At 65.4% G+C, this 55,463-nt stretch carries 57 protein-coding genes (1 of these 57 only partly in view); 15 read left to right on the forward strand and 42 right to left on the reverse strand.

Annotated elements, in window-relative coordinates; all coding sequences use genetic code 11:
* The 29 genes from HMPREF2924_RS14830 to HMPREF2924_RS14975 form a co-directional block, all read right to left on the reverse strand.
* The coding region (locus HMPREF2924_RS14830; protein WP_070700541.1) for a TipJ family phage tail tip protein at positions 1-3,319 on the reverse strand (3,319 nt) is incomplete at its 3' end.
* A gap of 58 nt (positions 3,320-3,377) precedes the next feature.
* Positions 3,378-3,980 carry a tail assembly protein gene (locus tag HMPREF2924_RS14835; RefSeq protein WP_003118924.1) on the reverse strand — a complete coding sequence of 201 codons (603 nt, stop codon included), beginning with the start codon at positions 3,978-3,980 and terminating at the stop codon, positions 3,378-3,380.
* 54 nt (positions 3,981-4,034) lie between these two features.
* A complete protein-coding gene (locus HMPREF2924_RS14840; RefSeq protein ID WP_003129219.1) occupies positions 4,035-4,805 on the reverse strand; it encodes a C40 family peptidase in 771 nt (256 codons plus the stop codon).
* A gap of 2 nt (positions 4,806-4,807) precedes the next feature.
* Positions 4,808-5,503, reverse strand: coding sequence for a phage minor tail protein L (locus HMPREF2924_RS14845; RefSeq protein ID WP_003118922.1), 696 nt, complete (start codon positions 5,501-5,503; stop codon positions 4,808-4,810).
* Positions 5,504-5,510: 7 nt separating this feature from the next.
* Positions 5,511-5,852, reverse strand: a complete 342-nt coding sequence (locus HMPREF2924_RS14850) for a phage tail protein (RefSeq protein ID WP_003113186.1) — start codon at positions 5,850-5,852, stop codon at positions 5,511-5,513.
* The gene (locus HMPREF2924_RS14855) at positions 5,845-7,683 is read right to left on the reverse strand and encodes a phage tail tape measure protein (RefSeq protein ID WP_003129218.1); all 1,839 of its coding nucleotides are present in this window, start codon (positions 7,681-7,683) and stop codon (positions 5,845-5,847) included. The genes HMPREF2924_RS14850 and HMPREF2924_RS14855 overlap by 8 nt, the downstream gene beginning before the upstream one ends.
* 46 nt (positions 7,684-7,729) lie before the next feature.
* Complete coding sequence (locus HMPREF2924_RS14860) at positions 7,730-7,984, reverse strand: hypothetical protein (protein WP_003113188.1); 255 nt, start codon at positions 7,982-7,984, stop codon at positions 7,730-7,732.
* A 29-nt stretch (positions 7,985-8,013) separates the two neighbouring features.
* Positions 8,014-8,361: a phage tail assembly chaperone family protein, TAC gene (locus HMPREF2924_RS14865; RefSeq protein ID WP_003113189.1), complete on the reverse strand. Its 348-nt coding sequence runs from the start codon at positions 8,359-8,361 to the stop codon at positions 8,014-8,016.
* A gap of 11 nt (positions 8,362-8,372) precedes the next feature.
* Positions 8,373-8,867: a phage tail tube protein gene (locus HMPREF2924_RS14870; protein WP_003113190.1), complete on the reverse strand. Its 495-nt coding sequence runs from the start codon at positions 8,865-8,867 to the stop codon at positions 8,373-8,375.
* A 315-nt stretch (positions 8,868-9,182) separates the two neighbouring features.
* Positions 9,183-9,440 carry a hypothetical protein gene (locus tag HMPREF2924_RS14880; RefSeq protein WP_003118919.1) on the reverse strand — a complete coding sequence of 86 codons (258 nt, stop codon included), beginning with the start codon at positions 9,438-9,440 and terminating at the stop codon, positions 9,183-9,185.
* Positions 9,437-9,799, reverse strand: a complete 363-nt coding sequence (locus tag HMPREF2924_RS14885; protein WP_003129216.1) for a hypothetical protein — start codon at positions 9,797-9,799, stop codon at positions 9,437-9,439. The genes HMPREF2924_RS14880 and HMPREF2924_RS14885 overlap by 4 nt, the downstream gene beginning before the upstream one ends.
* On the reverse strand, positions 9,796-10,425 hold the full coding sequence (locus HMPREF2924_RS14890; RefSeq protein WP_003129215.1) for a glycoside hydrolase family 19 protein: 630 nt from the start codon (positions 10,423-10,425) through the stop codon (positions 9,796-9,798). The genes HMPREF2924_RS14885 and HMPREF2924_RS14890 overlap by 4 nt, the downstream gene beginning before the upstream one ends.
* A gap of 32 nt (positions 10,426-10,457) precedes the next feature.
* Positions 10,458-11,447 (reverse strand): phage late control D family protein, encoded by a 990-nt coding sequence (locus HMPREF2924_RS14895; protein WP_003129214.1) that lies wholly within the window; start codon positions 11,445-11,447, stop codon positions 10,458-10,460.
* Between the two features lie 57 nt (positions 11,448-11,504).
* Positions 11,505-11,711, reverse strand: a complete 207-nt coding sequence (locus tag HMPREF2924_RS14900) for a tail protein X (protein ID WP_003101635.1) — start codon at positions 11,709-11,711, stop codon at positions 11,505-11,507.
* The gene (locus HMPREF2924_RS14905; protein WP_003085182.1) at positions 11,686-12,558 is read right to left on the reverse strand and encodes a phage tail protein; all 873 of its coding nucleotides are present in this window, start codon (positions 12,556-12,558) and stop codon (positions 11,686-11,688) included. Before HMPREF2924_RS14905 ends, HMPREF2924_RS14900 begins: the two co-directional genes overlap by 26 nt.
* A 9-nt stretch (positions 12,559-12,567) precedes the next feature.
* The gene (locus tag HMPREF2924_RS14910) at positions 12,568-14,805 is read right to left on the reverse strand and encodes a hypothetical protein (protein ID WP_003129213.1); all 2,238 of its coding nucleotides are present in this window, start codon (positions 14,803-14,805) and stop codon (positions 12,568-12,570) included.
* 169 nt (positions 14,806-14,974) lie between these two features.
* Positions 14,975-15,319: a phage tail assembly protein gene (locus tag HMPREF2924_RS14915; protein WP_003085178.1), complete on the reverse strand. Its 345-nt coding sequence runs from the start codon at positions 15,317-15,319 to the stop codon at positions 14,975-14,977.
* A 14-nt stretch (positions 15,320-15,333) separates the two neighbouring features.
* The gene (locus HMPREF2924_RS14920; protein ID WP_003129212.1) at positions 15,334-15,837 is read right to left on the reverse strand and encodes a phage major tail tube protein; all 504 of its coding nucleotides are present in this window, start codon (positions 15,835-15,837) and stop codon (positions 15,334-15,336) included.
* A gap of 12 nt (positions 15,838-15,849) precedes the next feature.
* Positions 15,850-17,010, reverse strand: a complete 1,161-nt coding sequence (locus tag HMPREF2924_RS14925; RefSeq protein WP_003109051.1) for a phage tail sheath subtilisin-like domain-containing protein — start codon at positions 17,008-17,010, stop codon at positions 15,850-15,852.
* Positions 17,011-17,052: 42 nt separating this feature from the next.
* A complete protein-coding gene (locus HMPREF2924_RS14930; RefSeq protein WP_003085172.1) occupies positions 17,053-17,493 on the reverse strand; it encodes a tail fiber assembly protein in 441 nt (146 codons plus the stop codon).
* Positions 17,494-17,501: 8 nt separating this feature from the next.
* Complete coding sequence (locus HMPREF2924_RS14935; protein ID WP_003129211.1) at positions 17,502-19,610, reverse strand: phage tail-collar fiber domain-containing protein; 2,109 nt, start codon at positions 19,608-19,610, stop codon at positions 17,502-17,504.
* A 1-nt stretch (position 19,611) separates the two neighbouring features.
* Entirely contained in the window at positions 19,612-20,145 is a 534-nt protein-coding gene (locus tag HMPREF2924_RS14940) for a phage tail protein I (RefSeq protein WP_003129210.1), read from the reverse strand.
* Positions 20,138-21,025, reverse strand: coding sequence for a baseplate assembly protein (locus HMPREF2924_RS14945; protein WP_003085151.1), 888 nt, complete (start codon positions 21,023-21,025; stop codon positions 20,138-20,140). The genes HMPREF2924_RS14940 and HMPREF2924_RS14945 overlap by 8 nt, the downstream gene beginning before the upstream one ends.
* A complete protein-coding gene (locus HMPREF2924_RS14950) occupies positions 21,022-21,348 on the reverse strand; it encodes a GPW/gp25 family protein (protein WP_003085143.1) in 327 nt (108 codons plus the stop codon). The genes HMPREF2924_RS14945 and HMPREF2924_RS14950 overlap by 4 nt, the downstream gene beginning before the upstream one ends.
* Before the next feature lie 152 nt (positions 21,349-21,500).
* Entirely contained in the window at positions 21,501-22,058 is a 558-nt protein-coding gene (locus HMPREF2924_RS14955; RefSeq protein ID WP_003129209.1) for a phage baseplate assembly protein V, read from the reverse strand.
* Positions 22,055-22,570 (reverse strand): hypothetical protein, encoded by a 516-nt coding sequence (locus HMPREF2924_RS14960; RefSeq protein ID WP_003101620.1) that lies wholly within the window; start codon positions 22,568-22,570, stop codon positions 22,055-22,057. Before HMPREF2924_RS14960 ends, HMPREF2924_RS14955 begins: the two co-directional genes overlap by 4 nt.
* Positions 22,571-22,591: 21 nt before the next feature.
* Positions 22,592-22,945 (reverse strand): phage holin family protein, encoded by a 354-nt coding sequence (locus HMPREF2924_RS14965; RefSeq protein WP_003101619.1) that lies wholly within the window; start codon positions 22,943-22,945, stop codon positions 22,592-22,594.
* A gap of 458 nt (positions 22,946-23,403) precedes the next feature.
* Positions 23,404-23,763, reverse strand: a complete 360-nt coding sequence (locus tag HMPREF2924_RS14970) for a PA0613 family protein (RefSeq protein WP_003085135.1) — start codon at positions 23,761-23,763, stop codon at positions 23,404-23,406.
* A 47-nt stretch (positions 23,764-23,810) separates the two neighbouring features.
* Positions 23,811-24,011 (reverse strand): TraR/DksA C4-type zinc finger protein, encoded by a 201-nt coding sequence (locus tag HMPREF2924_RS14975; protein WP_003085132.1) that lies wholly within the window; start codon positions 24,009-24,011, stop codon positions 23,811-23,813.
* Between the two features lie 457 nt (positions 24,012-24,468).
* On the opposite strand from HMPREF2924_RS14975, the gene prtR reads away from it, so the two are divergent.
* Entirely contained in the window at positions 24,469-25,239 is a 771-nt protein-coding gene (gene prtR / locus HMPREF2924_RS14980) for a transcriptional regulator PrtR (protein WP_003113202.1), read from the forward strand.
* 99 nt (positions 25,240-25,338) lie between these two features.
* Positions 25,339-25,653 (forward strand): pyocin genes transcriptional regulator PrtN, encoded by a 315-nt coding sequence (prtN, locus tag HMPREF2924_RS14985; protein WP_003129207.1) that lies wholly within the window; start codon positions 25,339-25,341, stop codon positions 25,651-25,653.
* Positions 25,654-25,839: 186 nt separating this feature from the next.
* Here prtN and trpE read toward each other — a convergent pair whose 3' ends face one another.
* The 10 genes from trpE to HMPREF2924_RS15035 all read right to left on the reverse strand — a co-directional run bounded on the left by trpE (position 25,840) and on the right by HMPREF2924_RS15035 (position 37,984).
* Positions 25,840-27,318, reverse strand: a complete 1,479-nt coding sequence (gene trpE / locus HMPREF2924_RS14990; protein ID WP_003129206.1) for an anthranilate synthase component I — start codon at positions 27,316-27,318, stop codon at positions 25,840-25,842.
* A gap of 72 nt (positions 27,319-27,390) precedes the next feature.
* Positions 27,391-28,209: a phosphoglycolate phosphatase gene (locus HMPREF2924_RS14995; RefSeq protein WP_003129205.1), complete on the reverse strand. Its 819-nt coding sequence runs from the start codon at positions 28,207-28,209 to the stop codon at positions 27,391-27,393.
* Positions 28,209-28,883 (reverse strand): ribulose-phosphate 3-epimerase, encoded by a 675-nt coding sequence (gene rpe / locus HMPREF2924_RS15000; protein WP_003129204.1) that lies wholly within the window; start codon positions 28,881-28,883, stop codon positions 28,209-28,211. Before rpe ends, HMPREF2924_RS14995 begins: the two co-directional genes overlap by 1 nt.
* 123 nt (positions 28,884-29,006) lie before the next feature.
* Complete coding sequence (locus HMPREF2924_RS15005; RefSeq protein WP_003085119.1) at positions 29,007-29,837, reverse strand: ABC transporter permease; 831 nt, start codon at positions 29,835-29,837, stop codon at positions 29,007-29,009.
* 105 nt (positions 29,838-29,942) lie between these two features.
* A complete protein-coding gene (locus tag HMPREF2924_RS15010) occupies positions 29,943-31,190 on the reverse strand; it encodes an ABC transporter permease (RefSeq protein ID WP_003129203.1) in 1,248 nt (415 codons plus the stop codon).
* A gap of 114 nt (positions 31,191-31,304) precedes the next feature.
* The gene (locus HMPREF2924_RS15015; protein WP_003129202.1) at positions 31,305-32,351 is read right to left on the reverse strand and encodes an ABC transporter substrate-binding protein; all 1,047 of its coding nucleotides are present in this window, start codon (positions 32,349-32,351) and stop codon (positions 31,305-31,307) included.
* A gap of 55 nt (positions 32,352-32,406) precedes the next feature.
* Complete coding sequence (locus HMPREF2924_RS15020) at positions 32,407-33,516, reverse strand: ABC transporter ATP-binding protein (protein ID WP_003085109.1); 1,110 nt, start codon at positions 33,514-33,516, stop codon at positions 32,407-32,409.
* 233 nt (positions 33,517-33,749) lie between these two features.
* Complete coding sequence (locus HMPREF2924_RS15025) at positions 33,750-34,784, reverse strand: polyamine ABC transporter substrate-binding protein (protein ID WP_003085106.1); 1,035 nt, start codon at positions 34,782-34,784, stop codon at positions 33,750-33,752.
* A gap of 128 nt (positions 34,785-34,912) precedes the next feature.
* Positions 34,913-35,545 (reverse strand): response regulator, encoded by a 633-nt coding sequence (locus tag HMPREF2924_RS15030; protein WP_003085103.1) that lies wholly within the window; start codon positions 35,543-35,545, stop codon positions 34,913-34,915.
* A 45-nt stretch (positions 35,546-35,590) separates the two neighbouring features.
* Positions 35,591-37,984, reverse strand: coding sequence for a PAS domain-containing sensor histidine kinase (locus tag HMPREF2924_RS15035; protein WP_003129201.1), 2,394 nt, complete (start codon positions 37,982-37,984; stop codon positions 35,591-35,593).
* 151 nt (positions 37,985-38,135) lie between these two features.
* On the opposite strand from HMPREF2924_RS15035, the gene HMPREF2924_RS15040 reads away from it, so the two are divergent.
* Positions 38,136-39,197: an alpha/beta hydrolase family protein gene (locus HMPREF2924_RS15040; protein ID WP_003085099.1), complete on the forward strand. Its 1,062-nt coding sequence runs from the start codon at positions 38,136-38,138 to the stop codon at positions 39,195-39,197.
* Here the strand turns inward: HMPREF2924_RS15040 and HMPREF2924_RS15045 are convergent, their stop codons facing one another.
* From HMPREF2924_RS15045 to HMPREF2924_RS15055, 3 genes are read right to left on the reverse strand one after another with little or no spacing between them, the layout of a single operon-like run.
* Complete coding sequence (locus HMPREF2924_RS15045; RefSeq protein WP_003085097.1) at positions 39,198-39,956, reverse strand: DnaJ domain-containing protein; 759 nt, start codon at positions 39,954-39,956, stop codon at positions 39,198-39,200.
* Position 39,957: 1 nt separating this feature from the next.
* Complete coding sequence (murU, locus tag HMPREF2924_RS15050; protein ID WP_003085095.1) at positions 39,958-40,632, reverse strand: N-acetylmuramate alpha-1-phosphate uridylyltransferase MurU; 675 nt, start codon at positions 40,630-40,632, stop codon at positions 39,958-39,960.
* Entirely contained in the window at positions 40,629-41,645 is a 1,017-nt protein-coding gene (locus tag HMPREF2924_RS15055; RefSeq protein WP_070700544.1) for an aminoglycoside phosphotransferase family protein, read from the reverse strand. The genes murU and HMPREF2924_RS15055 overlap by 4 nt, the downstream gene beginning before the upstream one ends.
* Positions 41,646-41,771: 126 nt before the next feature.
* Here HMPREF2924_RS15055 and lptD point away from each other — a divergent pair, with 126 nt between their 5' ends.
* The 12 genes from lptD to HMPREF2924_RS15115 all read left to right on the forward strand — a co-directional run.
* The gene (gene lptD, locus HMPREF2924_RS15060; protein WP_003085092.1) at positions 41,772-44,573 is read left to right on the forward strand and encodes an LPS-assembly protein LptD; all 2,802 of its coding nucleotides are present in this window, start codon (positions 41,772-41,774) and stop codon (positions 44,571-44,573) included.
* The gene (locus HMPREF2924_RS15065) at positions 44,554-45,846 is read left to right on the forward strand and encodes a peptidylprolyl isomerase (protein ID WP_003129198.1); all 1,293 of its coding nucleotides are present in this window, start codon (positions 44,554-44,556) and stop codon (positions 45,844-45,846) included. Before lptD ends, HMPREF2924_RS15065 begins: the two co-directional genes overlap by 20 nt.
* Complete coding sequence (gene pdxA / locus HMPREF2924_RS15070) at positions 45,843-46,829, forward strand: 4-hydroxythreonine-4-phosphate dehydrogenase PdxA (protein WP_003129197.1); 987 nt, start codon at positions 45,843-45,845, stop codon at positions 46,827-46,829. Before HMPREF2924_RS15065 ends, pdxA begins: the two co-directional genes overlap by 4 nt.
* 115 nt (positions 46,830-46,944) lie before the next feature.
* Positions 46,945-47,751 (forward strand): 16S rRNA (adenine(1518)-N(6)/adenine(1519)-N(6))-dimethyltransferase RsmA, encoded by an 807-nt coding sequence (gene rsmA, locus HMPREF2924_RS15075; RefSeq protein ID WP_003085087.1) that lies wholly within the window; start codon positions 46,945-46,947, stop codon positions 47,749-47,751.
* A gap of 36 nt (positions 47,752-47,787) precedes the next feature.
* Positions 47,788-48,168, forward strand: a complete 381-nt coding sequence (gene apaG / locus HMPREF2924_RS15080) for a Co2+/Mg2+ efflux protein ApaG (RefSeq protein WP_023124802.1) — start codon at positions 47,788-47,790, stop codon at positions 48,166-48,168.
* Positions 48,168-49,019, forward strand: coding sequence for a symmetrical bis(5'-nucleosyl)-tetraphosphatase (locus HMPREF2924_RS15085; protein WP_003113213.1), 852 nt, complete (start codon positions 48,168-48,170; stop codon positions 49,017-49,019). The genes apaG and HMPREF2924_RS15085 overlap by 1 nt, the downstream gene beginning before the upstream one ends.
* A 43-nt stretch (positions 49,020-49,062) precedes the next feature.
* A complete protein-coding gene (gene glpE, locus HMPREF2924_RS15090) occupies positions 49,063-49,395 on the forward strand; it encodes a thiosulfate sulfurtransferase GlpE (RefSeq protein ID WP_003099577.1) in 333 nt (110 codons plus the stop codon).
* 278 nt (positions 49,396-49,673) lie between these two features.
* On the forward strand, positions 49,674-51,596 hold the full coding sequence (locus HMPREF2924_RS15095; protein ID WP_003085078.1) for a PrkA family serine protein kinase: 1,923 nt from the start codon (positions 49,674-49,676) through the stop codon (positions 51,594-51,596).
* A gap of 100 nt (positions 51,597-51,696) precedes the next feature.
* A complete protein-coding gene (locus HMPREF2924_RS15100; protein ID WP_003099579.1) occupies positions 51,697-52,968 on the forward strand; it encodes a YeaH/YhbH family protein in 1,272 nt (423 codons plus the stop codon).
* Positions 52,965-54,518, forward strand: a complete 1,554-nt coding sequence (locus HMPREF2924_RS15105; protein ID WP_003085073.1) for a SpoVR family protein — start codon at positions 52,965-52,967, stop codon at positions 54,516-54,518. Before HMPREF2924_RS15100 ends, HMPREF2924_RS15105 begins: the two co-directional genes overlap by 4 nt.
* Before the next feature lie 94 nt (positions 54,519-54,612).
* On the forward strand, positions 54,613-55,119 hold the full coding sequence (locus tag HMPREF2924_RS15110) for a DUF4136 domain-containing protein (RefSeq protein ID WP_003085071.1): 507 nt from the start codon (positions 54,613-54,615) through the stop codon (positions 55,117-55,119).
* Positions 55,120-55,162: 43 nt separating this feature from the next.
* Positions 55,163-55,463 carry the beginning of a multifunctional CCA addition/repair protein gene (locus HMPREF2924_RS15115; protein ID WP_003099584.1) on the forward strand. 932 nt of this gene lie beyond the right edge of the window, so only the first 301 of its 1,233 coding nucleotides appear in the window; its start codon is at positions 55,163-55,165; its stop codon lies beyond the right edge, outside the window.

The raw sequence follows: 55,463 nt of genomic DNA on the forward strand, positions 1-55,463 counted from the left end.
TGTCGAAGCCCAGTTGCCAGCCAGCGGCGTACTTCTGCCCGTTGGCATGCGCCTGGAGCTTCACGCTGTAGAGCGCCTTGACGTTGCCATCCAGCGAGGTAACCGCTTGAGAGGTGGTCTGGATGTTCGCCTCGTTGGTATCGGTGCGCGCGCTGACGGTATCCACCCGCTGCCCCAGGGCGCTGTCCGCGTTGGCACGGACGGTCTGTTCGGTGCTGATCGCCGAGGCGTTGCTCGCAACCTGGCCGGTGAGCTGATCCAGCCGCTGGACGGTTACAGCATTGTTCGACGCAACGACCGACTCGACGGTTGCGATCCTGCCCTCCGCCGTCCCGGTCCACGCCTCAAGCAAGCTCGTCCGCTTCGCCTGCGCTTCGTCCTCGTTCGCCCGCACGGTGACTTCGGTGGCGGCTCGAGCAATGGTGTCCCAGCCCTTCAGCGCATCCGCCTTCTCTCCGGTCGCCGGTTCCCCGCGGGCGGCAGCTTGCAGCACATCCAGATTCGATGCCGCTGCTTCGATCCTGCCGTCGAGTTCGCTGATTTCAGCGGTATGGCTCGCCACCTGCTGCGCCAGCCCGTTGGCGGTTTCCAGCGACTGGCCGATATCGGACCAGTAGGCCGCGTTCGGCGGCGCCGTCTTCGCCGGCACAGCCTTCAGTGCCTGGTACAACCGCTGCCCCTGTCGCACCATGTCGTTCTTCGCGTAGACCTTGGCCGGGTCGTACAGCAGAACGTCGGCGAGGTCGCCGACCTGCTTCTGCAAGCCCCCGATATCCACCTGCATCCGTTCGATATCGGAGAAGAACTGCTGGCCCAGCGCCGACTCGACGTACTCCTGGGTGATCAACTGGTTGTATTCGCTGGCGTCGCTGGAGCTGGTGCCGGTGACCCAGTTCGACCAGGCGCCGACGTTGCCGCTACGGTCGATCAAGCGACCGCGGAACGCCAGCCGTTCGCCGGCCGGTATCGGCGATACCAGGTGGGTATTGCCTGGGTAGGCGAACAGGCCCAGCGCCCGTGCGGTCTCCTCGCTGCCGCCGGGCGTGGCGGACTGCTGGATCTCGGTGTAGGCGGTGTCCGCTGCGCCGCTGGCCGGGAACCCCCACTCCAGGCCGATGCGCCAGGGGCCGGCCACGCAGCGCAGGTAGGCCAGCGCCGGCGGCGGCGTGGTCTTGCCCTCAAGAGCGGTCTCCACACTGCTGGCGTAGACCGAGCCGACCTCCATCACGTTCAAGGCGCGTACCCGCACCAGATAGCGACCGGCATAGATGCCCGGCACGTCGAAACCGAGCGCCGAGGTTCGCGGCACCCGCACCCAGTTGCCCGAGTCCTTGCGCCATTCGGCCTCGTAGGCCACCGCGTTCGGCGCGGCATCCCAGGAGGCCGACAGGCTGGTCACCGCCAACCCCTGGTCGACCTTGGTGAAAGCCTTGATCCGCACGTTCTGCGGCGGCGCCTGCACGCCCGGCGGAATGCTGGTGACCGGCGGCAGCTCGATGCGCGCACCGTTGTCGATGGCGTCGAACTTGCTCGCGTTGTGTTGCAGCGCGGTGATCTCGAAAAGATTGTCCTCCGGCCGGGTGATGCTCATGATGCGGAAGCGCTGGGTGGTCAGGCTGTTGCTCTGCAGCGCCCACTGCCCCTGGGGCCGAGGCGTCTCCGAATAGGCGGCGGTCACGGTCAGCACGCGGCCTACCACCGACTGGACGCTGCGCGCCTCGGCCTTGCCGTTCGGCAGGTTGACCAGCAGGCGATCGCCGGGTCGGGCCTCGACGTCGCGGTCGAGGGTCAGCGCGCGGCCATCCACCGCGCTCAGGCGTCCGCCGATCTGCTTGCCGGACTTGACCGGGTCGGCTACGGCGATGATCTTCCCCGGCGCCAGCCCACGGCCATCCATGCCGGTGCGGAAGGTCACCGCGTCCTGCTCCAGCTCCTCGGTCAGCAGCGCCCACTGGCCACGCCGCTGCGCCTCGCCCTCGGAGGTGCAGCCGATCGCGGTGATCTCCAACTGGCTGATGCCGTAGCGGCGCTGCGCGCGGTCATTGTTCACCGCTACCGGTTGGCTCTGGTAACCGTTGCCCGGATTGTCGTAGTTGACCAGGGCCAGGGTGTGGCGATCGCGCTGGCGGCTGCTGCTGTAGTTGAAGTGGCTGCCGTCGTCGCCACGCACGGTGTTCGACGGCGAGAAGGTGTAGGCCTCGTCCTCCGGCATGTCGGATACCGCCACCATTTCCGCGCCGGACCAGTAGGACATGCCGCGGAAGATCGCTGCCAGGTCGCGCAGCACGGTCCAGGCTTCGGCGCGACTCTGCAGGTACAGGTTGCAGCTGAAGCGCGGCTCCTGGCCGCCCTTGCCGTCGGGCACCGACTGGTCGCAGTACTGGGCGATGCGGTACAGCGACCACTTGTCGACCATGCTCGCGTCGATCCGCCGACCGAGGCCGAAGCGCTTGTGCAACACGATGTCGTACCAGTGCCAGGCCGGGTTGCTGGTCCAGGCCGACTTGAACGAGCCGTCCCAGGTGCCGCTGTAGCTACGGGTCTGCGGATCGTAGTTGCTCGGCACCCGCACCCGCCGGCCGCGCGCTTCCACCGATATCTGCGGAATGCTCTGGAACTGGCTGGCATCGAACTCGACGAACAGCAGCGCGGTGTTCGGGTAGCGCAGCTTGGCGTCGATCACCTCGGTGATCGCCTCGACCCGCATGGTGTCGGCGACGCGGTTGTTGTTCTGGTTCGGCGTCAGGCGGCGCACGCGCACCTGCCAGCCGCTCCGCGCCTCCGGCAGGTCGACACGGTGGGAGCGCTCGTAGCGGCTGGTGGACTTGTCGTCCAGCGAAGCCTTCAGCGCTTCCTGCCAGGCACCGCCGTCGACGGCGATGTCGATCGCGTAGTCGATGCGGTAGCCGACCACGTCACCGTTTTCCTGCTGGCGCTGGATGGCCGGCCAGGACAGGCGCAGGCGCACCGCCGAGAGCTGGGTGTTGTTCACCGCGCGGACCCAGGGCGCGTCACTCTTGAGTTCGACGCCGACCGCCAGTTCGTTTTCCACGGCGGGCACACCGGCAATGTGTTCCTGGTCCACCGAGCCCGGACGGAACTCCCAGGTCACTCCGGGGAAGTTCACCGAGCCGTCCGCCGCCAGCAACGGCGTATCGTCCAGGTAGATCGAACGGCCGTCGACGCCACCGTCGAACTCGCCTTCGCCCAGTGCCAGGAGAATCTTCGCCCGCGCGATCGAGCGCACCGAGTCCGGCATCTCCACCGGCTGGCGCGGCTTCTTGCTGCCACCCTTGTGGCCCGTGATGGTCTTGTTCATGACGTTCCTTCAGGCAAAAAAACGCCCGCGCATGGCGGGCCTGTTACGGCGTTGCCGGCTACAGCCGGTCCTCGGCATAGATGCCGGCGCTGATCACCGCGCCGCCAATGCGGCGCTTGCCGTAGAGCACGCCGACCGGATGGCCCTGGGCGATGGTGTTGACCGGGCCGCCGAAGGCATAGCTGGGGGCGTTCTCGGGGGCCTCTCGGCCCTTCAGGCCCTTGGGTTGGGGGCTGAGCATCTGCATGACGCCGCCGAGCATCATGCTGGCGCCGGCAGAGATCAGAAACGTGCTTGTCCCGAGCGTAAGACTCGTTGCGAAGACACCTACGGCAATGAGTGCAGCTCCTAATACCGTCTGAAACAATCCGGACTGCTTGCTCCCGATCACCAACGGCACGATGCGGATATCCTCGCGTCCGCGCATGTCCAGTTGCTCGCCGGACAGGTTGGTACGCCCACGGAACACGGCGAAGGTCAGCCCTTTCGATTCCGCCTCGCGCATGAACGTCTCGAATCCCTCCATGGTGTGCTTCAGGGCGCTCATCGCCTCGCGTACCGTGCCGCTTTCCAATAACCGGCCGTGCATGCGGCCGAAGCGCTTGCCCAGAACCCCGTATAGACGGATGGTGGTGAGGCCCTGACTCAGGGTGTCATTCATGGACCTGTTCCTCTCGTAAAGAGCCGATTCCGACGGCTCGCTTGAATATGTCGTTCACTGCGGCATCCGCGTGTGCCGCAAGACCAGGCGCGTGCGTTCGATCCAGGGTCCGCCGAACACGTCGCGGGTCGACAGCCGTCCGTACAGGTGGTGCAGCAGGAACGGTCCGTCGCCGCCGAGCGCCTGGACCGGCTCGCTGTCCAGACGCCAGTCATTGCCCAGGTAGATGCCCGCGTGGTTCGGGTGCAGCGCCCTCCCGACCTGCATCACCAGCATGTCGCCGCGGCGGATTCCGGCCAGCGGCACCGGCCGGAATCCAGCCGCCGCATAGTGCTGCTCGTAGAGGCTCTCGCCGGTTTCCCACCAACCGTCGCGGCGCGGATAGTCCGGAAGCTCCAGACCTGCCTCGCGGCGGTACCAGTCGCGACAGAGGCTCCAGCAGTCGAGCACGCCGTGGGCGAACTCGCGGCCGAGCAGCGGCGCCCGATAGCCCTCCGGCGCTAGATGCGCGACATCGCCTTCCGGCCAGGACAGGATCACCCAGGGCAGACCATGCAGTTCGCAACTGACCCGATCGGCCATGCTCGGCGTGGCCGGAACGTCCGGGTGGCTGTGGACGATGGCCAGGACCTCGCCCTGGTCCTCGGCGGCGCACCAGTCCTGGTGATCGATCACGAAGTGCTCGCTGGGCGATCCGGCTGCGTTGCGACAGGCCACGTAGCGGCGTTGACGCGCACCGCGAACGATCAGCCCGCAGCATTCGCGCGGATGCTCGCGGGCGGCGTGTGCGGCGATGGCCCGCTGCAGGCTGCGGCTCAGTTCCATGCTCACATCCTGACCAGGCCGGCGCCGGCGAAGCCGCCGTGGGACAGCGGGTTGTCCGCGCCGAAGCGCAGCTTGCAATCGCTGACCCGGCCGCCGCAGCGGTCCAGCGCCGGATCGTCCACCGGATTGCCGTCGGCATCGAACATCGCCGTGCCGGTGTAGTTGCAGTCCTGCCCGCGGTACTCGTTGGTGATGCACCAGTGGCACAGCGAGGTGATCTGGCGCGCCGGGATCTGCTGGCCCTGGAAATCCGGCGGAGCGGACAGCTCCCAGGTCACCTGGACGCTGTTCTCGGCGGTCTTCTGCTCGAGGAACCAGATGTTCAGGCGCTCCTGGGAGGGGTCGGCCTGCGGGTTGCCTTCGGCGAAGTTGGCCGCATCCAGGTAGTGCGCATAGGTCTCGCGCACGGTCAGGCGCGCGCCTACCAGGCCATCGAAGAACAGGCAGAGCGCGCTGATGCTGCCGTCGATGTTGCCCACGCTAAGGGTCGGCGAACTGGCCCGGCCGTCGCCGCGCTGCTCGAAGCCGCGCGCCTCCAGCGGCCAAGCTTGGTAGGCGTTGCCCTGCCAGTGGATCGGCCCCTGCTGCAGGTGGCCGTGGAAGCGCAGCATCTCGCCGCCGAACCCGGTGCAATCCAGGTCGAACAGGCGCACCAGCGCCCCAGGCTCGAGGGCCTGGTCATCGGCTGTGATGGTCATGCTTACCTCACGGATTGAAGACTTGCTGGAAGGTGGTGTTCAGGGTGAACACGCCGTTGCCGCGCGGCCGCAATTGCCAGCCCTGGGCGCGCACCCGTACGGGTTCGCCAGTGGGCAAGGTCCAGAGGAACGAGCGGTAGCCGCCGTGGCGCTTGAGGAAATCGCGGATCGGGCCGATCAGCGCGAGATCGCCGGTACGCGAAACCTGCCAGGTCTCGCTGAGGTTGTTCAGCCCGTCACCGAGCGCCTGGCTGTAGCCGCCGCCGTACTGCACCTGGCGTACCAGTTGGTTCGCCTGGCCGGCGGAATCGATCGAGATGTCCCAGGTAAAGCGTTCCAGATCAGCCATTCACCATCCTCCATACCAGGCCGCCGGGGCGCAGCTCCTGCGCCACCACGTTGCGCGCGGCATCGTTGATCATTCCCGCCAGCTGCTGTCCCGTACCGTCGTCGCCGCTGGCCGTCGCCGTGCCCTCGCGGCCGCCGCCCAGGCTGACGCTGGTGGAGAAATTGAAGACGTTGCCCCCCTCGCCGCCGCCGAGCGCGCGCACGCCGAGCACACCATCGGAACCGCGACTCAGCGGCATGATGGCTTCCGGCCCACGCTCGCCGATCAGCGCCGGACGACCGCCGGCCATGCTGAACAGCGCCGGCGCGCTCTGGATGCCATCGTTGAAGGCACCGCCCCTGGCGAACCCAGGCATGCCTCCGGCGCGTTGCTTGCTGACCCAATTGGCCATGTCCGAGCCGGTATAGTCGGAAATCCGCGAGCCCGCCGTTGCGCCGCTACCGAAGAACCCGCTGACCGCACCGACGATGCCGCCAATGATCTGCAGCGTCGCCTGCCGCGCGGCGATCCGCGCCATATCCTGGATCACCGAGTCGGCGAAATCCTTGAACGACAGCTTGCCCGTGGTGGCAAAGGTGAACAGGGCGTTCTCCATATTGGTGAAAGCGTTGGTAAACAGCATGTCCATCATTCCCGAGACGTCCTGCGCCTGGTCGCGCAGGCTCGCCCAGGAGGCGTCCATCTGTTCGACCCAACTGCCCACCGGCTTGCCAGCGCTCGCCGAAGCCCCTCCAGCCGATACCTTGGAACCGTCCCCGGTCTGCCCGGAAGCAGTGGCCACCATCGCGCCGACATCCATCGCCGCTGCCGGCATTGGCGCGGCACCCTGGGCCGCGGGAGCGCCCGCAGCCGCTTGTCCCGCATCTGCTCGGGCCTTTTCCAGTAGCGAGGTATAGGGCTTCTGGCTGGCCAGTTGCGCCTCGGTGATGCCGGCCTTGCCATTCATCCAGCCGAACAATCCGTCCAGGGCGAGCATTGAAAGCTGCCGCGCGGCGATCCGGGCGACATCGTCGATCACCGTCTTGGCGAAGTTGCTCAAGGACAGCTTTCCGGTAGTGGCGAAATTGAACAGCGACTTCTCGAGCTTCTCCGACGCATTCCTGAACAGCTCGTCGGTCATCCCGGAGATATCCTGCAGCGGCGCGCGGTAGGCGCCCCAGACACTGTTCATCTGCAACAGCCACTGCTTGAAGACCTGCGACTGGAGCGACGGCTGTTCCTTCTCGTCGTCGCCGGCCTTCGCCTGTCCCTTGCCCGCCTTGTCGTCGACCTTGGGCTTCTCGGTACCGACGCTGGCGACCCAGCCAAACAGCCCGTCCAGCAGCATCAGCGTCATCTGCCGCGAGGCGAGGCGCGCGGCATCGGCGTAGGCGGCCTTGCCCACGTTGGCAAGCGACAGCTTGCCGGTCTCGCTGAGATTGAGCAGCGCCTTGTCGAGCTTGTCGGAAGAGTTCTTCAGTAGTGCTTCGTTGAGCTTGGACAGATCCTGGAGTGGTTCGCGATAGCTCTTCCAGGCTTCCCCCAGCTCCTTCTGCCGGGTCTTCCACTCGGCCAGTACCTTGTCCTGAGCGCTCTGCACAGGCTTCTTGGCCTGACCCGCCTGGCGACTGGTCCTGCCCAGCATGTCCAGCGCCTGGTCCAGCACGCTGCTGGCAATCAGTGCCGAACTGTCCAGGCTTTTGCCGATAGCCTTGCCAGCCTTTTCCGCGCGCGCCTCCATGGCACGCATTTTCTGATCGTTGATCCTGCCAACCTTGTCCATCCCGGCCCTGTACCCTTCGCTGCGAAGGACCAGGTCGAGCGTCAGGCTGCCGTCGGTATTCGTGGCCATGATTCATGTCTTCCAGAAAAAGACCCCGCCGCAGCGGGGTGGCCTGTCATGCCCATTGATCCATCGCCTGATGCAGCGAAAGGGGCTGGAGAGCCATATGCGGACGGAACGCGTCGGGATCGGCGTCCGCTCCCAGCGCATGCCCGAGCAACGCAGCGATCCGAGCCAGCGCAAGCTCCAGCCGGTGTCCCGGATGGAGCGAGCCGCGCTTGTTCAGGTAGGCGACCCAGGCGCGGTACTCGGCGTAGCTGAGCCGCTCCTTGGCCTCGGCAATGGTCGACCCGCCGACGCCGTTCAGCACCAGCTCGTGCCAAACCTCGTCGGCGGGGGTCAGTTTTTTTCCGCGTCCTCGACCCGGTTGACCTCACCGACCGCCTGCAGCAGCAGGAAGCCCAGCGCCGGGTCGAGGTCGTAGGCCTGTTCGTAGGTCAGGCTTTCCTCTCCCGTCTCGCCCAGGCGAATGCATTCGGCGAGGTAGCGCGCGTTGCGGCTCTGCTGGTCGCCTTCGGCGGAAAACAGGCGCTCCACCGCGCCAAAACTGTTGCGTCGGACGAACACCTGGAAGGTGTCGCTGACCGCCTTCTTCCTGCCGGCGGGAACGCGGGTCCAGGTAATCTCCTTGCGCACCAGCGCCGACTCGATGAAACCGCCCGCCGCACGAAGTTCGTTGAGATTCATCTACGCGCTCCTCAAGCCGACTTCGGCGTCCACTTGCCGGCGCCGGAACGCTGGATGGTGGCCTGGGTAGCGACCAGCGTGTTGCTGGCGAAATCGAAGGGGAAGTCGCTGACGTAGCCTTCGAAGGTGAACCAGGTGCGCGCCGGCGGCAGCACGAAATCGTCGCCTTCGGTGCTGACGGTCGGCTTTACGTCGATTCCGTCGGACCAGCCGATGGCCCACTTGACGCTCGTCTCGCCATCTTTCTCGGACAGTTGGAACAACCGAACGTGACTGGCCAGGCGTGGATCGGCGTTGATGCCGAGGGTCGCCTGGCCAGGGGTGCGCAGGCCTTTCTTGTACTTGCGCGAAGTGTCGCTCAGGCACGGGTCTTCGATCTGGTCGGCCGGATTGCCGCCCGGGTTGAACGAAGTCACGCCTTCGATCTCCAGGACGGTAGCGGCACCGGTACCGGATACCGGCGGAACCAGGGCGTAGATCTGGGTACCTTGAGTCAGGATGGACATGGAAAACTCTCCTTTATGCACATGAAAAGACCCGCACCAGGCGGGTCGTCTGGCCCCGTCCCCAGGACGGTCGGCCGTGGCGCGGTACGCGGTCGGCGAGGAGCCTCCACGTCCCGAGCCGTTGTCGGATGCAAACGAAAAAGCCCGGCACACTGGCCGGGCTCTGAGGTTGCAGGTGACATCCCTGGGGGGACACACCTGTACAAGCATGACTACGTTGTACCGACCGATTCCCGGCTCGACAACGCTGCGGAATCAATACACGGCAATATGCGCCGGACACACGTCCATCGACGTCCATATGCGCCCAGTGTCTCAGCGGCAGGCACGCAACGCCGCCTGCAATTCGAGTTCGTAGCCCTGCCGCTGGCGGCGCTCGGCGAGCAATGCGCGAACCTTGGCCTGCAGCGAATCGCCGGCCTTCAGCGTGGCGCCGGCCCAGCTCGGCGGGCGCACGTCAGGTACACGGCAGGGCACTGCGAGGGGAACCTCGACGCGCACGGGGCGAGGTGTCGTCGGCGAGGCTGCGCAGCCCGCGAAAAGCAGACAAAGCCCCAGCAGGAGACGAGTCATAGTCCCAGCTCCCGGTCGATCGCCGCACCTGCCGCCTGGCAGTCCACGCCAATGTCGGGTTCCTGGAGCAGACGCACGGCCGCGGCATACTGCTCCGCGGCCTGCGCCCTGGCCTCGCCGATTGCCTGCTCGACGTCCTTCGCGCGCCTCTCGGCGCTCGCCCGCACCGCCGCCAGCGCTCGCTGCTGCTCATCGAGCAAAGCCTCGAGCTGGCCGCTGGCGACGCGGCTGGCAGTGAGTTGGCCCAGGGCCTCCTCCAGTTGCGGACGATAGTGGCGGGCAACCAGGCCGCCGCCGAGCAAGGCGCCGGCCAGCAGGACCAGCAACACGGCCGGCAGGAGCAGAGCGAGCCGGCTCATGACAGCACCGCCCTGGCCCGCTGCCACAACGCCAGGCGCTCCGCCTGGCCATTCAGGCCGCCGTTGATGCGGCGGGTGATGGCAGCGAACTCGCCGCGGTCGGCCAGCTCGTTGAGCCCGTGACCGGCCCACCACCAGGCAGCGCTGCGGGCCGCCGGCACGGGCTGCTCCAGGCGCCAGGGCTCGGCTTCCAGCGGCTCGCCGAGGGCCTCTCCGACCAACCGGTAGTTGGCACGCCCGGTGATCTGTAGCAAGCCACGCCCACGGAAGCGCCAGCCATCGCCGGACGCTTCGTCGCCATTGCCGTTGCGCGTGGCGTAGGTGTTGTCGGCAATCGCCTGCGGATTGCGCGCCAGCCGCAAGGCCAACGCGTTGGGCTGCCCGTCGGGGCCGAGATAGCGACCCGGCCAGGTCGCCGCCAAGCCTTGGGCGCTGTAATTGAGGTTCTCCACCAGCCGGGTCAACTGGCTGCTTTCGTGGCCGACCTGGGCGAGAAACGCGGCACACCGCGCCGGTGTGTCGATCTCCCTCTCGTCCATGGCCCGTTGCAACGCCACAACGAAAACGCCCGCGACGAGGCGGGCGTTGGGAAAAATGCGCAGCAATTGCTGCTCGGTCAGTTTCATCGATCCTCCTGCACTCCGATGGGTTTCAGGCGTCACCCCTTGCCGCCTCGGCCGCCGTTGCATTGCACGACAGTGGTCCATCCGCTGGAGCTGTAGGTGTGCTCCACCGAGTCGATCAGGAACTCGCCGTCGATTCCCGCCTTGAAGCCTTGGAGCAGCAGGCTGCGCTCGGCGAACAGGTCGCCACGCCCCGGCAACTCCAGGCGCACACTGGCACTGGAGCGGCTGAAGCTCGCCAGGCGAGCCTTCGCCGCCTGCTCGGCCTCTCCACGGCTGGCATAGAGATGCCGGTCGACATGCTCGCCCGTAGCCGTAGCCGGTGCCTTCGGGTTCTTCAGCTCGACGCTCTTGACCTCGCCGCTGCCGGGCAATTGGTAGCGAGTCTTCACCGTTCTCATCAGGCTGCGGTCGTCGTAGGTAACGTCGAAGCTGCCGACGTCAGCACGTCCCAACACCAAAGGTTCGATCCGACGCCCCGTGGCGCTCTGCCCGCTCTGTCGCGGCAGCACCATGAGCATGCCCTCGGCCAGCTTGGCGGTGCAGTCGTACTGGCGCGCCAGACGGGTGACGAAGTGGTAGTCGGACTCGTTGACCTGGTCGACCCGGGCGATCGCCACCTGCAACGGACACTCCACGCGCCAGCCGTTGCGTGCGCCAACATCGCGGCAGACCTGAGCCAGGGTAGTGCCCTCCCAGCCGCCGCTGCGTATCGTCTTGCCACTGCCGCGCATGTCGCCAGCCTTGGCAGTGACGGTCAGGCAGTCCGGCGGACCAGCCCACTGCAAGGTGTCCACGGTAAAGCGTCCCATGCGCATCAGTGGCTCGCCGGCATAGCCGAGATGAACCTCCAGCACCGCACCGCGCCTGGGTAAGGCCAACTGTCCATCGCGATCGTCGAGCCTCAAGGTCAGGCTGTCGGACTCCATGCCCGGCTTGTCCAGCAAGGTCAGCTTGAGCAGGCGGTCATTCAGCCGCTGGGTGACGTCGGTGCCGTCGGCAACGATACGGAAACTCGGTTGCACCTGGTTTCTCCAGAAAAGAAAAACCCCGCCAAGGCGGGGTTGCGGGTGAGCGGTCGATCAATCCCACAGGCGCACCTGTTCGACATTGACCACCGGCATGTCAGGGAAACTGATCAGCAAGCCGGCGCGGAATGGCTGCTGCTCATCGGCCAGCCCGGGATTGGCGTCGAGGGTCGCCTCGACGCAGCCCAACAGATGGCCATAGACGTGGTAGCAGAGGCTGTCCAGCATGTCGCCGTCAGCGGTTCGGCAGGTCGTCGCCATAGCGCTTGAACTCCAGGTCGAAGGTTTGTTTGCGGGGAGCGCCGTTGCCCAGCAGGGCGCTCTGGTTCTCGCTGATCCGCACCAGACACCAGAGGCCCATCTGCACCTCGCCGTAGCCGCTGCTCAGGATCAGCGGCTCACGCCGCTCCGCCAACCGGCGCAGCGCTTCGAGCTGCTCCAGACCGACGACCTTTTCCTGGTTACCTACCTGTCGACGCAGCGGGAATACCGCACCCTTGAGCAGGATGCTCTCCTCGCCCATGCCGACGCTCTGCAGCGCCGGCCGCCGACCCAGGCGCACCTGCCCGCTCCAGTTGTAGGCACTGTTGCGCTGCAGGGCGTCGAAGGCGGCAGTATTCAGGTTGAAGTAGAACGGTTGGGCATTGGCGGTCAGCGGCTGCAGTACCAGCAGGTGCGGCAAGGGCGCTGCGGCCTCGCTCGGGGGCGTCGCCGAGGGTGCCAGCAGCCACGACGGCAGCACCCCCGCCAGCGTCGGACTGATGTCGCCAGCGACCTTGCCGACCGCCTGCGCGGCACTGTTCACCTGCACCTTCAGCGCATCCAGGCGTTCGTCGATACCAAGCAACGCCCGGCTCGCCCGGTCATAGGTGGAGACCACGCGGTTCACCTTGCCCTGCGCCTGGCCGATGCCGCGCATGGCACGCTGCAGCCGGGCAGCCATTTCCGGCGATACGCCGGGCAGGTTCTCCAGCTCCGCGGCTGCGCCGCGGATCTCGCTGATCGCGCCGTTCACCGGAGCGACCACCTTGTCCAGACTCTTGCGTCCGGACTCGCCGGCGCGACCCAGGTACCTCAGGCCGGCCTGCAATTGTTCCAGATATGCCATGGGGACTCCTTAGACCATCGCCGGATCGTAGAGGCTGCGCCGCTGCCGCTCGTCGGCGAAGTCGACAAGCATGCGTTGCAGGTAGGGCAGCAACTCGTCGGCCAGGCGCTGCGGCTCGTGTACGTTGCCTTGCACCGTCAGGTTGATCTGCGGCGCGAAGGTCCAGTTGGGCGCAGCCGCGACGGGCTCGGCCTGTGGTGCGGGCACCGCCGGCTTGTTGTCCGAGTCCGCCGGCGGATCGCCAGCCAGACTGCGTCCCAGACGCCCCCCCAGTTCGCTACCGCCCCAGGCGCCGATAGCGCCGCCAACCAATCCACCGATCAGCGTACCGACCACCGGCACCACCGAGCCGATGCTCGCTCCCAGAGCGGCGCCAGCCAGGGAACCAGCCAGGGAGCCACCGGCCTCGCCATAGGCGATGGTCTTTTCGCTCTCCGACAGGTCGCTGGAGTAGACCTCAGCAACATCGATCAACGACGAGGCCACTTGCAGCGGCGCGTTGCGTATGGGCAAACGCGACAGGCGCGGCAGCTTTCCTGCCATCGCCCCCAAGCCTCCTCCGGCCGAGAAGCCAAGGGATGGAAGGGAGCGGGCCTTCACCCCACCGCCCTTGCCTCTCTTCCTGCGTGGTGTTTGACCGCGCTTTCGTTGTGCCGGCCTCCTCGCGGACTCCAGCGTAGAGTCGCCTCCCGGCACCGGCCAGTTGGTAACGAACACGCGCTGTATTTCGCTACCACCCGATACCCGGCCTGCGCCCTGTTCGATCAGATCGCCGACGGCAGCGCTCCCTCGCCGACCGAGCCGACCGCCACGCAACACGTCGATAGCGCCGCGCCCTCCCTTGTAGGCGAGATACCCGGATAACACCGCACCTGCGGCGGCGGTAAGACCGGCCGTCGTCCGCGGATAGGCTTCGAGCAGTTCCGCAGTCGACTCGCCGAGTACCGCGCTCCCCTTGGCCAGGTTGTCCAGATATGGATTCAGGGCGCTGCCCAAAGCGGTCTGCGCCCTCTCCCAACTGTCGCTGGAAGCCTTCCACAGCTCCTGGGACATTCCCTCGCGACGCCGCGCATCGCGCTCCGAAGAGCCTACGGAAGACTGCTGGGATTCGAGCAAGCCCTGGAACTCGCCGCGCGACGCTCGATAGGCTTCAAGCGCCGGCGACGCCGCACCGGCGCTGAGCTTGCCGCCCTTATCCCGATAGCGCGCAGCCAGCTCCAGGTTGGCCTCCAGCAGACTCGCTCCGTCCTTGCGCAGCGCTTCCAGGTCCCGGTCGTAGTCCTGGCCATAAGCGCGTTTCAAGCTGCCGCTGCTGACGAACTCCAGCCAGGCCTTCATCCGCACGTCCGCTTTGTCTGGCGTGGTGTTCTTTGCCTGAATCTCCAGCAAGGCCCCCAGTGCACCGACATCGCCGGCCGTGGCCTCTCCCGCATTGCCCAGCGCTGACAACAAGGCAGGCAGGCGACGCGCCAGGGCCTCACTGCCGACTCTGCCTTTACCCAGGACGACCAGGCGGTCGAGGGAGGCGGACAATTGCTCTGGCGAGTCCGAACCCTGGGCCAGTTGCAACGCTCGAACCAGCCCCGCAGCCTCGGCTGAAGCAATCCCTTGGCCAAAGCCGAAGCGGCCCGCCAGTCCCAGATTCATTTGCGCGGCGGCGAACCCCATGCCGGTGGCGTTCAAGTGCTCCAGCATGTCCAGCGTCGCCGTGCGTCCCAGGCCGCTCTGGCTGGCACTGTCCTGGATCAGGGATGCCAAGGCTGGCTCCCGGCCGACGTCCAGGCCGTTGCGGATCGCCAGGTCGCGCAACCGCGCTTGATAACCGGCAGCCGTCTTGCTGGCTTCCACGACCAGTCCGGAAAATGCGCTAGCCAATGGCATTGCCTGGCTGGCCTGCTCCAGCCGTTGCAGGCCGCGGACCTGCATATCCAGGCCACGCTGCATCTCGCCCAGTCGAGCGTAGGCATCGCCCGCGACCCTGGCCTCGATGCCGAGTCGCTTCAGTTGCTCCTGGCGTTCGCCAAGCTGCCGGGCATGCTCAGCAACGCCGCGGTCCCCGACCTTGCGCATATCGGCGAGTTCTCGCTCCAGGCGTATGGCGTCTCCCAGCACATCTCTCAGGCTGGACGCCTGGCGGGAACGTTCCTGGAGACTGTCGAGCCGTGCCTTGACGGTCTCGAATGCCTTGCCCAAGGAGGGGTCGGCGATGCCGCCGATGGAGACCACCAGGTCCATGTCTTTACTCATGACGGTTCGTCTCGTCTGTTATCGATGTCCGCCACCGCGGACCTACTGAAGTAGCGCGGGCGCCGCTCGCCTGGCGGACGGCGCCGTCGCTCACTCCTCGCCCTCGGCGAGCCACCAGAGCAGGTCGCCCAGGGTCATGCGCTCCAGTTCGCTGGCCTGGAAGCCCAGATCAATGGCCAGGCGCCTCGCCAGTTGACGCATACGCGAAGGTGTCGTCCGTGTCGTCTTGCACCAGGCGAAAGTAGGCGCCTTGCAGCCGCTGGTAGTCGCTCAGCTTCAGCCCCTCCAGGTCCTGGCGGCTGACCTGTGCCAGCGAGGCGAACAGTTGCAGTTCGCGCTCCTCGGCATCGTCGCCGGCCACCTTGCCGGCCAGGCGGATATCACGCACGGTGGGTGCACGCAGGGTCAGCGTGTCGACGCTGACCCCGTTGCACTGTGCCGGACGCGAGAGACGAACGAGGGCGGCGTCGGCATCCAGCGTCAGCCAGCCCGGCAGTCGATTCTCTTGGGTCATGTCCGGAGCTCCTCTTACAGGCCGAGGTCGTTGCGCATGCCGGCCAACTGGTCGACACCGTTGATCGCGCGGACACCGTTGATCGGATCGATCTCGTAGACCTCGCGGCCATCGACTTCCAGCTTGTAGTAGCTGACCGCAACGGCGTACTTGAACTCGGCTTTCTCGCCGGCCTTCCAGTCGCCCGGGTCGACCTCCTTGAGCAGGCCGCGCAGGGTAGCCACCACTGGCACGCTGGCGCCCTTCTGGCCCTTGAAGGAGCCGCGGAACACGCCATTGAAAGCGCTCTGGTCGGCCAGGCCGAAGAAATTCAGTGCTTCTCGGCGGGCACCGTTAGTGGAGAACTTGGCCTCCATCGCCTCCAGGCCCATGTCGATGGATACCGGCGCATCCATGCCGCCGGCACGGTATTGCTCGGTCTTCACAGCCAGCTTGGGCAGGGTCAGGGATGGCACGTCACCGGCGAAGCTCACGCCGTCGATGAACAGGTTGGTATTGGTCAGGGTTTGCGGAATCATCACGGGCGCTCCTTAGGCGACATCCAGAACTTCGGTGAGCCACTGATCGGTCACCTCGACACGGAAATTGGGGTTCTCGGCAGGCGGCACATCGGTGAAGCGGATGTTCCAGTACACCTTGCCCTGGGCCAGCTGGCTGGCGCTGTTCAGGTCTGGGTCGGCATAGACCTCGAAGTTGATCACCGCGCCCTGGTTCTTCAGATCGCGCATGAAGGCGCGCAGGCCCTCGGTGACATCCTTCACGTAGGTCTTGGTGATGCCGCGGTCCACCGCCCACTTGTGCCCGGCGAGGATCGCATCCATCACCAGGTCCATGGTCCGAACGCGGGTGACGAAAGCCCACTTGCTGTCGCTGGACAAGGTGCGGTTGCCCCACAGGCGATAGCCATCGTCGCGAATGATCGTGGCGATATTGGCGTTGTTGAGCAGGTTGGCGCGACAGGTCTCATCACCGTCGAGGAACTCCACCGGACGGCTGGTGCCGGTGATGCCCTTGATCTCCTTGTTCGACGGCGACGACCAGAAGCCGTACTCGGCGTCGGTCCAGGCGAACAGGCCGGCGGCGTAGGCCGAAGCCGGGGCCTTGCGTGCGGCATTGGTGGCGCTGTCCCAAACCTGCACGCCCGGGTCGACCATGAACAGGCGCTTGCTGCCGAAGTTCTTGGCGTAGGCGACGGCCGCCTCGTCGGTGCTATTGGGGCCATCGAGAATGGCGATGGCCCGCAGTTTCTCGGCCAGCCCGTCCATGGCGGTGGCCACCGCTTGCTGGGCCGAATGACCCGGCGCAACTAGTAGACGCGGCTGAGCATTGAAGCGGCTCTTGCCGTCTAGCAGAGCCTGAAGTCCGGTGCGCTCGCCGGCGGCGCTGACACCACCTATGACGGCGCTGGCCTGGGCCTCGGGAGTCTCCGCGGCTTCCACGCCCACCGCCACGATCACGGCCTGGGCACGGTTATAGATGGCCTCGCAGGCCAGGTAGATAGACGAGCCGATGCCGAACGCCGCGGCGGCGTCCTTCTTGCTGGTGAGCAGCACCGGAACGTTGGGCTTGGCGCTTGCCTGCGCCCCCGGCGTGAACACATCGCAGAGGCCGATGACGGAGCTGGCCGGCAGCGCGATGGTGCGCGCACCGATATCGACGTTGGTTACCGTAACGCCGTGGAAGAAACTCATAGGTAGATCTCCATTAATGAAAAACCCCGCACGGGGCGGGGTTCAGGGGGTGATGAGCGGTTCGAGCCACAGCGGCGGCTCGGGTCTTGCGCCTAAATCAGGAAACGCCGCGGATGCCGGCCAGTCTCGAAGGCTGGCGCGGTACAGCGTGAGTTCGAGCAGTTGCGCCTGGTTCAGGGTCGTAATCTTGCCCAGGTCGAGCTCATCCCGGTGACGGGCGATGGGGCCATCAGTAAGCGTCAACTGGCGATCGCGCCAGATGCGCTCACGGTGGGCCAGGACCTCTTCTGCCGGGGCCGGCGGGTCGATACAGAACGGACGGCCGGCGGCGTCGGCGACGATCTGCTTGCCCTCGCTCTGGGCTACCAACAGCGCCAGGTATTCAGCTTCCTCGAGGGGATACATCCGCGCGTCGATGGGCATGCGGTCGCCGTGGACATCCTTCGAATAGAAACCGCCAGTGGCGGCATGGAAAAAAATCATGGGTCACCTCAACAGCCAATGGCCACAAGCCTGATCGCATAGTTCTGGACCGCACCGTGATACTCGGTAGCGACAATCACACACCCCGTGGTGCTGACGCTGACATCTGCGAGGGTGACGGTCGATGCCGACGTCGCCGGCCGCCCCAGTTCCTTGACGCTCGGCACCACGTGCAGGCAGGTAGTGGGAAACGCGATCGGAAAGGTCAGCGAGCGGTTGACGATTCCACCCGGATGATCGCCGACACTCACTGTCATCCACTGCACGATGAGTCCTGTATCGTTATCCTTCCACCAGCCATTCAGCGATCGGTTCGCCGTCGCGGGAACCCCAGCCCCGATATTGTTGCGCGCCCCCGCTGCCGTATTCGAACCAAGACCGCCGCGCGCCAGAGGCAGGATGCCCGACGTGATCTGGGCGGCGTCGTGGTTGTGGCCAGTAGGCGGAAAGGTCGCTGGCTTTCCTGGCAGGGCGGCCCACGTAAAGCCACTTTTCAGCAGATAGTCGTTCGGATTGAAGTCCGCTCCATGCCATACACGCCGCCATGGATACCAGGTGTTGGTGTAGCGGCAACGAAAATAGAACCCTTCACCGTCATAAACCTGGTATGTCTGGTAGATGAAATTGGTGCCTGCATTATGCACTTGAAGCAAGCCGGCCCGGGGGACCGGGTAGTTCGCCCCACTTTCGGCCTGTGCATTGGCCGTCTGGTACCACCATCCCGACGTGATCAGCGAGTTGAGATTGACCGCACCGCCCAAGGCCCCGTCCGCCTCCTTGCTGAACGAACCACCTATGTCGCAGCGCTTCCAGGGCAGCCAGTCCCGGGCGCTAGGGTTGGCCGCGTAGGACACCCGTACATACATCTCGGATGTAGCGTTGTAGCTCGTTGCAATCTGCGAAGCATTGCCGTTCTGATCCGGATAGAACATCGACTGGATGTAGAAGTACCGTCCGGCAACAGGTCCGTTCGCATGATTGGTCAGCATCAACGGCACGGTCGCGGTGTTCGGATCGCTAGTGGTCGAGACAGCAGTAGCCAACCCGCGCGCGAATACCGGCAAACGCTGCTCGACCAGCACCCCGCTGACCAACTTCGAAGCATCCAGCCCGGGAATGTCCGTCGCCGCCAGCGCCATTCCAGCAGTCACCCTTCCCTTCGTATCCACGGTCACCTTCGGATAGCTGCCCGCTGCCACACCGGTAGCGGAAAGACTCAGCGGCGCAGAAACATTGGCACTGCCGTCGAAGGTCACCGACCAGGAGGCATCGCCACTGGCTGCCAGGCTACGCGGTGCGGCCAGCCTGCTGGATGACACGGCGTTGCCATCGACTCGCAGCGCATCGGTGATGCCATAGCCGGCCAGGGTGGTGGCCTTGTTCGCTTTCTGCGCCAGTTTTCCGTCGGTATCGGCCTTGGTATAGGCATCTCCGATCGCATAGCCGGCCAGGGTGCTCGGATTGCTGCCCTGGGTGACCACCCCGTTGGCGTTCACCGTGACCGAGCGATAGCTGCCCGCCGTCACGCCGGAAGGCGCCAGGCCAATGCTGCGGTCGGCAGAAAGATCGCCCCCACCGACCAGGCCATTGCCAGCCAGGATCTTGCGGCCCTTGAAATCGGCAGCGACCTTTTCCTTCACCCAGTCCTGAGTGGCGTAGATGATGCCGTTGTCGATCAGCAACTGGACATTCTCCAGGCCGGAGAGCGCGATGTTCACCCGAATGGTCTGGGTCCGCGCACTGCCACTTTCCATTGCTGCCTTGTAGCTGGGCGGGCAGTTGGATACCGCGACGAACTTGCCGTCGGCATCCTGCAGGCCGATCTCGCGGATCCAGAAGCCACCTACCTCAACTGGTAGCACCACCTCGGCAACCAGAGTATTGATGTTCTTGTCCGACACGAACAAGCGATTGAGCTGCGCCCGGTAGCGCTGGTTGATCAGTTTCGTCTGCGTGGCTGCGGGTATCGGATCCGGAGTAGCACCCGGTGCGCCGCCAGCATCGCCGATCAGCATATGAGTCGGCTGCCATTTCTTGCCTGCTGCGCTGGCCGCAGCCAGCGCAGCGGCACCTATGTCGGTGAGCAGGCCACCGTATTTCGGAGTATTGGTCGTCATGTCACTGTTTCCAGGGGAAGATTTCCAGGGTGTCGCCGTCGGTCACGGCCAGTCCGTGACGGGACCGGATTACCGGGGTGATGCGCAGGTCCAGGCGGGTCAGGTGTCGGCTCACCGGGCGGACGTCATCGAGCAAGCGCTCCAGCTCCAGTGCGGTGCCTTCGTCGATGCCACGGTCACTGACGTCCACGGTGATCTCGAAGGTCCCCGGCACGCCGGTCGGGCTTCGCTGCCACCATTCGGTGACCTCGCTCAGCGCACCGATCGGCTCGACCACTTGGCGCAACGCGGTCAGCGTGCCTTTGCGCTGGTGCAGGACGAAGGACGTCGCTACCGCATTGCGCTTGGCCTCGTCGCTCCAGTCCGGGTCCCAGCGGTCCACCGAGCGCGTCCAGGCCAGGTAGGGCAGCAAGGCCGCCTCACAGCGTGCCGGATCGTGAAGCTCACGAAGCGGCACCGGCAGTTCGGCAGGCAATACATCACCCAGAGAGCGTTCCAGAGAACTCCTGTTTGGCGGCAGCAGTCGGCTACTCATCGACGCCTCCCAAGGTGATCGCGTACCCCGTGCAATAGGCCGCCTGGGTTTCATCCAGGACCACGTCGGCCGCAGGCTCCTGCAGTTCGACGCGCTGCACGCCTTCGACATGCAGGGTGGCGAACAGGGCCGAACGCCGGATGTCGCGGCCCAGGCGGCGCTGGGCGGAAATGTAGTCGCGCAGCGAAGCCTCGGCGGCGGCACGGATCAGCTCGGCCTCGGGACCGGGAAACAGGTAGAGCTGCGCCTTGACCTGATAGGGAACGATGCCTGCCGAGCGCACCGTTACCCGATCCGCGACAGGACGCACGTCCTCCGCGTTCAGCGCCAGGCGCACTGCCTGCAACACCGCTTCCGGTGCCTGCCCGTTGCCTTCCACCCCGAGCACGCTGATCAGCACTTCGCAGGGCGCCGGACTGGTCGCAGAGGCATCCGCCACCCTTCCATCCGCGCCCAGCGCATGGGCTATATAGGCGTTCCGCGGTCCTGCGACGGATAGCTGCTCGAACGCGAGCTGGATGCGATTGCGCAGCGACTTGTCGCTCTCGTACTGCGCCTCCACCGGCGGTACCGCCTCTGGCTGAGCGGGCCTGATCAGCAAACGCTGCACATTGAAGCCGGCACCGATCTGGTCGAGATCGGCACCGCTGGCGTATGCCAGCATCACCGCCCGCGCCGCATCGTTGATCCGCGCCCGCAGCAGCAGTTCTCGATAGGCCGCCAGTTGCAGAAGCTTGAGAACCGGATCGGACTCCACCTCCGCTGTCCATTCGCCAGCCATGGCTTCGCGGAAGTCGCCCAACAGCTCTTGGTAAATCGTCTCGAAATCGAGGTTTTCGATAACCTCTGGCTCCGGCAACTGGGAAAGATCGATGATCACGCCGAGACCTCCATATTGATGTTCTCGCCCTCGAACACGCCGCTCAGGAGCAGATCCACGCGACCATCGACGACTGCGACGACTCGCACGGCAGACAATGCGATGCGCGGTTCCCAGCGCCCCAGGGAACGGGCTACCTCGGCCTGCACGGCGCTTTTCCAGCCTTCGCTCACCGGCATGTCGACCATCCGCCGCAGCTTGCTGCCGTACTCGGGGCGCATGCGCCTGCTGCCCAACGGGGTGGTCAGGATGTCCTCGACGGACTGTTTAAGATGAGCCAGGCCGGACAGGGGTAGCCCGCTACGGCGATCCATCCCGATCATCGCCCTGCCCTCCCGCTCCGGCAGAGACAGGCCGCGCCTGGCTCCGAATGGCTGTGAGTGTTGCCCATGGCGAACTCCGCAAACGAAAAGGCCCGCTCGCGCGGGCCGGTTGAATGTTCGACGGACCGCCCTTCGGCAGCCCCGTCGTATGTTCAATGGGTGTGGTGGTTGCTGTTGCCGGCGGTGTCGATGATCGAGCCGCCGCCGAGGATGTCTCCGCTGACCGTCAGTGTCCCGGCGATCTCCACCGGTCCTTCCAGGCTGATCTTCGGCGCCTTGAGACTGACCGCCCCGCCGCTGACCCGCACCTCGCTGGCGCCAACCCTCACTTCCACGGTGCCGCTGGGCAGCTCGACGCGGTAGCGATGCGCAGCCCAGTCGTAACTCAACGAGGCGCCGTCGTCGAAACGCCAGGTCTCACTGCTGGCGCTGTTGTCCGGCGCCGTGCCCGCATCGCCGTACAGACCGGGAATAAAGGTACCCATTGACACTCCGCCCGACGGACTGAGCAGTACCCCCTGTTCGCCTATGCTCGGCGCACGCCAGTGGCGAACCTTGCCGGCTGCCAGGGAGTGCCAGCGCAGCCAGCCGCTGGTCCAGTCGCCGGAGCGCACCCGTACCCGCGCCGCTGCCAGGTCCACGGCGACCACCACGCAGGGCAGGATCATCGCGGCGAGCATGCGGTCATGCTCCGCACTGACATAGCTCATGCCAACGCCTCCGGAGCGAAGTAGTCCGGCTCATGGCCGGGGCCGGTCTGCGGGTCGAAGCCCAGCATCAGGCTGCCCGGCGGCTGGTCCTCCCAGGCCCACTCCGGGTCTCCGAGACGCAGCGACTGCGTCCACTCGACCAGCCAGACACGCAGGCTCTTCAGCTCCTCGCGACTGCCGTCGACGGCCGAGCGTACGAAGCGCGCCGGTTCCAGAGACAGGTTCCAGGTCTGCTCGCGCAATGTCCGAACGATTCCGCAAGCAATGGATACCGCCTGGCGATCGGCACCAGGCGGCACCATTATCCGCGCCTGCAGGCGGCACAGCAGGGCGCTCTCGCCGGTACCGGGATCGCGCTCGGGCAGCAGCTCGGCTATTTCCAGGGAAACCGCCGGGGTATTTTCCGGCACGCCTGGCCAGAAGCCGATCAACTGCGCCTCCGGCAGACGCTCACGCAGTACCTGCTCGATGGCCGCGTACAGAGCCTCGAGCGTGACAGCCTGTTCAGGCATGGTTGACTCCTTCGATCAGTTTCAATGCGGGCCACGGTCGTCCGACTGTTCCTCGGGCAGCTCGCAAACCCCCAGGCGCCGGGCGGCCCAGCGTTCGTAGAGACCGACGGCGATCTCCGCGCCGGCCGCGGCGGTCAGGCTGCCCAGCGCCGCGGCGAACAGCAGCGCGGCGCCGCAAGCCAACGCCAGCAGCATCACCGCCACGCCGCAGACGATCGACGCGCCGGAGCGCAGCGCCAGGCGCCGCAACAAGGCCCAGCCGCCGAGACCGGCCTTGTCGGCACGCCACATCTCGCCGCTGACGCCGCCCAGCGCGGCGAGCAGGATCAGTACCCAGAGCGGCATTTCCGTCAGTGTCTGCGGTTCGTTGCCCATGGGTCCCTCCTTGGCAGGCAGCGCCGGGAACGTCCGCACGAACGTTTTCCCGGGCAATAAAAAACCCGGCGCCAGGGCCGGGTTCCGGTGCTTCACGAGTGCCTCCCTGGGGACGCACCTTTACAAGAATGACTACTTTTTACCGCCCGATTCCCAGCCCGGCAATGCCTTCTCGACAATCCACCGCAATAGGAGGGAGACGCACCACGATATGAGGGTGATATACCGCCCTGGGAACCTTCGCCAGGCATCCGGGCAAGCGCATACCCACTTCCGATATGGAAAAGCCCGGCATCGACTGACGAAAAGGATGGCTACGCCAGCCCGACCCCGCCTCTACCGTGCAGGGTCCGCTGCTGTGCATGGGGCTCGCCGCCTCCATGGGCGACAGGCATAAAAAAACCGGCCCGAAGGCCGGTTGGAAAATTCCAGGGGGGACCGGGATCCGGTCCAGGAACTCAGGCCGCCCGTCGCAGCAGGCCGTCCTGGATACCCTGGTGCGCCACATGCAGGCGCAGATAGAAGGTGTTGCGGCTGCAACCGCAGTGACGGTACTTCTGCTCGGGGAAGCTGTCGCGATTGAGATAGTGCTCCACCACCACGGTCTTCAGTTCCTCGGGTAGGCGATTTACCAGGCGATCGACCTCCGCCACACGGTCGAGGATCACCCGGCTGCCACGGTGGCCGCGGACCACCTCGCCCTTGCTGGCGATCAGCATGGCGATCAGGTTGCCGCCGGCGTAGCCGCCTCCGTTGCTGCCTGGCGCGTGCATTTCCTCGGCCCAGAGCTTGAGCATTTCATCGATGGCTTTGATCACGGTCGTGTCTCCTTTCACTGCCCGCGAGGGCTCGGCATGAGGTCGGTTCAACGGCGCTCGTGGCGGTCCTGGCAGTCGATGCAGCGACTGCAACCCGGTGCCGCCCGGCGGCGCGCCTGGGGAATGGGCTCGCCGCAGTCCTCGCAGTCTTCCGCGGACTCGCGGATGGCCAGCGCCGGGCGCGCCGCCAGGAGGCCGTCGAGGCGAGCCAGGACCAGTTCGTTGGCGTGATCGGCAAGGTCAGCCATGGAAAGCCTCCCTGGCGTGCCCGACGCCCGACGGCCGAATGGATGGAACATGACAGATGCGCGGCGCCGGTTCGGCGACCTGCGTTCCTCTGCGCGGAAATGGCGAGTGCGTATCTCGCGACATGGCAATGACTCCCTGTACGACGCCGCCGTACCTGAAGCAGGTCGGCGACAGAATGAATGAGCGGGACGGAGCGTCTGCATGGACGGCGCTCCGGCCCTTCAGGTGCCGGAGCGCTTTCCCATGGCCCCGGCACCCAAGCAGTCGGCACCTGCATCGTCGGTCGCCGACAACCGGGTGCGTCCCTGCACCCATGTGAAATCTCTGAAAGGCGGGTGGGAAGTTGTGGAACTCACCCCTTCCGCTTTCTGACGGGAGAGAAATTACAACTAAAGCTATTTATCGTCAACACCTAGGCTCTTTACAGAAAATTCATCGGCCTGTAGATTGCCGAGCATGGACAAGAGCACCCAGATCCCGCCCGACAGCTTCGCCGCTCGCCTCAAGCAGGCCATGGCGATGCGCAACCTGAAGCAGGAAACCCTCGCCGAAGCGGCAGGGGTTTCGCAGAACACCATTCACAAGCTGACCTCGGGCAAGGCCCAGAGCACCCGCAAGCTGATCGAGATCGCGGCGGCCCTGGGCGTCTCGCCGGTCTGGCTGCAGACCGGCGAAGGCGCTCCAGCCGCGCGCAGTGCCGTGTCCGTGGCCGATGGCAGCCCATTGGTGCTGGAACCGCTGCATCCGTGGGACAGCGACACACCGCTGGACGAAGACGAAGTGGAACTGCCGCTGTACAAGGAAGTGGAGATGTCCGCCGGCGCCGGACGCACTGCGGTACGCGAGATAGAGGGGCGCAAGCTGCGTTTTTCCTATGCCACGCTGCGTGCCTCGGGCGTCGATCCGTCGGCGGCGATCTGCGCCCAACTCACCGGCAACAGCATGGAACCGCTGATCATGGATGGCTCCACCATCGGCGTGGACACCGCCACCACCCATATCACCGATGGCGAGATCTACGCCCTCGAACATGACGGCATGCTGCGGGTGAAGTTCGTCTATCGCCTGCCCGGCGGCGGCATTCGCCTGCGCAGCTTCAACCGCGAGGAATATCCGGACGAGGAGTACTCGCCGGAGGACATGCGCAGCCGCCAGATCAGCATGATCGGTTGGGTCTTCTGGTGGTCCACCGTACGCCACCGGCGCGGCCCGTCCCTGGTGCGGTGAGCGCCTGGCGCTCGCCCGCTCTACAACTTCAGCTATTGAACAAGAAAACAACCTGAGCTATATTTCCCTCAACGACGTGTAGCCGCAAGAGGGAATACCATGCAGCCATCCATCGCCCCTACCACTCCAATTCCACGCCAGGAAACCGTGGAATTGGTCTACCGCATCTTCGGCGACGTCCTGGTGCCACTGGAGCAGGTCCGCGAACGCTGGTTTCGCAACCTGAACAAGGAAAACTTCAGCAAGGCCCTGGCATGCGGGCGGATCGCCCTGCCAGTGACGACCCTCGACGATAGCCACAAGGCCATGCAGTTCGTGGCCCTCGATCACCTCGCCGCCTACGTCGACCAGCGCGCGAACCAAGCCGGAAGCGCCCGTCGAGCACAGCCAGGTGCGGATAGCGTCGCATCCTGAGCGGCCCGCCGTTGCCAGCATCGTAGGGAGCGACACCATGCTCCGCCTGGCGGATATCGCGTCGCGATATTCGCCCTACGAAAGCGGTTCCGCGTAGGGCGAAGCCAATGCGAGGGTCCAGCCGGGCATAAAAAAGGCGGATGGCGCAAACGCCATCCGCCTTCTTTTCTTCCGCCTCGCGCCGTCTTACTCGACGCTCTGCTCGGCCAGCGCCACGGCGCGGAACATCGCCCGGCGCTTGTTGATGGTTTCTTCCCACTCCAGCGCCGGCACCGAGTCGGCAACGATACCGCCGCCGGCCTGCACGTGGAGTTCACCGTTCTTGATCACCGCGGTGCGGATGGCAATGGCGGTGTCCATGTTGCCGTTCCATGCCAGGTAGCCGACCGCGCCGCCGTAGACTCCACGCTTGACCGGCTCCAGCTCGTCGATGATCTCCATGGCGCGGATCTTCGGCGCGCCGGACAGCGTACCCGCCGGCAGGATCGCCCGCAGCGCGTCCATCGCGCTGAGCCCCTCGCGCAATTGCCCGGTGACGTTGGACACGATGTGCATGACGTTGGAGTAACGTTCGATCACCATTTTTTCGGTGACCTTCACCGCGCCGATGTCGGACACCCGCCCCACGTCGTTGCGCCCCAGGTCGATCAGCATCAGGTGCTCGGCGATCTCCTTGGCGTCCGACAGCAGATCCTGCTCCAGCGCCAGGTCGGCCTCTTCGTTGATCCCGCGCGGACGGGTACCGGCGATCGGGCGCACCGTGACCAGGCCATCCTCGACCCGTACCAGCACCTCCGGCGAGCTACCCACGACATGGAAGTCGCCGAAGTTGAAGAAGTACATGTAGGGCGTCGGATTGAAACAGCGCAGCGCGCGGTACAGGTCGATGGGCGCCGCCTTGAACTCGATGGACATGCGCTGCGACGGCACCACCTGCATGCAGTCGCCGGCCAGGATGTAGTCCTTGATCCTTCCTACCGCGTTTTCATAGTCCTCGCGGGTGAAGCTGGCACGAAACGCCGGCTCCCGGCCCTGGGCCGCCTCGAGGTCGAGGCCGCGACGCGGGGTGATCGGCTGGCGCAGACGCTCCAGCAGCTCCTCCAGACGTGCCTGGCCGCGCTCGTAGGCATTTTCCTCGGAGGGATCGGCGAGGACGATGGCGTGGATCTTCCCGGCCAGGTTGTCGAATACCACTACGGCATCGGACACCATCAACAGGATATCCGGGTTGCCCAGCGGGTCCGGGTTCGGAGAGGTGGCCAGGCGTTTTTCCACGTAGCGCACGCAGTCGTAACCGAAGTAGCCGACCAGGCCTCCATCGAAACGTGGCAAGCCGGGTACGGTGGGCACCTGGTAGCGCGCCTTGAACTCCTCGACGAAAGCCAGCGGGTCGGCGCAATCGAAGCGCTCGGTTTCCATGCCATCGATGCTGATCCGCACTTGATGGTCGTAGACCCGCAGCACCGTGCGGCACGGCAGGCCGATGATCGAATAGCGCCCCCATTTCTCGCCGCCCTGCACCGACTCCAGCAGGTAGGAGTTCGGCGCGTCGGCCAGCTTCAGGTAGATCGACAGCGGCGTGTCGAAGTCGGCAAGGGTCTCGAAGGACAGCGGGATGCGGTTGTAGCCATCGGCGGCCAGCCGCAGGAATTCTTCGCGATTCATGATCAGCCTCATCGGAGGAGAGAACGGTCAACAGGGTGCAAACGCGCGCCGGCTATCCGGCGGAGGATGATGTCAGGCGCGCCAGCGCCAACGCGCCAGGGCCTTGATGACCTTCATCCAGAGTTTGCTGACCGCCACGGCTTGATCTCGCTGGTCGGAGGGGGAAAGGGAGTCGTCCGGCAACACTATCTCAGCGGCCTGGTCGGCGCAAGGCAGCAGGTCGCGCAGGTTGTCGATGACCAGGGTGGGCGCTTCCTCGGCGATCGGCCGGCCGTGGTTGTAGCCATAGGTCAGCGCCGCGCAGCGCACGCCGGCAGCTTTGGCGGCGAGCACGTCGTTGCGCGAGTCACCGACGAACAACGCATCTTCGGGCTCGATGCCAGCCATCTTCATCACGAACAGCAGCGCCGCCGGGTCGGGCTTCTGCTGCGGCAGGGTGTCGCCGCCGATGATCCAGCGAAAATAGCGACCCAGCTTCATCTCATCCAGCAGCGGAGCGACGAAGCGCTCCGGCTTGTTGGTGATCAGCGCCATTTCCACGCCGTTGCGCTTGAGCCACTTGAGGGTGTCGACGACGCCGGGGTAGACCTCGGTGAGCGCATGACTGTCGGCATAGGCCTCCATGAACAACGCCAGCGCGACTTCGGTTTCCTCCTCACCGATGCCGTCGTGCTCGATGCTTCCGGCCAGGGCGCGACGCACCAGGACGCGTGCGCCGTTACCGATCCACTGGCGGACCTTCTCGATGCCCGCCGGCGGCCGCCCGAGGCTGGCGAGCATGCTGTCGACCGCGGCGGTGAGGTCGGGAACGGAATCGACCAGCGTGCCATCCAGGTCGAACATCACCAGACGCGGCAGGCGCGTGGCGAAGAACGGCTCCGCAGCGCTCATTACTGGTGCGCCTGGGCCAGTTCGGCATGCATGGCGCGGATGACCTCGGCGTAGTCCGGGGCGTTGAAGATGGCCGAGCCGGCGACGAAGGTATCGGCGCCCGCCGCGGCGATCTCACGGATGTTCTTGACGTTGACGCCGCCATCGATCTCCAGGCGGATCTCGCGTCCGGAGGCATCGATCAGGGCGCGTGCCTCGCGCAACTTGTCGAGGGTACCGGGGATGAATTTCTGCCCGCCGAAGCCGGGGTTGACGCTCATCAGCAGGACCATGTCGACCTTGTCCATCACGTACTTCAGCACCTCCAGCGGAGTGGCCGGGTTGAACACCAGGCCTGCCTTGCACCCGCCGTCGCGGATCAGTTGCAGGGAACGGTCGATGTGCTGGGAAGCTTCCGGATGGAAGGTGATGTAGGTGGCGCCAGCTTCAATGAAGTCGCCGATGATGCGATCCACCGGGGACACCATCAGGTGCACGTCGATCGGCGCGCTCACGCCGTACTTGCGCAGCGCCGAGCAGACCATCGGGCCGACGGTCAGGTTCGGCACGTAGTGGTTGTCCATCACGTCGAAGTGAACGATGTCGGCACCGGCGGCGAGCACCTTGTCCACGTCCTCGCCCAGGCGGGCGAAATCGGCGGAAAGGATCGACGGAGCGATGGCGAAGGGTTGCATGGCGCACCTCAAAGGGGATCACGGAAGGCGCGCATTGTAGCCGTTATCGGTTTTTGGCGGTGAAAATGACGACTTTTCGCCGCAGCAGCCGACGCCCGGACCAAGCCGGGCGCGCCCTGCGCCTCAGGCGCCGGGTTGTGCGGTACGCATCTTCTCGCTGCGCCCGCGCAGCCATTCCAGGGTCAGCAACAGCAGTACGGAGAAACCGATCAGCAAGGTCGCCGCGGCGGCAATGGTGGGGCTCAGGTTCTCGCGAATGCCGCTGAACATCTGCCGCGGCAGGGTGGCCTGCTCGGGGCCGGCGAGGAAGAGGGTCACTACCACTTCGTCGAACGAGGTGGCGAAGGCGAACAGCGCGCCGGAGATCACCCCGGGAGCGATCAGCGGCAGGGTCACCCGGAAGAAGGTGGTCAGCGGCGGCGCGCCGAGGCTGGCGGCGGCGCGCACCAGGTTGTAGTTGAACCCCTGCAGGGTCGCGGAGACGGTGATGATCACGAACGGCACGCCGAGCACCGCATGCACCACGATCAGCGACAGGTAGCTGTTGCCGAGCCCGAGCGGAGCGAAGAACAGGTAGCTGGCCACGCCGATGATCACCACCGGCACCACCATCGGCGAAATCATCAGGCTCATCACCAGTGCCTTGCCGCGGAACTCGCCGCGGGTCAGGCCGATCGCCGCCAGAGTGCCGAAGACCATCGCCAGCAGGGTCGCCGCCGGAGCGACGATCATGCTGTTGGTCAACGAGCGCATCCACTCGGCGGACTGGAAGAAGTCGGCGTACCAGCGCAGGGAGAACCCTTGCAGCGGGTAGACCAGGAAGGTACCGGAGTTGAACGACAGCGGCACGATGACCAGCACCGGCAGTACCAGGAACAGCAGTACCAGGCCGCAGAGGATGCGCAGGGAGTAGAACCACAGGCGCTCGACCGGGGACATGTAGGGACTCAGCATGACTCGCTCTCCAATGTGTTTCGTGCGGATCCCCCTCTCCCCGCCCTCCGGGCAGCCTTTTTTCCGAAGGGAGAGGGGAATCGGTTGGCCTTCTCGGAAGGCGCTCTATCCCAGGCGCAGGCGGCTGGCGCCCACCAGCCAGCTGTAGACGACGTAGAGCACCAGGGTAGCGAGCAGCAGCAGGCCGCCGAGGGCGGTGGCCATGCCCCAGTTGATGGTGCTGTTGGTATAGAAGGCGACGAAGTAGCTGACCATCTGGTCGTTCGGGCTGCCCAGCAGCGCCGGGGTGATGTAGTAGCCGATGGACAGGATGAACACCAGCAGGCAACCGGCGCCGACGCCCGCGACGGTCTGTGGGAAATACACCCGCCAGAAGCTGGCGAACGGGTGGCAGCCGAGGGAAATCGCGGCGCGCATGTAGCTCGGCGAAATGCCCTTCATCACGCTGTAGATCGGCAGGATCATGAACGGCAGCATGATGTGCACCATCGCGATGTATACGCCGGTGCGGTTGAACACCAGTTGCAGCGGCTGGTCGATCAGGCCGGGCTTGAGCAGCGCGCCGTTGATCAGGCCACCCGATTGCAGCAGGACGATCCAGGCGGCGACACGCACCAGGATCGAGGTCCAGAACGGCAGCAGGACCAGGATCATCAGCAGGTTGCTCTTGCGCGTCGGCAGGTTGGCCAGCAGGTAGGCCAGCGGGTAGGCCAGCAGCAGGCAGATGACGGTGATCACCGCGCCCATCCAGAAGGTGCGGGCGAAGATGTCCAGGTAGATGGCCTGGTCCGGGGTGGCGCGCGCCACTTCGCCGAGATCGTCGATCCGGTGGTCGAGGGCTGCGAGCAGGTAATAGGGCGTATAGCTGCTGGCGTTGCGACGGATCACCTGCCAGTAGGCAGGGTCGCCCCAGCGCTCGTCGAGCTGCTCCATGGCGTCCTTGTAGGAAGCGGGCTCGTCCTTGAACGGCAGCTTGCGCGCGGTCTTCGCCATCAGGCTGCGATAACCGGCCAGCTCCATGTTCAGGCGCTTGGAGAGATCGCCGATGGTCTGGTTGCGACGAGCCTCGGCGAGATCCTGGCTGAGCGCCTTGTAGACGGCGTCGGCCGGCAGCGACTTGCCGTCCCAGGCGGAGATGGCCTCTACCGTCAGCGGCAACGAGCGAACCACTTCCGGGTTGGACACGCTCTTGTAGAGCAGCGCGGCGATCGGCACCAGGAAGGTCAGGACCAGGAAGGCCAGCAGGGGCAGGATCAGCGCCTGGGACTTCAGGCGGTTCATCCGCTCGGCGCGCGCCAGGCGTTGCTTGAGGGTGCTGCCGGTGGCCTGGGACATGGGCACAGCTGTGGCCATAGCGAACTCCGGAAAAAAAGCGGGCCGTCGGGAACGACCCTGGAAAGTGTGGAACGGTAGGAGGAGCCGCCGCGCGGCGGCCCCTCCGGCCCTCACTGGAGGGTCAGGCGAGGATTACCTGGCCGCCCAGGCGTTGAAGCGCTGTTCCAGTTGTTCGCCGTAGTCGGCCCAGAAGGTCACGTCCATTGCCACCTGGTTCTGGATGTTTTCCGGAGTGGTCGGCATGTCCTTCAGCAGGGCCTTGTCCAGCAGCGGCACCGCCTGCTTGTTGGCCGGACCGTAGGCGATGTTTTCCGAGTAAGTCTTCTGCTGCTGGGGCTGCACCGAGAAGGCGATGAACTTCAGGGTCTCTTCCTGTTTCTTCGCCCCCTTCGGGATGGCCCAGGCGTCGAAATCGTAGATGCCGCCGTTCCATACCACCTTCAGGTTGCTTTCCTTCTGCACCGCGGCGATCCGACCGTTGTAGGCAGAACTCATCACCACATCGCCGGAAGCCAGGTACTGCGGCGGCTGGGCGCCCGCCTCCCACCACTGGATGCTCGACTTGATCTCGTCGAGCTTCTTGAAGGCACGATCCTGGCCTTCCTTGGTGGCGAGCACGCCGTAGACGTCCTTCGGCGCCACGCCATCGGCCATCAGGGCGAATTCGAGGGTGTACTTGGCGCCCTTACGCAGGCCGCGCTTGCCGGGGAATTTCTTGATGTCCCAGAAGTCCGCCCAACTGGTCGGCGCGCTTTTCAGCTTGTCGGCGTTGTAGGCGAGCACCGTGGACCAGACGAAGAAACCCACGCCGCACGGTTGGATGGCGCCGGGCACGAAGTCCTCGGCCTTACCGAACTGCGCCGGGTCGAGTTCCTCGAACAGGCCTTCGTCGCAGCCGCGCGACAGCTCCGGCGACTCCACTTCCACCAGGTCCCAGGACACGCTGTTGGTATCGACCATGGCCTTGACCTTGGCCATCTCGCCGTTGTATTCGCCGGCGACGATCCTGTTGCCGGTGGCTTTCTGGTAGGGCTCGTAGAACGCCTTGATCTGGGCGCTCTTGTTGGCCCCGCCGAAGGACACCACGGTCAGGTCCACCGCCATGGCCTGGGCCGCGCAGGCCAGGCCGGCCGCCAGGGTGGCGAACTTCAGGCTGGCCGCTTTCAGGGATTTCGACATTATTGTTCTCTCCACAGTGCAGGGTTGCTTCGGTACGGTTCGGGACTGCCGGCGCTCACGCCGCCGGCAGAGGGTCGAGCGCCCTCACATGCTCGACCTGCCAGCCCAGCGGAACCACATCACCGACGCTCAGCGTCGGGTCCAGCTCGGCGATCGGCTGCTTGACGAAGAAGTCGTCGCGGCCGCAGACCTCCAGGCGCACACGCACGTGGTCGCCCAGGTAGACGAACTCGGCCACGCGGCCGGAGAAACGGTTGACGCAAGACTCGCTGGCACCGTTCAGGCGCACCCGCTCGGGGCGGATCGACAAGGTCACCGGCTCGCCCGGCTGGCCGACGTTGACCGCCAGCGCCTCGACCTTCTCGCCGCGCGGCAGTCCGACCACGCAGCGCTCGCCGTCGCAACTGAGAAGCTGCCCGGATAGACGGTTGTTCTCACCGATGAAGTTGGCCACGAAGGTGTTGCGCGGCTGCTCGTAGAGATTGCGCGGCGGCTCGATCTGCTGGATTTCGCCCTGGTGGAACACCGCCACCCGGTCGGACATGGTCAGCGCCTCGCCCTGGTCGTGGGTGACGTAGACCACGGTGACGCCGAGGCGCTGGTGCAGATGCTTGATTTCCATCTGCATGTGCTCGCGAAGTTGCTTGTCCAGCGCTCCCAGGGGCTCGTCCATCAGCACCAGTTGCGGCTCGAAGACCAGCGCGCGGGCCAGCGCCACGCGCTGCTGCTGGCCACCGGAAAGCTGCGCCGGATAACGCCCGGCGAAGGCGTCGAGCTGGACCATCGACAACGCGCGCTTGACCCTTTCCTTCACGTCGGTCTTGCTCATGCCGCGGACGCTGAGGGGAAAGGCCAGGTTCTCGGCCACGGTCATGTGCGGGAACAGCGCATAGTTCTGGAACACCATGCCGATGTCGCGCTTGTGCGGAGGGACATTGTTGATCGAGCGACCGGCCAGGAGGATTTCGCCGGCGGTGGGGGTTTCGAAACCGGCCAGCATCATCAGGCTGGTGGTCTTGCCGGACCCGGAGGGGCCGAGCAGGGTGAGGAATTCGCCCTTGCGAATGTCCAGGTTGAGATCCTTCACGATGAGGGTCTCGCCGTCGTAGCTCTTCTGCACGCCACGGAAGCTGACCAGTACATCGCCGCCTTGAGTCTCGGCCATAACCGCACCTTTGTTCGTTTTATGGATGCTGTGCGAACAGCCTAGAGAACCCGGCGCAGGACGCAAATCGGCCGGCAAGAGAGTTTTCTATCAGGGGAAAGGAAAGCTCTTTGTAGGAATCGCCCTACAAAAAAGATGCACCCCGGAATGGGCCAGACCGCTCTGGGAAGGGGCTTTCGAGAAGGGCAAAGGTTTGCGCGCCAGCGCTCTCCGGCTGGCGCGCAACGGCCTCCTCAGCGCTTGGCCCAGTTCTGGAAACGCTGCTCCAGGGCCTCGCCGTGCTCCGCCCAGAAGGCCACGTTCATACCCACCGCGTTCTGCATGTTCTGCGGCGCGGTCGGCAGGTTGGCAGCCACTTGCGGATCGAGCAGGCCTACCGCCTTGCGGTTGGCCGGACCGTAGGCGATGTTCTCGGCGAAAGCCTTCTGCTGCTCCGGCTGGCTGGCGAAACGGATGAACTCCTCGGCCAACTGCTTCTTCCAAACCCCGACCGGCAGCGCCCAGAAGTCGAAATCGTAGACGCCGCCGCTCCAGACCATTGCCAGGCGCTGCTTCTCGGCCTGCGCCGCGGCGATCCGCCCGTTGTAGGCCGAACTCATCACCACCGTGCCATCAGCCAGGTCGCGCACAGGGTCCTGCCCGGACTTCCACCAATGGATATAGGGCTTCAGCTCGTCGAGCTTGCGGAATGCCCGCTCGACGCCGGCGGGCGTCGCCAGCGTCTGGTAGACGTCCTTCGGCGCCACGCCATCGGCCATCAGGGCGAACTCCAGGCTGTACTTGGCGCCCCAGCGCAGGCCGCGCTTGCCGGGAAACTTCTTCACGTCCCAGAAATCCGCCCAGCCCTGCGGGCTGCCCGCAACCTTGCCGGGGTTGTAGGCAAGCAGCGTGGTCCAGACGAAGATGCCGACTCCGCAGGGCTGCACCGCGCCGGGAACGAAATCCGCGGGATCGCCGACCTTCGCCATGTCCAGCTTCTCGAACAGACCTTCCTCGCAACCGCGCGCCAGCTCCGGCGCCTCGACTTCCACCACGTCCCAGGAGACGTGGCTGATCTCCACCATGCGCTTGAGCTTGGCCAGGTCGCCATTGTAGGAGCCATGCACCACGCGATTGCCGGTGGCGCTCTTGAAGGGTTTGTAGAACGCGGTTTCCTGGGCTTCCTTGTTGGCGCCGCCGAAGGAAATCACGGTCACGTATTCCGCCCAGGCGGGCGCGGTAACTCCGAGAAGGGCGCACAACAGGCCCGTCCTCATGGCTGGCAACATCGTTTCTTCTCCTTATCGTGTTGGCCGGCAAGCATCATTCCCTGCCGCGCGGAAGCCAGGTAGACAGCAGATCGCGAAAACCGGACCTGGCGCACAAGCCGCGAGCAAAACCTGGGCGAACGCCCCTGTCAGAGCAGGCGGTGCTCCATCGCGTAGCGCACCAGGTCGGCTACCGAATGCGCGTTGAGCTTCTGCATCAGGCGTGCCTTGTGGGTACTGATGGTCTTGTTGCTGACCGCCAGTTGCTGGGCGATCTCGTTGACGTTGGCGCCCTGCACCAGCCGCTCGAACACCGAGAACTCGCGCTCGGAAAGCAGCGCATGGGGCGGACGCGAATCGGTCAGGCCGACCTCGAAGACCATCCGATCGGCAAGGTCCGGGTCGATGTAGCGTCCGCCGCCGGCGACCCTGCGGATCGCGGTGAGCAGCAATGCCGGATCGCTGTCCTTGGTGGCATAGCCGGCAGCACCTATCTTCAGGGCACGGGCGGCCATCTGCGCCTCGTCGTGCATCGACAGCACCAGGATCGCCGGCGGCTCGTTCAGCGCGCGAATCCGCGGAATCGCCTCGAGGCCATTGACGCCGGGCATGGAGATATCCAGCAGGACCACCTCGCAAGGCGTTCCGCGCAGGGTTTCCAGCAACTGCTCGCCATTGGTGGCCTCGCCGACCACCTGCAGGTCCTTGGCCATGCCAATCAGTTGCTTGATGCCTTCCCTGACGATCGTGTGGTCTTCAGCGACCAGGACTCGGATCACCACTCTTTGCTGCCTCACGCTGTTCCGCCTTGCCGGCGGTTGTTCTTGTCACGGGCTCGCGACGCCCAGCGGAATCCTCACGCTGAGCGTGGTGCCCTCGCCGGGGGCACTGTCGATGTCCAGCGTACCGCCCATCATCAGCACCCGCTCACGCATGCCGACCAGGCCGAAGGAACTGCCACGCCCCACCGTGGCAACATCGAACCCGCGACCGTCGTCGCTGACGCTCAGGCACAGCTCGTCGCCCTCGCGCAGCAGACGCAGTTGCACAGTATGCGCCTCGGCATGCCGCATGACATTGGTCAACGCCTCCTGGAGGATGCGGAACAGGCCGATAGCCTTGGCGTCGACCAACTGCGGCGAGTTCTCCGGCACCTCCACCAGGCAGGGAATCTGCGTGCGCGCCTCGAAGCGCCGCGCCTGCCACTCCACCGCCGAGCCGATTCCGGCGTCGAGGATCGGCGGGCGCAGTGCGGTGGCCACGTCGCGCACCAGTTGGAACAACTGGGCGATCAGCTTTTTCATGTTGCCCAGGCGTTCGCGCAGGCCCTCCTGGGCATCGGCATAGGCCAGCTCGCACATCGAGGTTTCCAGCTTCAGCACCGTCAGCACCTGGCCCAGCTCATCATGGACCTCGCGGGCGATACGCGCCTTCTCCTCCTCCCGCACCGACTCCAGGTGCGCCGACAGCTCGCGGAGCTGGGCGCGCGACTCGCCGAGTTCGAGTTCGATCTGCTTGTTCGCGGTGATGTCCCAGACCACCCCGTCCCAGACCGCGCGACCATCCTCGAAACAGCGCGCCGAAGCCTTGATGTCGGCCCAGCGCAATTCGCCCTGGCGGGTGAGGATGCGGCCCTGCCAATGCCAGTCGCGATTCTCGTCGAGGGCAGCCATCTGGCTCGACCAGTAGCGCTCGCGGTCGTCGGGATGGACCAGGCCACGAATGCCGCGGCCGCTCTCGATCAGCTCGAGAGCGCTGTAGCCGACCAGCGCCTCGCTGCCCTCGCTGATATAGGCGAAGTCGGAAAACGCGCCGGCCCGCGGGCGCTCCAGGCGGAAGACCATGCCCGGCACGTTGGAGGCGATGCCCTTCATCCGCGCCTCGCTTTCCTGCAATGCCTCGCGGGCACGGCGGCGCTCGGTGACGTCGCTGAGGAACACCACCAGATACTCGGACGTGCCGAAGCGCAGGAAGCTAAGCGAGACGTCGGCCGGCAGCCAACTGCCGTCGGCGCGCAGGCAGCGGGTCTCGAAGCTGAGCGGGCCCTCCTCGCTATTGCGCGCACGACGCCAAAGATTCAACCAGCGGTCCATGTCCAGGCCGGGCTCGAAGTCGGCCAGCGGACGGTCCACGAGTTGGCCGTCGGCATGGCCGAGCATCTGTTCGGCGGCGCGGTTGGCGTAGCGTACGCGGCTGTCCCAGTTGACCCAGAGGATGCCCAGGGTGCTGTTGTCGATGGAGAACTGGGTCAGGCGCAGCGCCTCCTCGGCCGCCTGGCGCAGCTCCAGGTCGCGGCGGGCGCCGTACAGCCGGGCTTCCAGCGCATGCTGCTGGCGCCGCTGGAGGAACACCGCCGCCAGCGCGCCGGCCAGCAGCAGGCCGAGGAGGATCGACAGGTTCTGCCAGAACCCCGGCGACTCGCCGAGGCGCGGATACTTGGGTTGCAACCAGCGCTCGTGCAACTGGTCCAGGGACTTGCGCGGCAGCGAGCGCAACGCCTGGTCGACCACCATCGCCAGTTCCGGCCAGTCGCGACGGGTCGCCACCCGTAGCAGCTGCGGGTAGCCGATATCGCCAACCACCGCTAGCTCGGCGAACTCCGGTTCGCGGGTCAGGCGGCTGAGTTGCGCTTCGTCGATCACCGCGTAGCGTGCCTGTCCGGCGAGCACGGCGCGCAGCACCTCGCGTTCGGAATCGGCCGACACCCATTGCAGGCCGCTATAGGTGCTGCTGAGGTAGTCGGCTACCGAACTGCCGGCCCGCACGGCAACCCGGGTATCGCGCTCCAGTTGTTCCAATTCGACGCTGCCGCTGCCATCGCGCTTCCCCACCACCAGCCGGGAAACCCGCAGGTAGGGATCGGAGAACAGCCACAAGCGCAGCCCGGCTGGGGTCTGGCTGAGGCCGGGAGCGATATCCACGCGCCCAGCGCGCAGGGCATCGTCGAGCGCCGCCTGGTCGGGATAGCCCTGCCACCGCAAGGTCACCTGCATTGCCGTGGCCAGCCAGCCCATCAGCTCCACGTTGGCCCCGGAATACTGTTGCAGGCGGCGGTCGTATTGGGCATAGGGCGCTTCGGTGACCACCCCGACGCGCAATTCCCGATGCTCCGCCAGCCAGGTCCGTAGTTCCGCCGTCAGCGGCAAGGCGACCGACTCCTCCGCTCGCACGGGCAGGCTCAACAGCAGACAGAAGAAGAGCAGACAGCAACGACGCAACATGCCGGCGACACTCCACGGAATACACCGCAACGGAAGGAAAAGCGGGCATACCTTACCGCGAGCGCGACCGGCGAACCATGCGAAGGCTCGGCCTGACAAAGAAGTGCTCTGGGTTTAGGCTGCCTTCTGGATTGTCTATCGGGAATTTCCAATGCCGGCCTTCTCTCTACTGCCGAAGCCCTCCGCCCTGCTGCCGCTGCTATTGGCCGCCGCTTTCCTGCCGCCGGCTTTCGTTCAAGCCGAAGAGCAGGCCGCCAAGGACCAGCCGCCGGCCCCCGTGGAACGCCCGGCGGTCAGCGAGCGCAGCCAGGACGAGGCCAAGGGGCTGGAGCGCCAGTTGCCGGAGGACGGCCAGCAGATCCTCAAGGCCGGCGACGAAAGCTTCCTCACCCTCTGGTTGCCAGCCAACACCGCCGAGGCCGAAGGTGTAGTGATCCTGGTTCCCGGTGATGGTGAAAGTCCGGACTGGCCGCAAGCCATCGGCCCGCTAAGGCGCAAACTGCCGGATGCCGGCTGGCAGACCCTGAGCCTGGCCCTGCCCGACCCGCAGAGCACCGCGCCGGTTACCCGCCCTGCGGAATCCGCCGCCAGCGCCAGCGCCGACAAGGACGCCAGCGCCGCGGACAGCGCAAGCAAGCCTGACGTGAAAGGCGAAAGCGGCAACGCGCCGGCGCCGGAAAGCACCGCCGAAGCCGGCAGCGGCGAACCGGCGCAGAGCGAGGACCAGGCCCCTCCCCCAGCCATCGATCCGGTCGAGCAGCGCAAGGCGCACGCCGAACGGGTCATGGCGCGCCTGCAGGCGAGCATCGACCTGGCCCTGCAGCACGAACCGAAAAGCGTCGTCCTGCTCGGTCATGGCACGGGCGCCTATTGGGCGGCACGCTACCTGGCGGAGAAGGAGCCTGCGGAAATCCACAACCTGCTGCTGGTTGCCGCGGAGATACCGCGCGATTTTCGCCCGGCGCTGGAAGATATGGTGCCGAAGCTGAAACTGGCGACCGGCGACTTCTATTACCGCGACGCCCGCGCCGACCGCGAGGCGGCCAGGCTGCGCATGCAGGCCGGCAAGCGGCAGAAACACCCGGCCTACGTACAAATCGTGATGCAGGCGCTACCGGCCGACCCCAAGGCGGAGCAGGAGCAACTGTACCGACGAATCCGCGGCTGGCTCAGCCTTCACCTGCAGGCCGATGCGCAGAAACCTGCGGAGTGATCAGCGGAACCCCTCACGCTCTCGGACCAGGGCGTAGGCCGCCTGCAATTCACGGGTTTTCTCGGTAGCCGCACGCACGCGCTCGACGCTGGCGCCGGCTCCCGCCAGTTTGTCCGGATGGTGCTGGCTGATCAGCTTGCGATAGGCGCGTTTGATCAGCGCCGGCTCGCTTCCGGCCTCCACGCCGAGCAGCAGCAGGGCCTCACGGTAGCTATCCCGGGCGACAGCGCGCGTCCGCTTCGGCATGACCCGCGCCGACAAGCGTTCCGTTCGCTCCGCCGACCAACCCAGCCAGCGCCCCCATTGCAACACCAGTTGTCGCGCCGACTGGCTGAGCACGCCGCCAGCCCAGGCCATCCGCCAGCAGGCGAGCAATACTGCCTCCGCACGTTCGCCTTTCAGACGCGCGACCTCCTCCTGCAGATGGGCGATGCCGGCCTTGCCCTTGCCGAAGGACGCGATGGCACGCCGCTGGGCTCGCCTATCGAGCTTGCGCAACGCCATCTCCTCGCGCGCCTGGCGGATATGCATTTCCTCCACCCGCCCGCCGCTCTTGGCCAGATAGCCGAGCAACTGGAACAGCAGGTCGTCCTCATCGTTCACCGCCCGCCCGCGCAAGCGCGCCAGCAGGCCGCGCCAGGACTCCAGGCGTAACCTGCGGTCCAGCAGTTGCCCCAGCAGGCCGCCGAGCAGGGCGCCGGGGATGCTGGCCAGGGCCCAGCCGGCTCCGGCTCCGATCAGCGTAGCGGGCCAAAGCATCTCAGGCGTGCTCCGCCAGCAATCGCTCGACTTCCGCCAGGCGCTCGTGAGTACCGACGTCGACCCAGTGCCCACGATAATGTTCGCCGCTGACCCGCCCCGCGGCGATGGCCTTGCGCAATAGCGGCGCCAGCTTGAAGGCGCCCGGCTGGCAGCCCTCGAACAGCGCGGGATGCAGTACGGCGATCCCGCTGTAGGTCAGGTTGCCGCCCGCTTCGCGGGTCTCGCCCACCCGTCCGCCGGCATCCAGGTGGAAATCGCCGGCGGGATGGTGCGCCGGGTTGTCGACCAGCACCAGATGCGCCAGGTCGCCGTCGGCAAGATGCAGCCGAGAGTAGTCGAAGTCGCTCCAGACATCGCCGTTGAGCAACAGGAACGGCTGCTCGCCGAGCAACGGCAGGGCGCGGAAGATTCCACCGCCGGTTTCCAGCGGTTCTCCCTCGGGCGAATAGGCGATCCGCCCGCCCAGGCGCGAGCCGTCGCCGAGATAGGCCTCGATCTGCTCGCCAAGCCAGGCATGGTTGATCACCCAGTCGTCGACTCCGGCCTGGCGCAGCGCCAGCAACTGACGCTCGATCAATGGCACGCCGGCGGCCTCGATCAGCGGCTTGGGCGTGTGCAGGGTGGTCGGCCGCATGCGCTCGCCACGGCCGGCGGCGAGGATCATCGCCTTCATGCCTCGGCTCCCTGCGGCAGAGAGGCCAGCAGCTCGCCCAGTTCGGCCAGCTCGGGACGGCGCGCCACGGCGGTTTCCAGATAACGGAAGAAGCGCGGCACGTCACCCAGGTAGCGCGGCTTGCCGTCGCGGTGACAGATACGGGCGAAGATGCCAATCACCTTCAGGTGGCGCTGCACGCCCATCAGGTCGCTGGCGCGGAGGAAGTCCTCGAAGCTTGGCGGCAGCGGGATGCCGGCCCAGGTCGCCTTCTTCCAGTAACGACTCAGCGCGGCATGCACGCGCGGCTCCGGCCAACTGACGAAGGCATCCTTGTACAGGCAGGTGACATCGTATGTGACCGGGCCGTGCAGGGCGTCCTGGAAGTCGAGGACGCCCGGGTTGGGCTCGCTGAGCATCAGATTGCGCGGCATATAGTCGCGATGGACGAACACCCGCGGTTGCTCCAGCGCGCTGCGTACCAGCAGGTCGCAGATCCGTTTCCAGCGGGCCAGCGTCTCGCCCTCCAGCTCCACGCCGAGGTGGCGGGCCAGGTACCAGTCGGGGAACAGCTCCAGCTCGCGGCGCAGCACCGCTTCGTCGTAGGCAGGCAGGACACCGGCGACATCGACCTTCTGGAAGGCGATCAGCGCATCCAGGGCCGGTTCGAACAGCTCGTCGGCATTCCCGGGATGAAGCACGTCGAGGTAGGTCTGCCGGCCCAGGTCACTGAGCAGCAGGAAACCGTTCTCCAGATCCTGGGCGAGAATCCTCGGCACATGCACGCCGGCTCCGGCGAGCAGTCCGGCGACCTTGACGAACGGTCGGCAGTCTTCCTGGGGCGGCGGCGCGTCCATCACCACCAGGCTGCGGTCCCCTCCCTGCCAGCGGAAATAACGACGGAAGCTGGCGTCGCTACTGGCCGGGATTAGTTCGGCGGGAGGCACTTCCCTCCAACCTTCGGCAACGAACAACTCGGGCAAACAAGAGTCCAACCAGCGATTCAGCTGCTGGAAACGGGCATCATCAGACATTTACGGGGTTCTCCACGGCCCTAGCCGTTGCGCAGGTCATGCTTTATTATCCAGCATCTTTTTCAGCCCATCGAGAGGCGTGCGGCCCACCGGGCCGATGGCGCGCAGGAAGCCCGGATTAACAAGATGGCAGTGAAATCCCTCGTGTTTCGAAGAAAGTTTCCCCTGCTGGTCACCGGCAGCCTGCTGGCTCTGCAGCCGGTCGCAGCATTGACTGTACAGGCCGCCGATCAGTTCGACTGCAAGGTATCGGCCACCGGCGGCTGGGATTGCTCCCCGCTGCAGAACGCCAATGCCAACCTGCCACCGCGCCCGGCGCATACCGCGACCTCGGTCAGCACCGCCGCGGCGGGCACCAGTGTATCCGGCAGCGGAGGCGAAACCGTCGAGGCAGAGCCGACCCAGCGCCTGGTCACCGAGTCCGGCGGTCGCGCGCTGAAATCCCGCAGTGCGGACTACTCGCACCTCGACTGGATTCCTCGGGAAAAACTGACCGCCGCCCAGTTGGCGGAAATCGGCCCCTATTGCGGCGGCTCCTACATCGAGCCGGTGCGTCCGGGCATGGATGACGGCGCGCCCAGCGACGAGAGCCCGACCTACGTATCCGCCAAGGCTTCGCGCTACGAGCAGGAAAAACAGATCGCCACCCTCGCCGGCGACGTGGTCCTGCGCCAGGGCAGCATGCAGGTGGAAGGCGACGAGGCCAACCTGCACCAGCTGGAAAACCGCGGCGAACTGGTCGGCAACGTCAAGCTGCGCGACAAGGGCATGCTGGTGGTCGGCGACCACGCCCAGGTCCAGTTGGACAACGGCGAAGCCCAGGTCGACAACGCCGAGTACGTGATCCACAAGGCCCATGCCCGCGGCAGCGCGCTCTACGCCAAGCGCAGCGAGAACGCCATCATCATGCTCAAGGATGGCACCTACACCCGCTGCGAACCGAGCAGCAACGCCTGGACCCTGAAGGGCAACAACGTCAAGCTGAACCCGGCCACCGGCTTCGGCACCGCGACCAACGCGACCCTGCGGGTCAAAGATTTCCCGGTGTTCTACACCCCGTACATCTATTTCCCGATCGACGACCGCCGCCAGTCCGGCTTCCTGCCGCCGAGCTTCAGCAGCACCAGCGACACCGGCTTCACCCTGGTCACCCCGTACTACTTCAACCTGGCGCCGAACTACGACGCCACGTTGTACCCACGCTACATGGCCAAGCGCGGCATGATGCTGGAAGGCGAGTTCCGCTACCTGACCCACAGCAGCGAAGGGATGGTGACGGCCGCCTACCTGAACGACAAGGACGACCACCGCGAGAACTTCCCGGACTACAGCAAGGACCGCTGGCTGTACGGCCTCAAGAACACCACCGGCCTCGATTCGCGCTGGCTGGCCGAGGTCGACTACACGCGGATCAGCGATCCCTATTACTTTCAGGACCTGAACAGTGACCTGCAGGTGGGCAGTACTACTTACGTCAACCAGCAGGGAGCCCTAACCTATCGTGGCGATACCTTCACAGCACGCCTGAACGCACAGTCGTATCAGTTGGCGACCACCACTGACATTACGCCCTATGATCGCCTGCCGCAGATCACCTTCAACGGCTTCCTTCCCTATAACCCGGGCGGCCTGAAACTGGATTACTCCACCGAGTTCGTTCGCTTCGACCGCGACCTCGACGAGAATGTCTACTTCAACGATGACGGCAGCATCCGTGGACAGCGCCCAGACGCTTATCTGGAAGGCCTGGCCCGTGCCACCGGCGACCGCATGCATCTCGAGCCTGGCGTCAGCCTGCCGATGACCCGTAGTTGGGGGTACCTGACGCCGACGCTGAAGTATCTCTACACCAAATATGATCTGGATCTGGACAGCAAGGGCAAGAACTCCCTCAACGTCTATCAGGAAACCTTCGATAGCAATCAGGACCGCTCGCTACCACTGGTCAAGATCGACAGCGGCCTGTACTTCGACCGGGACACCAGCTTCGCAGGCACCCAGTTCCGCCAGACCCTGGAACCTCGCGCCATGTACCTGTACGTGCCATACAAGAACCAGGAAAATATCCCGGTCTTCGACACCAGCGAACCGTCATTCAGCTACGACTCGCTATGGCGTGAGAACCGCTTCTCAGGCCGCGACCGCATCGGCGACGCCAACCAGCTGTCCTTGGGCGTGACGACTCGCTTCATCGAATCGAACGGTTTTGAACGTGCCACACTGAGTGCCGGCCAGATCTACTACTTCCGTGATCGCCGAGTCCAGTTGCCAGGCCTGAGCGAAAAAGATCTGGATCTCTTGGAACAAAAGAGGCTGGAAGATCCAGCTCTGCCAGAAGTAAAGAGACCAGACACCGACAGTTGGCGGTCACCTTATGCCCTGGCCGGTCTGTACCGCTTCAATCGTGACTGGAATGTCACTTCCGATTTCAATTGGAACCCAAACACCAGCCGCACCGAGTCCGGCAGTGCAATGTTCCACTACCAACCGGAAAACAACCCGAACAAGGTCGTCAATGCGGGCTATCGCTATCGCGAAGACTCCCGTCGCTTCAACAGCTCCACCGGGCGCTTCGAATATGGTCGCGAAAACGACATCATCAAGCAGCACGACTTCTCGGTCATCTGGCCGCTGGTGCCGCAGTGGTCCGTGCTCGCCCGCTGGCAGTACGACTACAACAAGAACCGCACACTCGAGGCCTTCGGCGGCTTCGAATACGACAGCTGCTGCTGGAAGCTGCGCCTGATCAACCGCTACTGGCTGGATGTGGACGATGACGCCTTCCTCGTGCAGAGCGAGAAGGCCGACCGCGGCATCTTCCTGCAGATCGTCCTGAAGGGCCTCGGCGGCATCGTGGGCAACAAGACGGAAATGTTCCTCGACAAAGGCATCCAAGGTTATCGTCAACGTGAAGATCAAGCTATGTAACCGGCTGCGCCCCCTTGCATTGGGCGCAGCACTCCTTTGCTCCTTCGCGCATGCCGAAGTGGTACCACTGGACCGGGTCGTCGCCATCGTCGACAACGATGTGATCATGCAGAGCCAGCTCGACCAGCGCCTGCGTGAAGTGCACCAGACGCTGCTCAAGCGCGGTGCGCCGCTGCCGCCCGAGCACGTGCTGACCCAGCAGGTGCTGGAACGCCTGATCATCGAGAACATCCAGCAGCAGATCGGCGACCGCTCCGGCATCCGTATCTCCGACGAGGAGCTGAACCAGGCGATGGGCACCATCGCCCAGCGCAACGGCATGAGCCTGGAGCAGTTCCAGGCCGCCCTCACCCGCGACGGCCTGTCCTACGCCGACGCCCGCGAGCAGGTCCGTCGCGAGATGGTGATCAGCCGTGTGCGCCAGCGCCGGGTCGCCGAGCGCATCCAGGTCAGCGAGCAGGAGGTGAAGAACTTCCTTGCCTCGGACATGGGCAAGATCCAGCTTTCCGAAGAGTACCGCCTGGCCAATATCCTGATCCCGGTGCCGGAAGCCGCGTCCTCGGACGTGATCCAGGCCGCCGCAAAGCAGGCCCAGGAGCTCTACCAGCAGCTCAAGCAGGGCGCCGACTTCGGCCAACTGGCGATTTCCCGCTCGGCCGGCGACAACGCCCTGGAAGGCGGCGAGATCGGCTGGCGCAAGGCCGCCCAGTTGCCGCAGCCGTTCGACAGCATGATCGGCTCCCTGGCCGTCGGCGACGTCACCGAGCCTGTCCGCACCCCCGGCGGCTTCATCATCCTCAAGCTGGAAGAGAAGCGCGGCGGCAGCAAGATGGTCCGTGACGAGGTGCATGTCCGCCATATCCTGCTCAAGCCCAGCGAAATCCGCAGCGAAGCGGAGACCGAGAAGCTGGCGCAGAAGCTGTACGAGCGCATCCAGTCCGGGGAGGACTTCGGCGAACTGGCGAAGAGCTTCTCCGAAGATCCGGGTTCCGCCCTCAACGGCGGCGACCTGAACTGGATCGACCCGGAAGCCCTGGTGCCCGAGTTCCGCCAGGTGATGAACGATACCCCGCAGGGCGAGCTGTCCAAGCCGTTCCGCTCGCAGTTCGGCTGGCACATCCTGCAGGTCCTCGGCCGTCGCGCCACCGACAGCAGCGAGAAGTTCCGCGAGCAGCAGGCGGTAAGCGTTCTGCGCAACCGCAAGTACGACGAGGAACTGCAAGCCTGGCTGCGGCAGATCCGCGACGAGGCCTACGTGGAAATCAAGCAGTGAGCCTGCGCTTCGCGCTCACTCCCGGCGAGCCGGCAGGTATCGGACCCGATCTGTGCCTGCTGCTCGCCCGCTCCGCCCAGCCCCACCCCCTGATCGCCATCGCCAGCCGCACGCTCCTGCAAGAGCGCGCCGGCCAACTGGGCCTGGCGATCGACCTTAAGGACGTTTCCCCGGCCGCCTGGCCAGAGCGACCGGCCAAGGCCGGCCAACTGTACGTATGGGATACGCCGCTGGCCGCCCCGGTCCGCCCCGGGCAATTGGACCGCGCCAACGCCGCCTACGTCCTGGAAACCCTGACCCACGCCGCTCAGGGCTGCCTCGACGGGCACTTCGCCGGGATGATCACCGCACCGGTACACAAGGGCGTGATCAACGAAGCCGGAATCCCCTTTTCCGGCCATACCGAATTCCTCGCCGACCTCACCCACACCGCCCAGGTGGTGATGATGCTGGCCACTCGCGGCCTGCGCGTGGCCCTGGCGACCACCCACCTGCCGCTGCGCGAGGTCGCCGACGCCATTAGCGACGAGCGCCTGTCCCGGGTCGCGCGCATCCTCCACGCCGACCTGCGCGACAAGTTCGGCATCGCCCATCCGCGCATCCTGGTCTGCGGACTCAACCCGCACGCCGGCGAAGGCGGTCACCTGGGCCGGGAAGAGATCGAGGTGATCGAACCCTGCCTCGAGCGCCTGCGTGGCGAAGGCCTCGACCTGATCGGCCCGCTGCCGGCCGACACCCTCTTCACCCCCAAGCACCTGGAGCATTGCGACGCGGTGCTGGCGATGTACCACGACCAGGGTCTCCCCGTGCTCAAGTACAAGGGCTTCGGTGCCGCCGTGAACGTGACCCTCGGCCTGCCGATCATCCGCACCTCTGTCGACCACGGTACCGCCCTCGACCTGGCCGGCAGCGGCCGCATCGATAGCGGCAGCCTGCAGGTCGCCCTGGAAACCGCCTACCAGATGGCGGCCAGCCGCTGCTGACGGCGGTCGGCCATCGTTTAGCCCTGCCGGCCCGACGCTTCGCTGTTAAAATGGCGCCCTTTCGCATCCGCGCCTCCCGCCTTGGCCTGGGGCCCGCAGCCTGGAACCGTTTCCAATGTCCGAGCTTTACCAACACCGCGCGCGCAAGCGCTTCGGCCAGAACTTCCTGCACGATGCCGGGGTGATTCACCGCATCCTCCGTGCCATCCATGCCCGCGAGGGTCAGCGCCTGCTGGAGATCGGCCCGGGCCAGGGCGCCCTGACCGAGGGACTGCTGGGCAGCGGCGCACGCCTGGACGTGATCGAGCTCGACCAGGACCTGATCCCCCTGTTGAAGCTGAAATTCGGCCTCGAGTCGCGCTTCAGCCTGCACCAGGGCGACGCCCTCAAGTTCGATTTCACCTCGCTGGTGGAGAGCGGCGAGAAGCTGCGAGTGGTCGGCAACCTGCCCTACAACATCTCCACGCCACTGATCTTCCATCTGCTGGAGCACGCGCCGGTGATCGAGGACATGCACTTCATGCTGCAGAAGGAAGTGGTCGAGCGCCTGGCGGCCACGCCGGGCGGCGGAGACTGGGGCCGGCTCTCGATCATGGTCCAGTATCACTGTCGGGTGGAGCACCTGTTCAACGTCGGCCCCGGCGCGTTCAACCCGCCGCCCAAGGTCGACTCGGCCATCGTCCGTCTCACCCCCTTCGCCGAGCCGCCCCATCCGGCACGCGACCCGAAACTGCTCGAACGGGTGGTCCGCGAGGCCTTCAACCAGCGCCGCAAGACCCTGCGCAACACCCTCAAGCCTCTCCTGAGCGTCGAGGACATCGAGGCCGCAGAGGTCGATCCGACCCTTCGTCCCGAACAACTCGACCTGGCCGCATTCGTCCGCCTGGCCAACCGGCTGGCCGAGCTGCCAGGCAATCGTTAGTCTGGTGAGACACTCGTCAGGAATCAGGCAAGCCGTATGAGCGATACCCAGCACCAGGTCAACGTCAGGGTCGACACCCGCTACCTTCCGGAACAGTCCGCCCCGGAGCAGAACCGTTTCGCCTTCGCCTACACGGTGACCATCGAGAACCAGAGCGAGGTTCCGGCCCAACTGCTGTCGCGCCACTGGATCATCACCGACGGCGACGGCCGTACCCAGGAAGTTCGCGGCGCCGGCGTGGTCGGCGAGCAACCGCTGATCGCCCCCGGCGCGCAACACACCTACACCAGCGGCACGGTGCTGGCGACCCGGGTCGGCAGCATGCGCGGCAGCTATCAGATGCTCGGCAGCGACGGAATCGCCTTCGACGCCGCGATCCCGGTGTTTCGCCTGGCCGTACCGGGAGCGCTGCACTGATGGCGGTCTACGCGGTAGGCGACCTGCAGGGTTGCCTGGATCCCCTGAAATGCCTGCTGGAGCGCGTCGCCTTCGACCCGGCCAAGGACCGCCTGTGGCTGGTCGGCGACCTGGTCAACCGCGGCCCGCAGTCCCTGGAGACGCTGCGCTTCCTTTATGCCATGCGCGAGTCGGTGGTCAGCGTCCTGGGCAACCACGACCTGCACCTGCTGGCGGTGGCGCACAAGTCCGAGCGCCTGAAGAAGTCCGACACGCTGCGGGAAATCCTCGAGGCGCCGGACCGCGAGCCACTGCTCGACTGGCTGCGTCGCCTGCCGCTGCTGCACTACGACGAACAACGCAAGGTCGCCCTGGTGCATGCCGGCATCCCCCCGCAGTGGAGCCTGGAAAAAGCCCGCCTGCGCGCAGCCGAGGTGGAGCAAGCATTGCGCGACGACCAGCGCCTGCCGCTGTTCCTCGACGGCATGTACGGCAACGAGCCGGCCAAGTGGGACAAGAAGCTGCATGGCATCGATCGCCTGAGGGTGATCACCAACTACTTCACCCGCATGCGTTTCTGCACCGAAGATGGCAAGCTCGACCTGAAGAGCAAGGAAGGCCTCGACACCGCACCGCCCGGCTACGCCCCCTGGTTCAGCTTCCCTTCGCGCAAGACTCGCGGCGAGAAGATCATCTTCGGCCACTGGGCGGCCCTCGAAGGCCACTGCGACGAGCCCGGCCTGTTCGCCCTGGATACCGGCTGCGTCTGGGGCGCGCGGATGACCCTGTTGAACGTCGACAGCGGCGAACGCCTGAGCTGCGATTGCGCCGAACAGCGCGCGCCGGCCAGACCCGCCGCCACGCCCGCATGAATCCCCGGCGTCCGGTGGACGCCCTGTACACAGGTACCCCGACATGAGCGACACCTTCCAGCGCATCGCCCCCGAACAGGCCCGCCAGCTCCGCGAAAACGGCGCCCAGGTGGTCGACATCCGCGACCCGCAGAGCTTCGCTGTCGGCCATATCAGCGGCTCGCGGCACATCGACAACCACTCGGTGGCGGACTTCATCGCCGCCGCCGACCTCGACGCTCCGCTGGTGGTGGTCTGTTACCACGGCAACTCCAGCCAGAGCGCCGCCGCCTATTTCATCCAGCAGGGCTTCAGCGACGTCTACAGCCTCGACGGCGGCTTCGAGCTATGGCGCAGCGTCTATCCCGCGGATACCAGCAGCGGCGAAGCGGAGTAGGCCGCGCCGCTACCCCGCCAAAAAAACTGTAACTTCTCTCGCCTTTCTTCCTTTACTCCGTCCAGAACGAACTATTCTTTTCCTCAGGCCATCCAAAACAGGGGAGAGCCGGCACACCGGCTTCCGGGCCATCGGCTGTGACCGTTAGGAGCGCTGGCGGAAAGGGAAGCACCGTGCAGCGACGGAGTCTGGGGGATTCTCGCCGGCCTGGCTGGCGGCCCCCCCGCACCCGCACGACCGATCCCGCGCCGGCTCACTGCATCGAGCGAGGAGACGTCATGAGCATTTTCAGTCACTTCCAGGAACGCTTCGAAGCGACCCGCCAAGAGGAATATTCCCTCCAGGAATATCTCGACCTCTGCAAGCAAGACAAGACAGCCTATGCCTCCGCCGCCGAGCGCCTGCTGATGGCGATCGGCGAGCCGGAGTTGCTGGACACCTCGGTGGACTCCAGGCTGTCGCGGATCTTCTCCAACAAGGTGATTCGCCGCTACCCGGCGTTCGCCGACTTCCACGGCATGGAGGAATGCATCGACCAGATCGTCGCGTTCTTCCGCCACGCGGCCCAGGGCCTGGAGGAGAAGAAGCAGATCCTTTACCTGCTCGGCCCGGTCGGCGGCGGTAAATCCTCCCTGGCGGAAAAACTCAAGCAACTGATGGAGAAGGTGCCCTTCTACGCGATCAAGGGCTCGCCGGTCTTCGAGTCGCCGCTGGGCTTGTTCAACCCCGACGAAGACGGCGCCATCCTCGAGGAGGACTACGGCATCCCGAGGCGCTACCTGCGCTCGATCATGTCGCCCTGGGCAACCAAGCGCCTCAACGAGTTCGGCGGCGACATCAGCCAGTTCCGCGTGGTCAAGCTGTACCCCTCGATCCTCAACCAGATCGCCATCGCCAAGACCGAGCCCGGCGACGAGAACAACCAGGACATATCCGCGCTGGTCGGCAAGGTCGACATCCGCAAGCTGGAGGAATACCCGCAGAACGACGCGGACGCCTACAGCTATTCGGGCGCCCTCTGCCGGGCCAACCAGGGCCTGATGGAATTCGTCGAGATGTTCAAGGCCCCGATCAAGGTCCTGCACCCGCTGCTGACCGCGACCCAGGAAGGCAACTACAACAGCACCGAAGGCCTCGGTGCCCTGCCCTACAGCGGCATCATTCTGGCTCACTCCAACGAGTCGGAATGGCACAGCTTCCGCAACAACAAGAACAACGAGGCCTTCATCGACCGCATCTACATCGTCAAGGTGCCGTACTGCCTGCGCGTGGCGGACGAGATCAAGATCTACGACAAGTTGCTGGTCAACAGCTCGCTGGCGCATGCCCACTGCGCGCCGGACACCCTGAAGATGCTCTCGCAGTTCTCCGTGCTGTCGAGGCTGAAAGAGCCGGAAAACTCGAATATCTACTCGAAGATGCGGGTATATGACGGCGAAAACCTGAAAGATACCGATCCCAAGGCCAAGTCGATCCAGGAATACCGCGACTCGGCCGGGGTCGACGAAGGCATGGCCGGGCTTTCCACCCGCTTCGCCTTCAAGATCCTCTCCAAGGTATTCAACTTCGACCCGCACGAGGTAGCGGCCAACCCGGTGCACCTGCTCTACGTCCTCGAACAGCAGATCGAGCAGGAACAGTTCCAGCCGGAAACCCGCGAGCGCTACCTGCGCTTCATCAAGGAATACCTGGCGCCGCGCTACGTCGAGTTCATCGGCAAGGAAATCCAGACCGCCTACCTGGAGTCCTACAGCGAATACGGTCAGAACATCTTCGACCGCTATGTGCTGTACGCCGACTTCTGGATCCAGGACCAGGAATACCGCGACCCGGAAACCGGCGAGATCCTCAACCGCGCCGCTCTCAACGAGGAACTGGAGAAGATCGAGAAACCCGCCGGCATCAGCAACCCGAAGGACTTCCGCAACGAGATCGTCAACTTCGTGCTGCGCGCCCGCGCCGGCAACAACGGCAAGAACCCGAGCTGGCTGTCCTACGAGAAGCTGCGCGTAGTGATCGAGAAGAAGATGTTCTCCAACACCGAGGACCTGCTTCCGGTCATCAGCTTCAACGCCAAGGCCAGCAAGGAGGACCAGCAGAAGCACAACGACTTCGTCAAACGCATGGTCGAGCGCGGCTACACCGAGAAGCAGGTCCGCCTGCTGTCGGAATGGTACCTGCGGGTTCGCAAGTCGCAGTAGTCTGCCATCGGTACGGTCGCTGCGACCGTACCGGTCGCCGTCGCATTCGGACCTCGGCGCCTCCGCTCCGGCGGGGCGCCACAGGCCCTGAGGAGCATTCATGAGCTACGTCATCGACCGGCGTCTGAACGGCAAGAACAAGAGCACGGTGAACCGCCAGCGCTTCCTGAGGCGCTACCGTGAACACATCAAGAAGGCCGTCGAGGAGGCCGTCAGCCGGCGTTCCATTACCGACATGGAGCACGGCGAGCAGATCAGCATTCCCGGGCGCGATATCGACGAACCGGTGCTGCACCATGGCCGCGGCGGGCGGCAGACCGTCGTCCACCCCGGCAACAAGGAATTCACCGCCGGCGAGCACATCGCCCGCCCATCCGGCGGCGGGGGCGGCCGCGGCGGCGGCAAGGCCAGCAACAGCGGCGAAGGCATGGACGACTTCGTCTTCCAGATCACCCAGGAGGAATTCCTCGACTTCATGTTCGAGGACCTGGAGCTGCCCAACCTGGTCAAGCGCCACATCACCGGCACCGACACCTTCAAGACCGTCCGCGCCGGCATCAGCAACGACGGCAACCCGTCGCGCATCAACATCGTCCGCACCCTGCGCTCGGCCCATGCGCGGCGCATCGCGCTGTCCGGCGGCAGCCGGGCCAAGCTGCGCGCGGCGCTGAAGGAACTGGAGCGGATCAAGCGCGAAGAGCCGGACAACCTCGGCGATATCCAGGAACTCGAGCTGGAAATCGCCAAGCTCCGCGCGCGCATCGACCGGGTGCCGTTCCTCGACACCTTCGATCTCAAGTACAACCTGCTGGTCAAGCAGCCCAACCCCACCTCCAAGGCGGTGATGTTCTGCCTGATGGACGTCTCCGGCTCGATGACCCAGGCGACCAAGGACATCGCCAAGCGCTTCTTCATCCTGCTCTACCTGTTCCTCAAGCGGAACTACGAGAAGATCGAAGTGGTGTTCATCCGCCACCACACCAGCGCCCGCGAGGTCGACGAGGAGGAGTTCTTCTACTCCCGCGAGACCGGCGGCACCATCGTCTCCAGCGCGCTGAAGATGATGCAGGAGATCATGGCCGAGCGTTATCCGACCCATGAGTGGAACATCTACGCCGCCCAGGCCTCGGACGGCGACAACTGGAACGACGACTCGCCGGTGTGCCGGGACATCCTCCTCAAGCAGATCATGCCGTTCGTCCAGTACTACACCTACGTCGAGATCACCCCGCGCGAACACCAGGCCCTGTGGTTCGAGTACGAGCGCGTGCGCGAAGCCTTCGAAGACAGCTTCGCCCAGCAGCAGATCGTCTCGGCATCGGACATCTACCCGGTGTTCCGCGAGCTGTTCCAGAGGAGGCTCGTCGCATGAGCAAGCGCCAGCCCATCGCCACCGGCTCGGAATGGACCTTCGAGCTGATCCAGCAGTACGACCGGGAAATCAGCAGGATCGCCGAACGCTATGCCCTGGATACCTATCCGAACCAGATCGAGGTGATCACCGCCGAGCAGATGATGGACGCCTACGCCTCGGTGGGCATGCCGATCGGCTATAACCACTGGTCCTACGGCAAGCACTTCCTCAGCACGGAAAAGAACTACAAGCGTGGCCAGATGGGCCTGGCCTACGAGATCGTGATCAACTCCGACCCCTGCATCGCCTACCTGATGGAGGAAAACACCCAGTGCATGCAGGCGCTGGTGATCGCCCACGCCTGCTACGGGCACAACAGTTTCTTCAAGGGCAACTACCTGTTCCGCACCTGGACCGATGCCAGTTCGATCATCGATTACCTGGTGTTCGCCAAGCAGTACATCATGCAGTGCGAGGAGCGCTACGGGATCGACGCGGTGGAAGACCTGCTCGACTCCTGCCACGCCCTGATGAACTACGGTGTCGACCGCTACAAGCGGCCCTACCCGATTTCCGCGGAAGAGGAGCGGCAGCGGCAGAAGGAGCGCGAGGAACTGATCCAGCGCCAGGTCAACGACCTCTGGCGGACCATCCCGCGCGTCGGCGGCAAGGACAAGGAACAATCCATGGCGCGCTATCCGAGCGAGCCGCAGGAGAACATCCTCTACTTCATCGAGAAGAACGCGCCGCTGCTGGAGCCCTGGCAGCGTGAGGTGATCCGCATCGTGCGCAAGATCGCCCAGTATTTCTACCCGCAACGCCAGACCCAGGTGATGAACGAAGGCTGGGCGACCTTCTGGCACTACACGCTGCTCAACGATCTCTACGACGAAGGCCTGGTCAACGACGGCTTCATGATGGAGTTCCTGCAATACCACACCAGCGTGGTCTACCAGCCGTCCTTCGACAGCCCCTACTACAGCGGCATCAACCCCTACGCCCTGGGCTTCGCCATGTACCGCGACATCCGCCGCATCTGCGAGGATCCCACCGACGAGGACCGCCGCTGGTTCCCGGATATCGCCGGCAGCGACTGGCTGGCCACGCTGAAGTTCGCCATGAAGAGCTTCAAGGACGAAAGCTTCATCCTGCAGTTCCTCTCGCCCAAGGTGATTCGCGACCTGAAGCTGTTCAGCATTCTCGACGACGACCAGAAGGACGACCTGCTGGTCGCGGCGATCCACGACGAAGCCGGCTACCGCACCATCCGCGAGACCCTGGCGGCGCAGTACAACCTCGGCAACCGCGAGCCGAACATCCAGATCTGGAACGTCGACCGTCGCGGCGACCGCTCGCTGACCCTGCGCCACCAGCAGTTCGACCGCCAGCCGCTGAGCGACTCCACCGCCGACGTGCTCAAGCACCTGCATCGCTTGTGGGGCTTCGATATCCACCTGGAGACCCTGCAGGGCGACCAGCTCGTGCAGACCCACCACATGCCGCCCAAGGGCGCCAGCGAGGGCGAGGAAGGCTACCCGCGCCTGGACCTGATCATCCCGCCCATTTGATCGGTTGACGTCCGCCCCGACCGCCGGCCAGCATGCCGGCACGGTCGGGGCCACCCACAGCAGAACAAGAAGCCGGCCGTCCACGGGAGCCGCCATGCGCCTGTTCGCCATCGTCCTGCTCTGCCTCGTCCTGGCCACCTGCGCCAGCCACATCCCCAGCGCCCGGGTGACCCATCCGGCCAGCGCCGGACTGCCCGGCCTGCAAGGTTTCCAGTTGATGCCGCCGGAACAGGCGGTCGACGCCCTTCCCTACCGCAACCGCTATCCGCTGATAAACGCAGAGCTGCGCCAGGGACTGGCGGCCCACGGCTACCACGAGAGCGCTACCCCGCAATTCCGCGTCTACTACTGGCTGGCGCTACGCGACGCACCGCTGGAGTTCCGCCCCGACCTTCCGCCCACATCCGGCATGGGGCCTTATCTGGCGATCCACCGCCTGCGCGACGAAACCGGGACATTGCGCGTGCGCCTGGTCGACCTGGAGGAGCGCGTTCTCTGGGAAGGTATGGTAAGCACCGGCCTCAGCCCCGCCAGGGCCAATCCGGAACAGCTCGAACTGGCGGTCGGCGCCCTGCTCCGGCAGCTTCCACGCGCCCGCTAGGACACCCTGGGGTAGACTTCCGCCTATCACGCGGAGGATTCCCATGCAGATTTACAAGGTCGGCGGCGCCGTGCGCGATCGCCTTCTCGGCCGTCCGGTCACCGATATCGACTGGGTGGTGGTCGGTGCCAGCAGCGACGAGATGCTCGCCCGCGGCTACCGCCCGGTGGGCGCCGACTTCCCGGTCTTCCTTCATCCGCAGAGCGGCGAGGAATACGCCCTGGCGCGCACCGAGCGAAAGAGCGGGCGCGGCTACGGCGGCTTCACCTTCCATGCCAGCCCCGAGGTGACCCTGGAGGAAGACCTGACTCGCCGTGACCTGACCATCAACGCCATGGCCGAGG

This window comes from Pseudomonas sp. HMSC063H08 (genome assembly GCF_001813645.1).
GTDB lineage: Bacteria > Pseudomonadota > Gammaproteobacteria > Pseudomonadales > Pseudomonadaceae > Pseudomonas > Pseudomonas aeruginosa.

Coding starts and splice junctions, on each gene's coding strand:
- HMPREF2924_RS15035 (WP_003129201.1), bottom strand. CDS start 37,984: ATGTTGCGTCGTTGCTGTCTGCTCTTCTTCTGTCTGCTGTTGAGCCTG.
- HMPREF2924_RS14925 (WP_003109051.1), bottom strand. CDS start 17,010: ATGAGTTTCTTCCACGGCGTTACGGTAACCAACGTCGATATCGGTGCG.
- HMPREF2924_RS15015 (WP_003129202.1), bottom strand. CDS start 32,351: ATGTCGAAATCCCTGAAAGCGGCCAGCCTGAAGTTCGCCACCCTGGCG.
- HMPREF2924_RS14960 (WP_003101620.1), bottom strand. CDS start 22,570: ATGCCTGAACAGGCTGTCACGCTCGAGGCTCTGTACGCGGCCATCGAG.
- HMPREF2924_RS15085 (WP_003113213.1), top strand. CDS start 48,168: ATGGCGGTCTACGCGGTAGGCGACCTGCAGGGTTGCCTGGATCCCCTG.
- apaG (WP_023124802.1), top strand. CDS start 47,788: ATGAGCGATACCCAGCACCAGGTCAACGTCAGGGTCGACACCCGCTAC.
- HMPREF2924_RS14870 (WP_003113190.1), bottom strand. CDS start 8,867: ATGTCCATCCTGACTCAAGGTACCCAGATCTACGCCCTGGTTCCGCCG.
- HMPREF2924_RS14920 (WP_003129212.1), bottom strand. CDS start 15,837: ATGATTCCGCAAACCCTGACCAATACCAACCTGTTCATCGACGGCGTG.
- HMPREF2924_RS14915 (WP_003085178.1), bottom strand. CDS start 15,319: ATGACCCAAGAGAATCGACTGCCGGGCTGGCTGACGCTGGATGCCGAC.
- HMPREF2924_RS14930 (WP_003085172.1), bottom strand. CDS start 17,493: ATGATTTTTTTCCATGCCGCCACTGGCGGTTTCTATTCGAAGGATGTC.
- HMPREF2924_RS15010 (WP_003129203.1), bottom strand. CDS start 31,190: ATGGCCACAGCTGTGCCCATGTCCCAGGCCACCGGCAGCACCCTCAAG.
- HMPREF2924_RS15100 (WP_003099579.1), top strand. CDS start 51,697: ATGAGCTACGTCATCGACCGGCGTCTGAACGGCAAGAACAAGAGCACG.
- HMPREF2924_RS14840 (WP_003129219.1), bottom strand. CDS start 4,805: ATGGAACTGAGCCGCAGCCTGCAGCGGGCCATCGCCGCACACGCCGCC.
- HMPREF2924_RS15105 (WP_003085073.1), top strand. CDS start 52,965: ATGAGCAAGCGCCAGCCCATCGCCACCGGCTCGGAATGGACCTTCGAG.
- HMPREF2924_RS14910 (WP_003129213.1), bottom strand. CDS start 14,805: ATGAGTAAAGACATGGACCTGGTGGTCTCCATCGGCGGCATCGCCGAC.
- HMPREF2924_RS14965 (WP_003101619.1), bottom strand. CDS start 22,945: ATGGGCAACGAACCGCAGACACTGACGGAAATGCCGCTCTGGGTACTG.
- HMPREF2924_RS14975 (WP_003085132.1), bottom strand. CDS start 24,011: ATGGCTGACCTTGCCGATCACGCCAACGAACTGGTCCTGGCTCGCCTC.
- HMPREF2924_RS14940 (WP_003129210.1), bottom strand. CDS start 20,145: ATGAGTAGCCGACTGCTGCCGCCAAACAGGAGTTCTCTGGAACGCTCT.
- HMPREF2924_RS15045 (WP_003085097.1), bottom strand. CDS start 39,956: ATGCTTTGGCCCGCTACGCTGATCGGAGCCGGAGCCGGCTGGGCCCTG.
- rsmA (WP_003085087.1), top strand. CDS start 46,945: ATGTCCGAGCTTTACCAACACCGCGCGCGCAAGCGCTTCGGCCAGAAC.
- HMPREF2924_RS14935 (WP_003129211.1), bottom strand. CDS start 19,610: ATGACGACCAATACTCCGAAATACGGTGGCCTGCTCACCGACATAGGT.
- HMPREF2924_RS14905 (WP_003085182.1), bottom strand. CDS start 12,558: ATGGCATATCTGGAACAATTGCAGGCCGGCCTGAGGTACCTGGGTCGC.
- HMPREF2924_RS15020 (WP_003085109.1), bottom strand. CDS start 33,516: ATGGCCGAGACTCAAGGCGGCGATGTACTGGTCAGCTTCCGTGGCGTG.
- lptD (WP_003085092.1), top strand. CDS start 41,772: ATGGCAGTGAAATCCCTCGTGTTTCGAAGAAAGTTTCCCCTGCTGGTC.
- HMPREF2924_RS15095 (WP_003085078.1), top strand. CDS start 49,674: ATGAGCATTTTCAGTCACTTCCAGGAACGCTTCGAAGCGACCCGCCAA.
- HMPREF2924_RS15025 (WP_003085106.1), bottom strand. CDS start 34,784: ATGTTGCCAGCCATGAGGACGGGCCTGTTGTGCGCCCTTCTCGGAGTT.
- HMPREF2924_RS14845 (WP_003118922.1), bottom strand. CDS start 5,503: ATGACCATCACAGCCGATGACCAGGCCCTCGAGCCTGGGGCGCTGGTG.
- glpE (WP_003099577.1), top strand. CDS start 49,063: ATGAGCGACACCTTCCAGCGCATCGCCCCCGAACAGGCCCGCCAGCTC.
- murU (WP_003085095.1), bottom strand. CDS start 40,632: ATGAAGGCGATGATCCTCGCCGCCGGCCGTGGCGAGCGCATGCGGCCG.
- HMPREF2924_RS14850 (WP_003113186.1), bottom strand. CDS start 5,852: ATGGCTGATCTGGAACGCTTTACCTGGGACATCTCGATCGATTCCGCC.
- rpe (WP_003129204.1), bottom strand. CDS start 28,883: ATGCAACCCTTCGCCATCGCTCCGTCGATCCTTTCCGCCGATTTCGCC.
- HMPREF2924_RS14995 (WP_003129205.1), bottom strand. CDS start 28,209: ATGAGCGCTGCGGAGCCGTTCTTCGCCACGCGCCTGCCGCGTCTGGTG.
- HMPREF2924_RS14950 (WP_003085143.1), bottom strand. CDS start 21,348: ATGATCGGGATGGATCGCCGTAGCGGGCTACCCCTGTCCGGCCTGGCT.
- HMPREF2924_RS14955 (WP_003129209.1), bottom strand. CDS start 22,058: ATGAGCTATGTCAGTGCGGAGCATGACCGCATGCTCGCCGCGATGATC.
- HMPREF2924_RS14835 (WP_003118924.1), bottom strand. CDS start 3,980: ATGAATGACACCCTGAGTCAGGGCCTCACCACCATCCGTCTATACGGG.
- trpE (WP_003129206.1), bottom strand. CDS start 27,318: ATGAATCGCGAAGAATTCCTGCGGCTGGCCGCCGATGGCTACAACCGC.
- HMPREF2924_RS14890 (WP_003129215.1), bottom strand. CDS start 10,425: ATGAAACTGACCGAGCAGCAATTGCTGCGCATTTTTCCCAACGCCCGC.
- HMPREF2924_RS15110 (WP_003085071.1), top strand. CDS start 54,613: ATGCGCCTGTTCGCCATCGTCCTGCTCTGCCTCGTCCTGGCCACCTGC.
- HMPREF2924_RS15055 (WP_070700544.1), bottom strand. CDS start 41,645: ATGTCTGATGATGCCCGTTTCCAGCAGCTGAATCGCTGGTTGGACTCT.
- HMPREF2924_RS14865 (WP_003113189.1), bottom strand. CDS start 8,361: ATGAATCTCAACGAACTTCGTGCGGCGGGCGGTTTCATCGAGTCGGCG.
- prtN (WP_003129207.1), top strand. CDS start 25,339: ATGCAGCCATCCATCGCCCCTACCACTCCAATTCCACGCCAGGAAACC.
- HMPREF2924_RS14880 (WP_003118919.1), bottom strand. CDS start 9,440: ATGACTCGTCTCCTGCTGGGGCTTTGTCTGCTTTTCGCGGGCTGCGCA.
- HMPREF2924_RS15040 (WP_003085099.1), top strand. CDS start 38,136: ATGCCGGCCTTCTCTCTACTGCCGAAGCCCTCCGCCCTGCTGCCGCTG.
- HMPREF2924_RS15005 (WP_003085119.1), bottom strand. CDS start 29,837: ATGCTGAGTCCCTACATGTCCCCGGTCGAGCGCCTGTGGTTCTACTCC.
- prtR (WP_003113202.1), top strand. CDS start 24,469: ATGGACAAGAGCACCCAGATCCCGCCCGACAGCTTCGCCGCTCGCCTC.
- HMPREF2924_RS14900 (WP_003101635.1), bottom strand. CDS start 11,711: ATGGCGACGACCTGCCGAACCGCTGACGGCGACATGCTGGACAGCCTC.
- HMPREF2924_RS14855 (WP_003129218.1), bottom strand. CDS start 7,683: ATGGCCACGAATACCGACGGCAGCCTGACGCTCGACCTGGTCCTTCGC.
- HMPREF2924_RS14885 (WP_003129216.1), bottom strand. CDS start 9,799: ATGAGCCGGCTCGCTCTGCTCCTGCCGGCCGTGTTGCTGGTCCTGCTG.